The 57,671-nt window shown below is 71.8% G+C and carries 49 protein-coding genes (1 of these 49 running past the window's edge); 34 read left to right on the top strand and 15 right to left on the bottom strand.

From position 1 onward, the window contains the following. Both AB0K35_RS31570 and ispG read left to right on the top strand, forming a co-directional pair. Positions 1 to 178 carry the 3' portion of a site-2 protease family protein gene (locus AB0K35_RS31570; RefSeq protein WP_363890041.1) on the top strand. Its footprint begins 1,073 nt before the window's first position, so only the last 178 of its 1,251 coding nucleotides appear in the window; the start codon falls outside the window, past its left edge; the stop codon is at positions 176 to 178. Positions 179 to 187: 9 nt separating this feature from the next. Further along, positions 188 to 1,360: a flavodoxin-dependent (E)-4-hydroxy-3-methylbut-2-enyl-diphosphate synthase gene (ispG, locus tag AB0K35_RS31565; protein WP_112588507.1), complete on the top strand. Its 1,173-nt coding sequence runs from the start codon at positions 188 to 190 to the stop codon at positions 1,358 to 1,360. A gap of 158 nt (positions 1,361 to 1,518) precedes the next feature. Here the strand turns inward: ispG and AB0K35_RS31560 are convergent, their stop codons facing one another. Beyond that, positions 1,519 to 2,112, bottom strand: coding sequence for a PadR family transcriptional regulator (locus AB0K35_RS31560; RefSeq protein WP_238671721.1), 594 nt, complete (start codon positions 2,110 to 2,112; stop codon positions 1,519 to 1,521). Positions 2,113 to 2,225: 113 nt separating this feature from the next. On the opposite strand from AB0K35_RS31560, the gene AB0K35_RS31555 reads away from it, so the two are divergent. Next, positions 2,226 to 3,479 carry an MFS transporter gene (locus AB0K35_RS31555; RefSeq protein WP_238671722.1) on the top strand — a complete coding sequence of 418 codons (1,254 nt, stop codon included), beginning with the start codon at positions 2,226 to 2,228 and terminating at the stop codon, positions 3,477 to 3,479. A 5-nt stretch (positions 3,480 to 3,484) separates the two neighbouring features. Beyond that, complete coding sequence (locus AB0K35_RS31550) at positions 3,485 to 4,324, top strand: DUF4081 domain-containing GNAT family N-acetyltransferase (RefSeq protein ID WP_196921561.1); 840 nt, start codon at positions 3,485 to 3,487, stop codon at positions 4,322 to 4,324. Positions 4,325 to 4,696: 372 nt separating this feature from the next. On the opposite strand, the gene AB0K35_RS31545 is transcribed toward AB0K35_RS31550, so the two are convergent. Beyond that, positions 4,697 to 5,263: a hypothetical protein gene (locus tag AB0K35_RS31545; protein ID WP_363890037.1), complete on the bottom strand. Its 567-nt coding sequence runs from the start codon at positions 5,261 to 5,263 to the stop codon at positions 4,697 to 4,699. 1,120 nt (positions 5,264 to 6,383) lie between these two features. On the opposite strand from AB0K35_RS31545, the gene AB0K35_RS31540 reads away from it, so the two are divergent. Further along, a complete protein-coding gene (locus tag AB0K35_RS31540) occupies positions 6,384 to 10,013 on the top strand; it encodes an ABC transporter ATP-binding protein (protein WP_363890034.1) in 3,630 nt (1,209 codons plus the stop codon). A 48-nt stretch (positions 10,014 to 10,061) separates the two neighbouring features. Here AB0K35_RS31540 and AB0K35_RS31535 read toward each other — a convergent pair whose 3' ends face one another. The 4 genes from AB0K35_RS31535 to AB0K35_RS31520 all read right to left on the bottom strand — a co-directional run bounded on the left by AB0K35_RS31535 (position 10,062) and on the right by AB0K35_RS31520 (position 14,301). Continuing rightward, positions 10,062 to 11,129: an NADH:flavin oxidoreductase/NADH oxidase gene (locus AB0K35_RS31535; RefSeq protein ID WP_238671725.1), complete on the bottom strand. Its 1,068-nt coding sequence runs from the start codon at positions 11,127 to 11,129 to the stop codon at positions 10,062 to 10,064. Positions 11,130 to 11,198: 69 nt separating this feature from the next. Continuing rightward, positions 11,199 to 12,491 carry a dicarboxylate/amino acid:cation symporter gene (locus tag AB0K35_RS31530; protein WP_357362756.1) on the bottom strand — a complete coding sequence of 431 codons (1,293 nt, stop codon included), beginning with the start codon at positions 12,489 to 12,491 and terminating at the stop codon, positions 11,199 to 11,201. A gap of 168 nt (positions 12,492 to 12,659) precedes the next feature. Continuing rightward, entirely contained in the window at positions 12,660 to 13,343 is a 684-nt protein-coding gene (locus tag AB0K35_RS31525; RefSeq protein WP_238671726.1) for a DUF998 domain-containing protein, read from the bottom strand. Next, positions 13,336 to 14,301: a glutathione S-transferase C-terminal domain-containing protein gene (locus AB0K35_RS31520; RefSeq protein ID WP_363890032.1), complete on the bottom strand. Its 966-nt coding sequence runs from the start codon at positions 14,299 to 14,301 to the stop codon at positions 13,336 to 13,338. Before AB0K35_RS31520 ends, AB0K35_RS31525 begins: the two co-directional genes overlap by 8 nt. Positions 14,302 to 14,406: 105 nt before the next feature. Between AB0K35_RS31520 and pcaF the strand changes: the two genes are divergently transcribed. The 11 genes from pcaF (at position 14,407) to AB0K35_RS31465 (ending at position 30,305) form a co-directional block, all read left to right on the top strand. Then, positions 14,407 to 15,612 carry a 3-oxoadipyl-CoA thiolase gene (gene pcaF / locus AB0K35_RS31515; protein ID WP_363890029.1) on the top strand — a complete coding sequence of 402 codons (1,206 nt, stop codon included), beginning with the start codon at positions 14,407 to 14,409 and terminating at the stop codon, positions 15,610 to 15,612. Positions 15,613 to 15,722: 110 nt separating this feature from the next. After that, positions 15,723 to 16,535 carry an SAM-dependent methyltransferase gene (locus tag AB0K35_RS31510; protein WP_238671729.1) on the top strand — a complete coding sequence of 271 codons (813 nt, stop codon included), beginning with the start codon at positions 15,723 to 15,725 and terminating at the stop codon, positions 16,533 to 16,535. A gap of 4 nt (positions 16,536 to 16,539) precedes the next feature. Then, positions 16,540 to 18,798, top strand: coding sequence for an EAL domain-containing protein (locus AB0K35_RS31505; protein WP_363890026.1), 2,259 nt, complete (start codon positions 16,540 to 16,542; stop codon positions 18,796 to 18,798). Positions 18,799 to 18,915: 117 nt separating this feature from the next. Next, a complete protein-coding gene (locus tag AB0K35_RS31500) occupies positions 18,916 to 19,416 on the top strand; it encodes a DUF456 domain-containing protein (protein ID WP_238671731.1) in 501 nt (166 codons plus the stop codon). 355 nt (positions 19,417 to 19,771) lie between these two features. Then, on the top strand, positions 19,772 to 21,358 hold the full coding sequence (locus AB0K35_RS31495) for an amino acid permease (protein WP_238671732.1): 1,587 nt from the start codon (positions 19,772 to 19,774) through the stop codon (positions 21,356 to 21,358). A gap of 126 nt (positions 21,359 to 21,484) precedes the next feature. After that, positions 21,485 to 22,849, top strand: a complete 1,365-nt coding sequence (locus AB0K35_RS31490) for a glutamine synthetase family protein (RefSeq protein WP_363890023.1) — start codon at positions 21,485 to 21,487, stop codon at positions 22,847 to 22,849. Between the two features lie 123 nt (positions 22,850 to 22,972). Continuing rightward, positions 22,973 to 24,328: an aldehyde dehydrogenase family protein gene (locus AB0K35_RS31485; protein ID WP_357362620.1), complete on the top strand. Its 1,356-nt coding sequence runs from the start codon at positions 22,973 to 22,975 to the stop codon at positions 24,326 to 24,328. Positions 24,329 to 24,333: 5 nt separating this feature from the next. Then, on the top strand, positions 24,334 to 25,101 hold the full coding sequence (locus AB0K35_RS31480) for a 3-oxoacyl-ACP reductase (protein WP_363890199.1): 768 nt from the start codon (positions 24,334 to 24,336) through the stop codon (positions 25,099 to 25,101). A gap of 53 nt (positions 25,102 to 25,154) precedes the next feature. After that, positions 25,155 to 25,853 carry a gamma-glutamyl-gamma-aminobutyrate hydrolase family protein gene (locus AB0K35_RS31475; RefSeq protein WP_238671735.1) on the top strand — a complete coding sequence of 233 codons (699 nt, stop codon included), beginning with the start codon at positions 25,155 to 25,157 and terminating at the stop codon, positions 25,851 to 25,853. A gap of 47 nt (positions 25,854 to 25,900) precedes the next feature. Further along, complete coding sequence (locus tag AB0K35_RS31470) at positions 25,901 to 26,452, top strand: pyridoxamine 5'-phosphate oxidase family protein (RefSeq protein ID WP_363890018.1); 552 nt, start codon at positions 25,901 to 25,903, stop codon at positions 26,450 to 26,452. A gap of 193 nt (positions 26,453 to 26,645) precedes the next feature. Further along, a complete protein-coding gene (locus tag AB0K35_RS31465) occupies positions 26,646 to 30,305 on the top strand; it encodes a SpoIIE family protein phosphatase (protein WP_363890015.1) in 3,660 nt (1,219 codons plus the stop codon). A gap of 26 nt (positions 30,306 to 30,331) precedes the next feature. Here the strand turns inward: AB0K35_RS31465 and AB0K35_RS31460 are convergent, their stop codons facing one another. Further along, on the bottom strand, positions 30,332 to 30,646 hold the full coding sequence (locus tag AB0K35_RS31460; RefSeq protein ID WP_238671738.1) for an STAS domain-containing protein: 315 nt from the start codon (positions 30,644 to 30,646) through the stop codon (positions 30,332 to 30,334). Between the two features lie 95 nt (positions 30,647 to 30,741). On the opposite strand from AB0K35_RS31460, the gene map reads away from it, so the two are divergent. Together map and AB0K35_RS31450 are read left to right on the top strand one after the other, a co-directional pair. Further along, entirely contained in the window at positions 30,742 to 31,599 is an 858-nt protein-coding gene (gene map, locus AB0K35_RS31455; protein WP_357183077.1) for a type I methionyl aminopeptidase, read from the top strand. Between the two features lie 55 nt (positions 31,600 to 31,654). Continuing rightward, positions 31,655 to 32,368, top strand: coding sequence for a VIT1/CCC1 transporter family protein (locus tag AB0K35_RS31450; RefSeq protein ID WP_238671740.1), 714 nt, complete (start codon positions 31,655 to 31,657; stop codon positions 32,366 to 32,368). Positions 32,369 to 32,374: 6 nt separating this feature from the next. Here the strand turns inward: AB0K35_RS31450 and AB0K35_RS31445 are convergent, their stop codons facing one another. From AB0K35_RS31445 to AB0K35_RS31415, 7 genes are all read right to left on the bottom strand, one after another. Further along, a complete protein-coding gene (locus tag AB0K35_RS31445) occupies positions 32,375 to 33,103 on the bottom strand; it encodes a nucleotidyltransferase domain-containing protein (RefSeq protein WP_238671741.1) in 729 nt (242 codons plus the stop codon). Positions 33,104 to 33,195: 92 nt separating this feature from the next. Beyond that, on the bottom strand, positions 33,196 to 33,696 hold the full coding sequence (locus tag AB0K35_RS31440) for a nitroreductase/quinone reductase family protein (protein ID WP_238671742.1): 501 nt from the start codon (positions 33,694 to 33,696) through the stop codon (positions 33,196 to 33,198). A 74-nt stretch (positions 33,697 to 33,770) separates the two neighbouring features. After that, positions 33,771 to 36,551, bottom strand: coding sequence for an FtsX-like permease family protein (locus tag AB0K35_RS31435; RefSeq protein WP_363890009.1), 2,781 nt, complete (start codon positions 36,549 to 36,551; stop codon positions 33,771 to 33,773). Continuing rightward, a complete protein-coding gene (locus AB0K35_RS31430; RefSeq protein WP_357362608.1) occupies positions 36,548 to 37,306 on the bottom strand; it encodes an ABC transporter ATP-binding protein in 759 nt (252 codons plus the stop codon). The genes AB0K35_RS31435 and AB0K35_RS31430 overlap by 4 nt, the downstream gene beginning before the upstream one ends. Beyond that, complete coding sequence (locus AB0K35_RS31425; RefSeq protein WP_238671744.1) at positions 37,279 to 37,881, bottom strand: PadR family transcriptional regulator; 603 nt, start codon at positions 37,879 to 37,881, stop codon at positions 37,279 to 37,281. Before AB0K35_RS31425 ends, AB0K35_RS31430 begins: the two co-directional genes overlap by 28 nt. A gap of 52 nt (positions 37,882 to 37,933) precedes the next feature. Next, positions 37,934 to 38,371: a ferritin-like domain-containing protein gene (locus AB0K35_RS31420; RefSeq protein ID WP_357284403.1), complete on the bottom strand. Its 438-nt coding sequence runs from the start codon at positions 38,369 to 38,371 to the stop codon at positions 37,934 to 37,936. Beyond that, positions 38,368 to 38,895: a hypothetical protein gene (locus AB0K35_RS31415; RefSeq protein ID WP_363890004.1), complete on the bottom strand. Its 528-nt coding sequence runs from the start codon at positions 38,893 to 38,895 to the stop codon at positions 38,368 to 38,370. The genes AB0K35_RS31420 and AB0K35_RS31415 overlap by 4 nt, the downstream gene beginning before the upstream one ends. A 155-nt stretch (positions 38,896 to 39,050) precedes the next feature. Here AB0K35_RS31415 and rimP point away from each other — a divergent pair, with 155 nt between their 5' ends. From rimP to AB0K35_RS31365, 10 genes are all read left to right on the top strand, one after another. Then, complete coding sequence (gene rimP, locus AB0K35_RS31410) at positions 39,051 to 39,728, top strand: ribosome maturation factor RimP (RefSeq protein ID WP_238671747.1); 678 nt, start codon at positions 39,051 to 39,053, stop codon at positions 39,726 to 39,728. Beyond that, entirely contained in the window at positions 39,725 to 40,768 is a 1,044-nt protein-coding gene (gene nusA, locus AB0K35_RS31405) for a transcription termination factor NusA (RefSeq protein WP_238671748.1), read from the top strand. The genes rimP and nusA overlap by 4 nt, the downstream gene beginning before the upstream one ends. A 16-nt stretch (positions 40,769 to 40,784) precedes the next feature. Next, on the top strand, positions 40,785 to 41,117 hold the full coding sequence (locus tag AB0K35_RS31400) for a YlxR family protein (protein ID WP_112624296.1): 333 nt from the start codon (positions 40,785 to 40,787) through the stop codon (positions 41,115 to 41,117). 93 nt (positions 41,118 to 41,210) lie between these two features. Then, on the top strand, positions 41,211 to 44,231 hold the full coding sequence (infB, locus tag AB0K35_RS31395) for a translation initiation factor IF-2 (RefSeq protein WP_238671750.1): 3,021 nt from the start codon (positions 41,211 to 41,213) through the stop codon (positions 44,229 to 44,231). Between the two features lie 90 nt (positions 44,232 to 44,321). After that, positions 44,322 to 44,618: a DUF503 domain-containing protein gene (locus tag AB0K35_RS31390; RefSeq protein ID WP_238671751.1), complete on the top strand. Its 297-nt coding sequence runs from the start codon at positions 44,322 to 44,324 to the stop codon at positions 44,616 to 44,618. A 126-nt stretch (positions 44,619 to 44,744) separates the two neighbouring features. Next, complete coding sequence (rbfA, locus tag AB0K35_RS31385; protein WP_238671752.1) at positions 44,745 to 45,245, top strand: 30S ribosome-binding factor RbfA; 501 nt, start codon at positions 44,745 to 44,747, stop codon at positions 45,243 to 45,245. Continuing rightward, a complete protein-coding gene (locus tag AB0K35_RS31380) occupies positions 45,242 to 46,300 on the top strand; it encodes a bifunctional oligoribonuclease/PAP phosphatase NrnA (protein WP_363889998.1) in 1,059 nt (352 codons plus the stop codon). The genes rbfA and AB0K35_RS31380 overlap by 4 nt, the downstream gene beginning before the upstream one ends. A gap of 105 nt (positions 46,301 to 46,405) precedes the next feature. Continuing rightward, positions 46,406 to 46,813, top strand: a complete 408-nt coding sequence (locus AB0K35_RS31375) for a hypothetical protein (protein WP_210784728.1) — start codon at positions 46,406 to 46,408, stop codon at positions 46,811 to 46,813. Next, a complete protein-coding gene (locus AB0K35_RS31370; protein ID WP_363890196.1) occupies positions 46,813 to 47,022 on the top strand; it encodes a DUF6186 family protein in 210 nt (69 codons plus the stop codon). The genes AB0K35_RS31375 and AB0K35_RS31370 overlap by 1 nt, the downstream gene beginning before the upstream one ends. Before the next feature lie 725 nt (positions 47,023 to 47,747). Next, positions 47,748 to 49,070: an MATE family efflux transporter gene (locus AB0K35_RS31365; protein WP_238671754.1), complete on the top strand. Its 1,323-nt coding sequence runs from the start codon at positions 47,748 to 47,750 to the stop codon at positions 49,068 to 49,070. A 20-nt stretch (positions 49,071 to 49,090) separates the two neighbouring features. Here the strand turns inward: AB0K35_RS31365 and AB0K35_RS31360 are convergent, their stop codons facing one another. Beyond that, complete coding sequence (locus AB0K35_RS31360; protein WP_363889995.1) at positions 49,091 to 50,164, bottom strand: hypothetical protein; 1,074 nt, start codon at positions 50,162 to 50,164, stop codon at positions 49,091 to 49,093. A gap of 54 nt (positions 50,165 to 50,218) precedes the next feature. Here AB0K35_RS31360 and truB point away from each other — a divergent pair, with 54 nt between their 5' ends. From truB to dapB, 6 genes are all read left to right on the top strand, one after another. Next, positions 50,219 to 51,103, top strand: a complete 885-nt coding sequence (truB, locus tag AB0K35_RS31355) for a tRNA pseudouridine(55) synthase TruB (RefSeq protein WP_363889992.1) — start codon at positions 50,219 to 50,221, stop codon at positions 51,101 to 51,103. A gap of 76 nt (positions 51,104 to 51,179) precedes the next feature. After that, positions 51,180 to 52,109 carry a bifunctional riboflavin kinase/FAD synthetase gene (locus tag AB0K35_RS31350; RefSeq protein WP_238671756.1) on the top strand — a complete coding sequence of 310 codons (930 nt, stop codon included), beginning with the start codon at positions 51,180 to 51,182 and terminating at the stop codon, positions 52,107 to 52,109. Between the two features lie 199 nt (positions 52,110 to 52,308). Then, positions 52,309 to 52,578 (top strand): 30S ribosomal protein S15, encoded by a 270-nt coding sequence (gene rpsO, locus AB0K35_RS31345; protein ID WP_030337594.1) that lies wholly within the window; start codon positions 52,309 to 52,311, stop codon positions 52,576 to 52,578. Positions 52,579 to 52,805: 227 nt separating this feature from the next. Beyond that, positions 52,806 to 55,196, top strand: a complete 2,391-nt coding sequence (locus AB0K35_RS31340) for a polyribonucleotide nucleotidyltransferase (protein ID WP_357183024.1) — start codon at positions 52,806 to 52,808, stop codon at positions 55,194 to 55,196. Between the two features lie 47 nt (positions 55,197 to 55,243). Next, positions 55,244 to 56,641, top strand: coding sequence for a pitrilysin family protein (locus AB0K35_RS31335; protein ID WP_238671758.1), 1,398 nt, complete (start codon positions 55,244 to 55,246; stop codon positions 56,639 to 56,641). A gap of 107 nt (positions 56,642 to 56,748) precedes the next feature. Next, a complete protein-coding gene (dapB, locus tag AB0K35_RS31330; RefSeq protein WP_238671759.1) occupies positions 56,749 to 57,516 on the top strand; it encodes a 4-hydroxy-tetrahydrodipicolinate reductase in 768 nt (255 codons plus the stop codon). Positions 57,517 to 57,671: the final 155 nt, after the last annotated feature.

The following is a 57,671-nucleotide window of genomic DNA, read 5'->3' as shown; positions in this document are numbered from 1 at the left end:
CTGGTTCGAACGGGCCCGCTCCTGGGTCTACGCGCGGATCGGCCGGACCGACCCCGGTCGGGTGGACTACCTCAAACTGATGCCCTTCACGTACGTGGTGATCCTGATCGGTGGCGCGTTCACGCTGCTGACCATCGCTGCGGACGTCGTCAACCCCATCACGCTCTTCTCAAGGTGAGTGCCTGAAGTGACAGCTATCAGTCTCGGTATGCCCGCCGTGCCGCCCCCGCCGCTCGCTCCCCGTCGGGCCAGCCGCCAGATCATGGTCGGTTCGGTTCCGGTCGGTGGTGGTGCGCCGGTCTCCGTGCAGTCGATGACCACGACCCTCACCTCCGACATCAACGCGACCCTTCAGCAGATCGCCGAGCTGACCGCGTCCGGCTGCCAGATCGTCCGGGTGGCGGTGCCGTCCCAGGACGACGTCGAGGCGCTGCCCGCGATCGCCAAGAAGTCGCAGATCCCGGTGATCGCCGACATCCACTTCCAGCCCAAGTACGTCTTCGCCGCGATCGACGCCGGCTGCGCTGCGGTCCGGGTCAACCCGGGCAACATCCGGCAGTTCGACGACAAGGTCAAGGAGATCGCCCGCGCCGCGGGGGCGGCGGGGGTGCCGATCCGGATCGGCGTCAACGCCGGGTCGCTGGACAAGCGCCTGCTGAGCAAGTACGGCAAGGCCACAGCCGAAGCGCTTGTCGAGTCGGCGCTGTGGGAGTGCTCGCTCTTCGAGGAGCACGGCTTCCGCGACATCAAGATCTCGGTCAAGCACAACGACCCGGTCGTGATGATCCGGGCGTACCGGCAGCTCGCCGAGCAGTGCGACTACCCGCTGCACCTCGGCGTCACCGAGGCCGGCCCGGCGTTCCAGGGCACCATCAAGTCGGCGGTCGCCTTCGGCGCGCTGCTGGCCGAGGGGATCGGCGACACGATCCGGGTGTCGCTGTCCGCCCCGCCGGTCGAAGAGATCAAGGTCGGCAACCAGATCCTGGAGTCCCTCGGTCTGCGCGAGCGGGGCCTGGAGATCGTCTCGTGCCCGTCGTGCGGCCGGGCCCAGGTGGACGTCTACAAGCTCGCCGAGGAGGTCACCGCCGGCCTGGAAGGGCTGCCGGTGCCGCTGCGGGTCGCCGTCATGGGCTGCGTGGTGAACGGTCCGGGCGAGGCCCGGGAAGCCGACCTCGGCGTCGCCTCCGGCAACGGCAAGGGCCAGATCTTCGTCAAGGGGCAGGTCGTCAAGACGGTGCCCGAGGCGCAGATCGTGGAGACGCTGATCGAGGAGGCGCTGCGGATCGCCGACGAGATGGGCGCCGAGCTCCCCGAGGAGCTGCGCGGGCTGGTCACCGGCCCGACCGTCACCGTGCACTGATTTTCCATCTGGAAGAGCGGCCGTTCCCCGCGCTGGGGAACGGCCGCTCTGCGTCTGTGACGCTGGCGCGTTGTAGTGCGGTGCTGGCGTGCGTAGTGGTGCCGTGTTGGCGTGCGTTGTGGTGCGGTGCTGGCGTGCGTTGTGGTGCGGTGTTGGCGTCACTCGGATTCGGCGAGGATCGCGTACAGCTTGCGTCGGGTCTCGTCGAGCACCTGGGCGGCCCGCTCGCGCTGGTCGTCGGTGCCGTGCATCATCACCTGGCGCAGGGCGTTCATCGCCTGCGCGCCGGAGTCGCGGATGTCGTGCCAGCTGCTCACCGTGCCCTGGGCGACGTCCGCCCACGGCGGGGTCTGCGCGGCCTCGGCGGCCTCGGCCTGGCCGGCCTCGCTGACAGTGAAGCGCTTTCGCCCCCCACCGGACTCCTCGGTGCTGGCGACGATCACACCCTCGTCCTCGAGTAGCTGAAGCGTGGGGTAGATCGAACCCGGGCTCGGCCGCCACGCACCGCCGGTGCGGGAGTCGATCTCCTGGATCATCTCGTAGCCGTGCATCGGCCGCTCGGTGAGCAGAGCCAGTACGGAGGCTCGGACGTTGGGGCGTCGGCCCCGACCCCGGCCGCGGCCTCGCCCGCCCCAGGGGCCGCCGGATCCGTGCTCGGGGCCATGACCGTGCGGACCGGGCGGGATCGGTGGGAAGCCGAACCCCCGCATCCTCGCCTCGTGCATCGGGTGGTGCTGTCGGTGGAACCTCATCGGGCTCTCCCTTTCGTAGGACTATCGCTGATGCATCAACGATATATCGGCAATGCATCGCCGACAACCCTGCATTTCCCAAACCGTACGTACGTCTTGTTAGGGTGTCGACCATGCGCCTACTTCCCCCACCGGGCCCGGCCCGGGTCCTCACCCTCGGCACCCTGGTCAAGACCGCTGGGCGGAGCCTCTGGCTCGTGGCAAGCGCGCTCTTCCTCACCCGATCGGTCGGCCTGTCGGCGACCCAGGTGGGCATCGGCCTGACCATCTCGGCGCTGGTCGGTGTGCTGGCCAGCACACCGGGCGGCTACCTAGCCGACCGCATCGGCCCACGCGGGGTGCAGGTCGGCGCACTGTTCGCCGGCGGCACGTCGACCATCGGCCTGATCGCCGTCCGGTCGTTCCCCACATTCGTGCTGGTGGGAGCCGCTACGGCGCTCGCCGCTGCAATCGAGCGGGGCGCCCGAGGCGCGCTGATCGCCGGAGCCATCCCGGCCGACCAGCGGGTCCGCACCCGCGCCTACCTGCGGGCCACCACCAACGTCGGGATCTCCGTCGGCGCCGTCCTCGGCGGGTTCGCCATCGCCGCCGACACCCGAACCGGGTACGTCGCGCTGATCCTGACCGCGGCGGCGGCGTCACTGGCCGCGGCGGTGGTCTTCCTCCGACTGCCCGCCGTCGCCCCGGTCGCCGCCCCGGCGCACGGGCCTCGGCTGATTGCCCTACGCGACCGCCCGTTTCTCGCCTTCACCCTGGTCGACGGGCTGATGTCGATGCACTTCAGCCTGCTCACCCTCGCCCTGCCGCTGTGGATCGCCGGGCATACCCGGGCACCCATCTGGATGATCTCCGTGTTGACGCTGGTCAACACCGTGCTGGTGGTGCTCCTTCAGGTACGAGCCACGCGGAGCGCCGCCACCGTGCCCGGAGCCGCCCGCGCCGCCCGTCGAGCGGGCGTGGCCATCGCCCTGGCCTGCGTACTCTTCGCCGCCAGCGGCGCGCTGCCCACCGCCGGCGCGGTGGGCCTCCTCGGCCTCGGGGCAGTCGCGCACGTGACCGGGGAGCTGTGGCACTCCGCCGCAGGCTGGGGGATCTCCTTCGGGCTCGCACCGGCGGACGCCCAAGGGCAGTACCAGGGGGCGTACGGCATGGGCTACGAACTGGGCAAGATGCTCGCACCGGTGGTGGTCACCACCCTCGCGCTCGGCTGGGGCGTACCCGGCTGGCTTGTGCTCGGCGCCCTGTTTCTCCTGCTCGGAGCCCTGGTGCCCCCGGTCGTCCGATGGGCCGGGCGGACCCGGCCCGGCGGAGACGGTGCCGGCCTTGTCACTCGACCGGCGAAGCAGGGTGCCGATCTGGCAGGCTGATAGTCGTGCTGACGGTGCCGGTACGCCAACTGGGGGAATCGGAGCGCCGCGCGGTCGAGCGACTGCTCGACCATGACCCGTTCGCGGGCGCGCAGGTCGCCGAGCGAATCGCCGCGCGTGGGCTCTCCTGGTGGCGGGCCGAAGGCAGAATCCTGGGGTACGGGGCCCGCCGCAACCTCGAATCACTCTGCTGGCTCGGCGGCAACCTGACCCCGGTGCTGGCGAGCGACGCCGCAGTGGCTGCCTTCGCCGACCTGCTCGCGGGCGAGGAACGGCTCTGCTCCTCCATCGTCGGCCGGGCCGATGCCGTACTCGGGCTGTGGGACCGCCTCTCCGACACCTGGGGGCCAGCGCGAGACGTCCGCCCCAATCAGCCGCTGCTGGTCACCGACACGCTGCCACCCGTACCAGCCGATCCGGAGGTACGCCAGGTGCGCTCCGGCGAGGTCGACCGGCTCTTCCCGGCGGCGGTGGCCATGTACACCGAAGAGGTCGGCGTCTCCCCGCTGGCCGAGGACGGCGGACGCAGCTACCGGCGGCGGGTCAACGACCTGGTCCGGACAGGTCGCGCGTACGCCCGCATCATCGACGGCAAAGTTGTGTTCAAAGCCGAGCTGGCCGTGGTGACCAAACGGACGGCGCAGATCCAGGGCGTCTGGGTAGCACCAGAATGGCGGGGCCGCGGCATCGCCACCGCCGCCATGGCAGCCGTGGTCCGCGACGCGCTGCTGCGGGTCGCCCCCACCGTCAGCCTGTACGTCAACGATTTCAACCTGCCGGCCCGCCGCGTCTACGAGCGCTGCGGCTTCCAACCGATTGGCACCCTGGCCACCGTCCTCTTCTGACCGCTGCGGGTTGGCTGCGGGCGGTCCGCGTTACCGACGCGCACCAGCCTGGTGCCACAAGGCGGCCTGTCCCTTCAGATCTTGGACACTTTCCGTTAGCGCAGGACGGAAAGTGTCCAAGATCTGTGAACGAGTGCCGCATGGTGACGCCATCCGCCTCCGCCCTGGGTCCCTGCGCCGCGACATTCCCCAGCGGGGCCGGCTGTTGATGGTTGGCAGTTGGTGGTCGGCGTATCGGTGGTTGGTGGTCGGCCTCGCGGGTCCGACGGTCCGGCGGTCGGACGCAACGGAAAGGCCGCTGGCCGGCACCCCGGGGTTGCGGGTGCCGGCCAGCGGTCGGTGTCCTGCGGTCTTACCGTGCGGTGCTGGTGGTCAGCTGTTCCAGTGCTGGCCAACGAGGTCGGTGGCCTGCTGCTCCCACTGGGCGTAGGCGTCCGGGTAGGCCGACACCTGGACGGTCTGCGCGGCGTCGGTCAGGGGCATGTCCTGCCACCCGTCGACCTGCTTCAAACCCTTGAGGAACGCGGTCGTGGAGTACTCAGGGTTGGTGATCTGCTCCGGGGTGCCCCAACCCGAGCTCGGGCGCTGCTGGAACAGGCCCAGCGAGTCGTGGTCGTTCATGTCGCCGAGGTGGCCCAGGTTCTCCAGCTTCGACTCCTGCAGGCTCGTCGCGATCGAGATCACCGCAGCCCGCTCCGGCAGACCCGCCTTCTTCGTCGCGGCGATAATCGCCTTCACATTCGCGGTCTGCTCATCGTTGAGGCCGATGTGCGACTGGTCGCCCTGCGGCTTCGGCGCCGCCGACTGCACCGCTACGGCGGCGGGCTTGGCGTCCACGGCCGGGGTGGCGGCGTGGGCGGCGATCGGGCCGGCGAAGACACCACCGGCGAAGGCGAGACCAGCAACGGACAGCATGCTCTTACGGAAGATCGTGTTCATGAGGGGTAGCTCCTTCGGGGGTAGGACACCCCGACCACCAAGGGGGGCGGCGGCGGGGTGTGAGCACCTCGTCCGGCGCTGCACAAACAAAGGGAGAAAGTCTTTGGGGGGTGACGCCCATCAGGGCGTCGGGGTCGGCGACCTGCGAGCGGGGGGCTCGTGGCGCCGGGACCCTGTGTAACGACCGGGGGGCCGGGGGTCATTCCGGGTTGGCCCACCCGTCGGCACCCTCATCGAGGCGGTGCCAGGTGGTCGGTCGTGGGGACTGCAACGACCCGGGGGGCCGGGACCATTCCCGAATGGCTCACCTGCCGGCACCCTCATCGTGGCGGTGCCCGTCGGTCGTTCGTGGGGACTGCAACGACCGGAGGGGGTCTGGCATTTCCGACCTCCGCGACCAGCCCTCAGGGGTCCGGGTGGCGGGTCGGTGGTACTGCGATCGTCAGGGTATGTAACGACCTCGGCCCCGCCATGATTCCGGCCCATGAGTGCGCCCGGCCACACCCCAGAAACCCCAGCCAACGGACAAACCACCCAGACAGCACCGGCTGAGCGGCGTCGATTCGCCGCTCACCCGGGTGATCCACTCGGATTCACCGAAGTTGGGGTGTCCCGGACGGGCGGACACCGCGAGTTCATGAAACCCGAGTCGATCACGAATTGGTCGGGCCGCACGGACCGCGCAAACCGGACAAGAAGGCCAGCGTCGGTGGGTTTCGGTGGCAAGCCTGCGGCGTGGCACGCACCGGTTCGGGCTAGAGCGCCCCTGACCCGAGAATCGCTGGCGCGGTGCCCGGTTTGGTCTATCAAGTGGGTGGCGCGAGGGTGGCCGCTGGCTCTGATCCGAGAATCGCGGGCGCGGCATACCGATTTGGTTGATCGAGTGGGTGGCGCGAGGGTGGCCGCCGGGGCGCCGGCTCTGACTCAAGAACCGCTGGCGCGGTGCCGCACGTCTAGCTGATCAACGGGTGGCGCGACGGTGGGTACGGCATCGAGAACGGTGGCCGCCGGGTCCGCTTCAACGGACGGAGTCCCTGCTCACGGCGGGAAAATCGGTTGAGGTGACGGGGTGGTGCCGGCAGGCTGAGGTCTCCGCCACCCACGTCCCGGAGGACTTTCCATGCGCCTGCTCCGTGATCTGTGGGGTACTTCGACCCGTCGTGTGACGATCGTGGCCGTCCTCATCGTGCTGGGCGCCGCGGGGCAGGCGGGCGCGTCGGCGCTGGCCGGTGCGGTGCTGGTGCATCGTTCGGCTGGCTTCTTCGCCGTACTGGCCGCGGCCCTGGTTGCCGTTGTCCTCAGCGACCTCGCGGTGAGTCTGCTGATGGCCGGCCTGACCGCCGACTGGTCAGCGGACGTGCGTCGCCGACTCTGCCGCGTCGCTCTCGGGCAGGACCTGCCCACCCTGGAGACCACTCCGGTGGGCGAGTTGCTGGACCGCATCGACGGGGACGTCTATCAGGTGGCGTCGGCAATTCGTAACCAGGGCACCCGGCTCGCCCAGGGCCTCTGCGTCGGTCTGTTGTCGATGGTCGTGGCGGTGTTCGTGTGGTGGCCGGCGGGGATCGCGATGCTGCTGCTCACTGTGGTGCTCGCGGTCGGCCTGCGCCGGCCCACGGCGCGGATCGGCCCGGCCCGGATGGCCGAGGAGGAGGCGTGGTCCGACCTGGCCGCCGTGATGGAGGAGGCGGTGCACGGCCAGGACGACGTACGCACCAGTCTGGCGCGGCCGTACGTGCTGCGGTTGTACGCGCGGCGGGCCTCCGCCGTGCTGTCCCGTGGCCTGGTGGTCTGGGTGCTGTCCGCCCGGGTGGCGACGGTGGCCACCGCGACGATCCGGGCGGGCATCGGCGCTGTGGTGCTCGGCGGTGCCTGGGCGTTGGCCACCGGCCGGATCGACGCCGCCCGGCTCACCGCCATCTGGTTGCTCGCCCTGGCCTTCGGGGCGACCGCTGAACACGTCAGCCGGATGGTGCCGGAGATCCAGGAGGCGCTCGGCGCGTGGGCGCGGGTGCAGTTGCTCTACAAGGCCCGGCAGGAGCCGGTTGGCGGGGCCAGCCCGAGCGAGGGTGACCTGCGCATTCGGGACTTGACATTCGCGTACGGGGAGAGTGGCCGGGGGGCCGCGCTGCGCGGGCTCAGCCTCACCTTCGCGCGCGGTCGTTCGTACGCGCTGATCGGGCGGACCGGTTCGGGCAAGTCGACCCTGGCGAAGGTGCTCACCCGCGCGGTCGACGTGCCGCCGGGCACTGTCTTCCTTGGCGGCACCGACCTGTGCGACCTCGACGTCGAGCAGTTGCGCCGCTGGGTGGCGTTGGTGCCGCAGCGCACCGAGATCCTGGCCGGCACTCTCGCCGAGAACGTGGCGCTCTTCGACAGGGAGTTGCTCGACGCGGCGGCTCGGGCCCTCGACGAGTTGGGCCTGGCCGGCTGGATCGCCGAGCTGCCGGACGGGTTGACGACCCGGTTGGGGGAGGGCGGGCACGTTCTGTCCGCCGGCCAGGAGCAGTTGGTGGCGTTCGCCCGGATCCTGGTCCGGGAGCCGCACGTGGTGATCCTCGACGAGGCCACCGCGCGGCTGGACCCGGTCACCGAGGCGCGGGTGCAGCGGGCCACCGAACGCCTGCTGCGTGACCGGATCGGCATCGTCATCGCGCACCGACTCTCCTCGGTGCGCCGCTGCGACGAGGTGGTCGTCCTGGCCGACGGCGCGGTGGTCGAGGCCGGTCCGCTGGAGACGTCGACCCGCTTCGCCGAACTCCTGGCGACCAGCCACGCCGCCGCGTACGCCACTGTGGCGCCGGCCGGTCGTGCCGGCGTCGGCACCGACCTGCTGGTCGGCCCCGGCCCGGCCGACGCCTGGCCGAGCGAGCCGCCGCCGGCCCGGATCGAGCCGGTCGGACCGACGGAGCGGACCACAGCGGTCGGGCCGGCGGAGCGGACCACAGCGGTCGGGCCGGCGGAGCAGGTCACAACGGTCGGGCCGGCGGAGCGGGCCACAACGGTCGGGCCGGCGGAGCAGGTCACAACGGTCGGGCCGACCCGGGCCGACCCGCCGCCGCTGCCGCCGGTGCCGCCGGCCCGGACGCTGCGGGAGATCTTCCGACTCTGTACCAACGATCCCCGGTACGGTGCGGCGGCGATCGTGCTGTTCCTCGGTCTCAGCCTGCTCGGGCTGGACGGCCCGGTGCTGCCCTGGCTCTGGGCGGACCTGGTCGACGGGACCGGTAACCCGTACCTGCCGGCGGTGGGGATCGTCGCCGGGTTGCTGATCACCCTGCCGTTGCCGTTCTACACCCACGTCTGGTTCCCGCAGTGGTGGGTGCGGCAGATGCTGCGGATCGGCCTTCGCCTGGTGCACGGCCAGACCGGGCCGCGCCGGGTCAGCTCGCACACCCCCGCTGAGGTGGTGGCGCAGGGTGGGGACACCGAGCGGGTGGTCCAACTCGCCGACAACGTGCTGGACCAGACGGTCGCGCTGGTGCTCGTGGTCGCCATGACGGCGGTCACCGGAAGCGTCGTACCCGGGCTGTTCTTCCTCGGCACGATGGTCGTCTCCGGGCTGGCCGCGACGTTGTTCGGGCCGAAGCTGGAGCGTGCGGCCCGGGCGACGGTGGCGGCGCGGGCCTCCTTCGCCACGGCGCTGGTCTCCGCTCTCTCCGCGGCGCGCACGGTGAAGCTCGCCGGCGCTACCACTGCGGTGCTGCGCCACCTGGCGAGCCTGGACGTGCTGCGTAGCGACAGGCAGCGGCGGGAGATCTCGGTGCAGGTGTGGGCGCGCTCCACACCGTCGATGGCCAGTGGGTTGTTGCCGATCGGCGCGTGGGCGCTCTACCTGAACGGCTCGCTCTCCGCCGGGGCGGTGCTGGTGGCCGTGTCCACCCTGGGCGCGGCCCGCTGGTTCGCCTGGACGACGGCGTCGTTGATCTCGCAGCTGCCCTCGGCGCGGGTCTGGACCCGGCGCACGGCGGCGATGGCCGGGGTGAGCGCGTACTCCGCTGGGGTGCCGGAGGTCGACCTGACCGCCGGGACGGCGCCCGCGCCGACCATGCCGCCCCGGCATCCGCTGCGCCGGCTGGAGCTGCGCCGCTTCGGGGTGGTGCACTCCGACGGCACTGTGGCCGTCCGGGACGTGGACCTGACCGTGCAGCGCGGGCAGTTGGTGCTTGTCGTCGGGCCGGTGGGGTCGGGCAAGTCCTCGTTGCTGCGCGGGCTGGCCGGCATTGTGCACCACACCGGCGAGCTGGCCTGGAACGGTGATCCGGTCACCGAGCCGGAGTTGTTCCTGCGCCCCAACCAGGTCGGCTACGTCGGTCAGTTGCCCCGGGTGCTCTCCGGCACGGTTGCCGACAACATCGCCCTCGGGCACCAGGTGGATGCGGCGGGGGCGGTCAGCACAGCCCAGCTCGACCACGATCTGGCTGCCGCCGGTGGTGGGCTGGGCCTGCTCATCGGGCACAAGGGCACCCGGCTCTCCGGCGGGCAGTTGCAGCGGTTGGCGCTGGCCCGGGCGCTGGCCCCGCGTACCGAACTGCTTGTCGCCGACGACGTGTCGTCGGCGCTGGACGTCACCACCGAGCTGGCGCTGTGGCAGGCGTTGCGGGGCCACGGGGTGACGGTTGTCGGCTCGACAGCGAAACGCGCCGCGTTGGTCCGGGCCGACCACGTGGTGGTGCTGCTCGGCGGCACGGTGGCCGCCCAGGGCACCTGGCAGGACCTGGAGGGCGACTGGTCACACCTGGCCGGTTGACCGACGGTCGGGCGGCCGCTCACGCGGCGGCCGCCCGACCGGTGGGGATCAGGAGGCGCGGGCGTACTGGGCGGGGCCGGAGTACGCGACGCCGAGCTTCGCGGCGGCCCGGCGCGGCCAGTACGGGTCGCGCAGCAACTCCCGGCCCAGCAGCACCAGGTCGGCCTCGCCGCTGGCGACGATCTGCTCGGCGTGCTCGGGCTCGACGATGAGGCCCACCGCGCCGGTCGGTACGCCGGCCTCGCGGCGGATCTGCGCGGCCAGTGGCACCTGGTAGCCCGGGCTGAGCGGGACGCGCTGGTCAGTGCTCACCCCACCGGAGGACGCGTCGACCAGGTCGACGCCGACGCCGGCCAGCTCACCGGCGAGCACCACGCTGTCCTCGATCGTCCAGCCGCCCTCGACCCAGTCGGTGGCGGAGATCCGGGTCAGCACCGGCACGTCCTCGCCGACCGCGGCGCGCACCGCGCGGGCCACCTCCAGGGTGAGCCGCATCCGGGCGGCCCGGTCGCCGCCGTACGCGTCGGTGCGGTGGTTGGTCAGCGGCGAGAGGAACTCGTTGAGCAGGTAACCGTGGGCGGCGTGGATCTCCACGGCGGCGAAGCCGGCGTCCAGCGCGCGAACGGCTCCGGCCGCGAACGCCTCGACCACCCCGGCGATGCCGGCCTCGTCGAGGCTGGTCGGCGTCCGATAGTCGGCGGTGAACGGCTCCGGGCCGGGGGCGACGGGCGTCCAGCCACCCTCGGCGTCCGGCACGCCACCGCGCTGCGGCGCCCACGGCCGGTAGGTGGAGGCCTTGAAGCCGGCGTGCGCGAGCTGCACGGCCGGCACCGCGCCGTGGGCGGCGACGAACGCGGTCACCGGTCGCCAGGCGTCGACGTGCGCACCGGACCAGAGGCCGGTGTCCTGCGGGCTGATCCGGCCCTCGGGGAGTACGGCGGTCGCCTCGGTCAGCACCAGGCCGGCGCCGCCGACCGCGCGGCTGCCGAGGTGGATCAGGTGCCAGTCGGTGGGCAGGCCGTCCGGGCCGGCGGAGTACTGGCACATCGGTGCCATGGCGATCCGGTTGGGCACTGTGACAGCGCGCAGGGCCAGGGGAGTGAACAGGGAGCTCATCGCATCATCCTCTCCGACACGGCGACGGGCCCCCGGGGAGAGGGGCCCGTCGCCGCACTGGTGAATCGGTCAGGCAGGAACGGGGCTGAGCTCGGGCCGGTTGTTGGCTACCGGCTCCGGCTCGGTCAGGTCACGCCGACCGGCGGACTCGTACGCCTCGCGGTCGAGAATGCCCTCGCGGGCGGCGACCACTGTCGGCACCAGCGCCTGACCCGCGACGTTGGTGGCGGTGCGGATCATGTCCAGGATCGGGTCGATGGCCAGCAGCAGGCCGGCGCCGGCCAGCGGCAGGCCCAGCGTGCTGAGGGTCAGGGTGAGCATCACGATCGCGCCGGTCAGGCCGGCGGTGGCAGCCGAGCCGACCACGGAGACGAAGGCGATCAGCAGGTAGTCGCCGATACCGAGGTGCACGCCGAAAACCTGGGCCACGAAGATCGCGGCGAGGGCCGGGTAGATGGCGGCGCAACCGTCCATCTTCGTGGTCGCGCCGAAGGGCACAGCGAACGAGGCGTACTCGCGGGGCACGCCGAGTCGCTCGACGGAGCGCTGGGTCACCGGCATGGTGCCGACCGAGGAGCGGGACACGAAGCCCAGCTGGATCGCCGGCCAGGCGCCGGCGAAGAAGCGCACCGGGTTGAGGCGGCCGGCCAGGATCAGCACCAGCGGGTAGACCACGAACAGCACGATGGCGCAGCCGACGTAGACGGCTGTGGTGAACTTCGCGAGGGGGGCCAGCAGGTCCCAGCCGTACGAGGCGACGGCGTTGCCGATCAGGCCGAGGGTGCCGATCGGGGCGAGCCGGATGACCCACCAGAGCGCCTTCTGGACGATCTCCAGCAGGGAGCGGTTCAGCGCCACGAACGGTTCGGCGGCTTCGCCGACCAGCAGGGCCGCGGCACCGATGACGACGGCGAGGAAGACGATCTGGAGGACGTTGCCCTCGACGAACGCGCCGACCGGGTTGGTGGGCACGATGCCGGTGAGGAAGTCGGTCCACGAGCCGGTGTTCTTCGGCGGTGCCGCGCCACCCAGGTCGAGGGTCACGCCCTTGCCCGGGTTGGTGAGCAGGCCGAGGCCGATGCCGATGCTCACCGCGATCAGCGCGGTGATGCCGAACCACATCAGGGTCTTGACGGCGAGCCGGGCGGCGTTGGCGACGCCGCGCAGGCTGACCACGCTGACCACGATGGCGGTGAAGACCAGCGGCGGCACGGCCAGCTTGAGGAGTTGGACGAAGAGGCTACCGACTGTGTGCAGGGTGCTGGTCAGCCAGCTCAGGTCGTTGCTGCGGGCAAGGAAGCCCAGCGCGACGCCGAGCACGAGGCCGAGCAGGATCTGCACGGAGAAGGGAATTTTGCGCAGGCTGAAGGGCATGAAAATGTATCCAATTGTCCGGTCCGATCGGGGCAGGCGTAGGAACGCGGCTAGCCCGGACAGATGCCACTGGCCTGTAGTCGGAGATCGACATACAGGCGGACAGTGAGGCCCCAGACATTGGTCATCGCTGGCCGACGATACGCCGATTCCCGCTTATCGGAAGGACCGGACGGCGTGAGGCTCCTTACAGAGGGCCAGCGCGGTGGCGGTGCCCAGGCCCCACAGCACCGCGAGGGCGAGGATCAGCCGTTCCAGCAACCCCACCACCGGGCCCCGACCGATCACGAGCATCGCCAGCCCCACAGTGGCACAGAGCGGCAGGGCCAGCACGGCGGCCACCCCGGCCAACCGACGCACCGTCCGGCCGGCCGACCCGGAGACGGCCAGCGTGATCATGGCAAAGACCACCGCCGCGGTCGCCGCGATGCTCGCGCCGCCGTGCACCAGGTCCGCCGTCGTCGCGCGCTCGAACGGCGGCAACGGGCAGCCGCCGGAACAGGTGACCGCCCCGGACACGGCGGTGAACACGGCCCCGGTGGCGAGCAGCGCCGGTGCGGCCGCCCACACCCCGGGAGGCAGCGCCGCGCCGATCAACAGCAACGCGCCGGCAAGCGCCAGGATCCCGATCCGGTACGTCGCGGCGTGGGCGCTGCCGGCGATGCCCGCCTCGCTGACGTACCCGGTGAGCCCTGGACCGGGACCGGCGACCACGGCGAGCGTCACCGCCACCGCACCGGCCAGCGTGCAGCCCGCCGCCGCTGACCCGGCGACCCGGCGGGCGACCTCGCCGCGGGCCCTCGGCACTGTCGGGGCGGCCGGCCGACCCGGCTCAACCACGCCCGTGCGGCGTGCTCCAGCCGGATTCGTCCGGCCCGAGTGGCACGATGCCGCTGGGATTGATCTCCCGGTGCGTGCCGTAGTAGTGCCGCTTGATGTGGTCGAAGTCCACCGTCTCGCCGAAACCCGGCGTCTGGAACAGGTCCCGGGCGTACGCCCAGAGCACCGGCATCTCGGTCAGCTTGTTGCGGTTGCACTTGAAGTGCCCGTGGTACGCGGCGTCGAAGCGGACCAGCGTGGTGAACAGCCGCACGTCCGCCTCTGTGATCGTGTCGCCCATCAGGTAGCGCTGCCCGGCCAGCCGCTCGGAGAGCGTGTCCAGCCGGGCGAAGAGCGCCCGGAACGCCTCGTCGTACGCCTCCTGGGAGGTGGCGAACCCGCAGCGGTAGACGCCGTTGTTGACGTCGGTGTGGATCTCGGCCATCAGCGCGTCCATCTCGGGGCGCAGCGCCTCCGGGTAGAGGTCCGGCGCCCCCGCCCTGTGCAGCGACCGCCACTGTGTGGAGAAGCCGAGGGTGAGCTGCGGATAGTCGTTGGTGACCACCCGTCCGGTCAGTGTGTCGACGAGCGCCGGCACCGTCACCCGGCCGGTGTAGTCCGGGTCGGTGGCCAGGTACGCCTCGGAGAGGAAGCTCACCCCGAGCACCGGGTCGAAGCCATCCGGGTCGAGGGCGAACGCCCAGCCCCGCTCGTCCCGGATCGGGTCGACGGTGCCCAGTGAGATCGCGTCGTCCAGCCCGAGCAGGCCGCGCACGATCCTCGCCCGGTGCGCCCACGGGCAGGCCCGGCACCAGATCAGCCGGTAACGGCCGGCCTCCAGCGGCCAGCGGTCCTGCTCGTCCGGGCCGCCGCCGGGTGGCGAGGTGGAGTCGGCGGTGACCCGACCGGTGAACCGGTTCGGCTGGCGGACGAACGCGCCGCCGCCGCTGGTCTCTGCGCTGAACTGGGCCCGGGCCATGCCGTCAACCTATCCGCTGCGGGCGCGGATATCCTGGCGCCGGCAGCCCTCGTGACCCGGTGGGCGTGCCCCACCCCCGCCGTCTGCACCCCCTAAGGACTCGCGATGACCGTGGCATACCTGGTGGCCGGTGTCCGCACCCCGATCGGCCGGTACGCGGGCGCGCTGGCCGGCGTCCGCCCGGACGACCTGGCCGCGCACGTGATCCGAGAACTGGTCGCCCGCCACCCGTCGGTGGACTGGGCCCGAGTCGACGACGTCGTGCTCGGCTGCGCCAACCAGGCCGGCGAGGACAACCGCAACGTGGCCCGGATGGCGGCGCTGCTGGCCGGGCTGCCCGAGGAGGTGCCGGGCAGCACTGTCAACCGGCTCTGCGGCTCGGGCCTGGACGCGCTCGCGAGCGCCGCCCGGTCCATCGTCGCCGGGGACGCCGAGCTGGTGATCGCCGGCGGGGTGGAGAGCATGAGCCGGGCGCCGTTCGTCATGCCGAAGGCGACGTCGGCGTACTCCCGCTCGGCCGAGGTTTACGACACCACCTTGGGCTGGCGGTTGGTGAACCCGTTGATGCGTGACGGGTGGGGGGTCGACTCGATGCCGGAGACGGCGGAGAACGTGGCAGCCGAGTACGGCGTGAGCCGGTCCGAGCAGGACGCCTTCGCGTACCGGTCGCAGCAGCGTGCGGCGAAGGCGCAGGCCGACGGCCGGTTCGCCGAGGAGATCGTGGCGGTGTCAGTGCCGGCCGGTCGTCGGGAGACCCGGCTGGTCGATGTCGACGAGCACCCTCGTGAGACCACGCTGGCGAAGTTGGCCGCGCTGCCCACCCCGTTCCGCGACGGCGGGACGGTGACCGCCGGCAACTCCTCGGGCGTCAACGACGGCGCTGTGGCGTTGCTGGTGGCCAGTGAGGCGGCGGTCGCCCGGTACGGCCTGACCCCGCTGGCCCGGATCGTCGGCGCGGCGGCGGCCGGTGTGCCGCCGCGGATCATGGGAATCGGCCCGGTGCCGGCCACCCGCAAGCTGCTCGATCGCGTCGGCGTCGAGTTGGGCGCTGTGGACGTGGTGGAGCTGAACGAGGCGTTCGCCGCGCAGTCCGTGGCGGTGTTGCGTGAGCTGGGGCTGCCGGTGGACGCCGACCACGTCAACCCGAACGGTGGGGCCATCGCGCTGGGGCACCCGCTCGGCGCCAGCGGCGCCCGGCTGGCGCTGACCGCCGCCCTGGAGCTACGCCGTCGCGGTGGCCGCCGGGCTCTGGCCACCATGTGCATCGGCGTTGGTCAAGGCATCTCGCTGTTGCTGGAGTCAGCCGCCTAGAGTGGTCCACACCACACGACCCGCGGGTCGACCGGTGCCCACGCGTGCCCGCTGCGCGCCCCGACGCCGGTGCCGTCCCGCGCCGCGGCGATGAACTGGGGAGCACGCTGATGCCGGACGGACTGCCGACCGAGATCGATCTGACCAGGCCGAGCGCGGCCCGGGTGTACGACTACTTTCTGGGTGGAGCGCACAACTTCGAGATCGACAGGCAGTTGGCGGAGCAGATCGCCAGCATGACCCCGAATCTCGCTGCCACCATGCGCTCCGGTCGGGAGTTCCTGCGCCGGGCCGTTCGGGTGCTGCTCGACGCCGGCATCGACCAGTTCCTCGACATCGGCTCCGGAATTCCCACCGTGGGCAACGTGCACGAGGTGGCGCAGGGAGTGAACCCCAAGGCCCGCGTCGTGTACGTCGACATCGACCCGGTGGCGGTCGCGCACAGCCGGGAGCTGCTGGCTGGCAACGAGCTGACCGGTGTCATCCACGCCGACCTGCGTGAGCCAGAGCGGATCCTCGCCGAGACCCGACAGCTCGGGCTGATCGACTTCACTCGTCCGATGGGCATCCTGCTGGCCGGGGTGGTGCACTTCATCCCGGACGCCGACCGACCCGAGGCGATCCTGGCCACCCTGCGGGCCGCCGCCGCGCCGGGCAGCTTCCTTGTCGTCTCCCACTCCACCTTCGAGGACCAGCCGCAGGAGATGCTGGACGCCCAGCGCCTCTCCGCCCGCACCGCCACCGAGATCACCCTGCGCTCCCGCGCCCAGGTCACCGGTTTCTTCGGCGACTGGACCGTCCTGGAACCGGGCGTGGTGCACATGCCGCTCTGGCGCCCGGACTCACCGTCCGACGTGGACGAGCACCCGGAGCGGTTCGGTGCCTTCGGGGGCGTCGCCCGGTACGACCAGCCCGCCGGCTGATCTCGTGGCCGCCGTCCCGGATCCCGCCGGGGTCGATGCCGGCCGGGATCCCGCCGGGGTCGATGCCGGCCGGGATCCCGCCGGGGTCGATGCCGGCCGGGACCCCGCCGGGGTCGATGCCGGCCGGGACCTCGCCGGTTGGGCGGACGCCCAGGGCTACGCCGCCGACTGGGCCCGCGCGGTACGTCGACTCGGTTTCGTGCCGCTCAGCGTGGCCGAGACCGAGCGGCTGCTGCTGGCGCACACGATCCGGCTGGCCCAGGCGGTACGGGCGGAGCCGTTCAGCGCCCACCCGGCCGAGGAGGTCGGGCGGGCGCTGGTGGAGGCGCACCTCACCGAGCCGCAGGCCCTGGAGTGGACGCTGCACGCGCTCGGCGCGACGTTCGGGCGTCGGGTGCTGGGTGACGGTGACCGGCCGGCCGACCTCGCCGACCGGATCGCAGCGGTGCAGGGCGGGCTGGCCGCCGGGTTCGCCCGTGCGCTGCGCGACCGCACGTTCAGCCAGCAGGAGCGGATCGCCCGGTCGGCCTGGCAGGCGCGCGACGAGGTCGAGCAGGCGTTACGCGAGAGCGAGGCACGGTTCCGGGCGGTGTTCACGGGCGCCGCGATCGGGATCGGGATCGCCGGCGTGGACGGTCGGATCATCGACGTCAACCAGGCGTTCGCCGACATGCTGGGCTACTCGATCGAGGAGTTGCGCGGGACCAACGTGGCAGGGTTGGTCCACGCCGACGACGCGGCCGGGATGTGGGAGCTCTACCAGGAGATGATCGAAGGGAAGCACGACGCGGCCCGGGTGGAGAAGCGTTACTACCGCAAGGACGGCACGACGGTCTGGACGGATCTGGCCGTCTCGCTGATCCGACACGATGGCCGGCCGCGATTCACCGTCGCGATGATCGAGGACATCACCGAGCGGTACGAACTCCAGCAGCGGCTGCGCTTCCAGGCCCTGCACGACCCGCTGACCGGGCTGCCCAACCGGACGCTGTTCTTCGAGACGTTGGGTCGGGTGCTCGACACCGCGGACGCCGGGCAGCGCGTCGGGGTGTGCTTCCTCGACCTGGACGGCTTCAAGGCGATCAACGACAGTCTCGGCCACGACCTCGGTGACCGGCTGCTCGTGATGATCGGCCGACGGCTGGCCGCGTGCGTGGCCGACCACGGCCACCTGGTCGCCCGGATGGGGGGCGACGAGTTCGTGATCCTCGTCGACGGAGGGGACGACACCGACGACCCGGTCTCCGTCGCGGAGGCCGCGCTGGCCGCCGTCGCGGCCCCGGTCCACGTCGGTGAGCACCAGTTGGCCGTCTCGGCCAGTGTGGGCATCGTGCAGTGCCCGGCCTCGGAGACCAGCGCGTCCGAGCTGATGAAGGCCGCGGACACCACGCTCTACTGGGCAAAGGCGGCGGGCCGGGGCCGGTGGGCGGTCTACGACCCCGAGCGCGGCGCCCGGGACATCGCCCGCTCGGCGCTGGTCGCCGGGCTGCCGGCCGCCCTGGAGCGGGGCGAGTTCGTGCTGCACTACCAGCCGATCGTGTCGCTGCTGGAGGGCACCATGCTCGCGGTGGAGGCGCTGGTCCGTTGGGAGCATCCGGAGTTGGGCCTGATCGGGCCGGACCGGTTCATCGGCCTGGCCGAGGAGACCGGCCTGATCGTCCGGCTCGGCGAGTGGGTGCTGCGGCGGGCCTGCGAGGACGCCGAACGGTGGTGGCGGGAGTTCCCCGACGCCCGGCTGGTGGTCAGCGTCAACCTGGCCGCCCGGCAGGCCGACGAACCGGCCATCGTGGACACTGTCGCCGACGCGTTGCAGAGCAGCGGGCTGCCCGCGGAACTGCTGCAACTGGAGCTGACCGAGAGCGCCGTGATGGGCAGTGCCGGTGAACCCCTGCGCAGCCTGCACCGGCTCGCCGCACTCGGCGTACGGCTGGCGGTGGACGACTTCGGCACCGGGTACTCCAACCTGGCGTACCTGCGCCGGTTGCCGATCCACTGCCTGAAGCTCGCCGGTCCGTTCGTCGAGGGCATCCGCGCGGACGGGACCGACGTGGCGGCCGACCACCGCGACGAACGGATCGTGGACGCGTTGGTCCGGTTGGCGCACGCCCTGGAGCTGTGGGTCACTGCCGAGGCGGTGGAGACCGGCGTGCAGGCGGAACGGCTGCGGGCGCTGCGCTGCGACACCGGGCAGGGCCGGTACTTCGGTGCGCCCGCCCCGGCCGAGGTGATCACCGCCCGGCTGCGCGGCGGAGCGTTGGCGTGAACGAGCGAACCAGCGGGCACGGCAGCGTGGCGCGAAGCGACGGCACGGAGCGAAGCGGAGTGCTGGCGTGAGTGGAGGACCGTTCCGGTCCGGAGGGTGGCGACGGAGGGTGGCGGCGTGGACCTGACGGACTCGCAGACGGCGGTGACGGTGGTGGCCGGGCTGGCCATCCTGGCCGGGTTGGCCGGCGTGGTGGTGCCCGGTCTGCCGGCGCTGCCGCTGTGCTGGGGCGGCGTGCTGCTCTGGGCGGTCTTCGGCGGCGCCGGCCTGGGTGGTTGGGCGGTGTTCGCCGCCGCCACGGTGGTCGCCGGGGGTGGCGCCGTGATCAAGTACGCGTGGCCGGGCCGGAATTTGAAGCGCACCGGTGTGCCGACGTCCACGCTGCTCGCCGGTGGGGTGCTCGGCATCATCGGGTTCTTCGTGGTGCCGGTCGTCGGACTGGTGCTCGGCTTCGTCGCCGGGGTGTGGGCGGCCGAACGGCTCCGGCTGGGCAGTAACCAGCTCGCGTGGCCCTCGACAGTGCAGGCCCTGAAGGCGGCCGGCCTGTCGATGCTTGTGGAGTTCCTGGCCGGCCTCCTGATCGCGGCCTTCTGGGCAACCGGCCTCCTCCTGACCTGACCCCCCATTCCGGTCGGTGATCAAGAGGTTTGCGTCAAAATTCGGGCCCGGTTTGACGCAAACCTCTTGATCAACACGAGGAGAAGAGGGGGCGCGGGGCACTTTTCGGGTACGGCGGAGTGGCCGTACGTGAGAGAGAGGCGTGCCCCGCGCCACCGGGTCGGGCGGTCCGAGCGCCCGGGATGGGCCCTTGTCGGGCCTGGTCACTGGTCCAGGATGCCGGGCGGGGTGGCCGGTCGGCAACGCAATTAGCCCGACGGCCGAGAGAATCCCACCGACTACGTATTGACCGCCTTGATCGGCCGGGTCGACACTTTGCCCACTCGCACGCGGAACCACCTCAGGGAGGTGTGCAGTGGCCACGACACCCGTGCCGACCGCCGAGCAACCTTTGGACGACGACGCCCGGCGGCTCGCCGAACTCGGCTACAAACAGGAGTTGCGCCGTAAGTGGAGTGGCTTCTCCAACTTCGCCATCTCCTTCTCGATCATCTCGATCCTGGCCGGCTGTTTCACCACCTTCGGTCAGGCGTGGAACAACGGCGGACCGGTCGCCATCTCCTGGGGCTGGCCGCTGATCTCGCTGTTCATCCTGATCATCGGCTTTTGCATGGCGGAGTTGGTGTCGGCGTACCCGACCGCTGGTGGGATCTACTGGTGGGCGGCCACCATGGGCCGCCCGGTGCACGGTTGGTTCACCGGCTGGCTGAACCTGATCGGTCTGGTCGCGGTCACCGCCTCGGTGGACTACGGCTGTGCGACGTTCCTCAACCTCACCCTGTCGGCGCTCTTCGACGGTTGGGCCGGGACGCTGCGGCAGGCGTTCATGCTCTTCGTGATCATCCTGGTGCTGCACGGGCTGATCAACATCTTCGGGCACCGGATCATCGACGTCCTTCAGAACGTCTCGGTCTGGTGGCACGTGGCCGGCGCGGCCGTCGTGGTGGCCATCCTGGTGTTCGTGCCCGACAACCACCAGAGCTTCCAGTTCGTGTTCACCGAGCGGTTCAACAACTCCGGCTTCGGCGACGGGGACATCGGCGGGCTGACGTTCTGGTTCTACGTGTTGCCGCTGGGCTTCCTGCTGACCCAGTACACGATCACCGGCTTCGACGCCTGCGCGCATGTCTCCGAGGAGACCCGGGGCGCCTCCCAGGCAGCGGCCCGGGGACTCTGGCAGTCGATCTTCTACTCGGCTGTCGGCGGCTGGATCCTGCTGCTGGCGTTCCTCTTCGCGGCCACCGACGTCGAGGCGGTCAACGCCGCGGGCGGCTTCTCCGGCGCGATCTTCGAGTCCGCGCTGACCCCGGTCTTCTTCAAGATCGTCATCATCATCTCGACAATCGGCCAGTTCTTCTGCGGCATGAGCTGCGTGACCTCGATGAGCCGGATGGCGTACGCGTTCAGCCGGGACCGTGCCGTACCCGGATGGCGGCTGTGGTCGACTGTCGACCGCAACGGCACCCCGGTCAACGCGATCATCGGCGCCACGGTGGCCGGCCTGGTGCTGACCCTGCCGGCGCTCTACGAGAGCTCCGCCGGTATCCCGATCGCGTTCTACGCGGTCGTCTCCGTCGCGGTGCTCGGGCTCTACCTGTCGTTCCTCATCCCGATCGCACTCCGGCTGCGGATGGGCGACCGGTTCGTCCCCGGGCCGTGGACGCTGGGCCGCAAGTACAAGCTGCTCGGCTGGATCGCGGTGATCGAGATCGCGATCATCGCCGTCTACTTCGTGCTGCCGATCGTGCCCGCCGGGGTGCCCGGCAACGACCTGTTCACCTGGTCGGCGGTGAACTACGCGCCGCTCGCCGTCGGCGGGGTGCTCCTGGTCGTCGCCGTCTGGTGGTACGCCTCGGCCCACAAGTGGTTCACCGGCCCGGTTCGTACCGTCGAAGAGCCCGCTGTGGCGGACGACCCGGCGCCGGCCGACGGCCCGGTCTGATCGGCACCCGGCGGGACGGGCGGTGCTGCCGTCCCGCCGGCCGTCGGCCGCGTTTGCCGCACGTGCCGCCGGGGGCATTGACGGTGATCCGGTTTGCCAGTAGACCTTGGTGATGGAGGCCCGCGAATGAGGAAAGCTCCGCTCACGCTGGAACAACTGCGGGTCGCCGTCGCCGAGGGCGAGATCGACACCGTGGTGCTGGCCCTCGTCGACATGCAGGGCCGGTTGCAGGGCAAGCGGTTCCACGCCCCCTTCTTCCTCGACCAGGTGGTGGCCAACGGCAGCGAGGGCTGCAACTACCTGCTCGCCGTGGACGTCGACATGAACACCGTCGACGGGTACGCGATGTCGAGCTGGGAACGCGGCTACGGCGACTTCGCGATGGTGCCGGACTTCGCCACCCTGCGCCGGGTGCCCTGGCAGCCCGGCTCCGCCCTGCTGCTGGCCGACCTGACCTGGCTCGACGGCTCAGGTGACGTGGTCGCCTCGCCCCGACAGATCCTGCGCCGGCAGCTGGACCGGCTGGCCGAACGCGGGCTGACCGCGTACGCCGGCACCGAGTTGGAGTTCGTGCTGTTCCGCGACTCGTACGAGGACGCCTGGCAGCGCGGCTACCGCGACCTCACCCCGGCCAACCAGTACAACGTCGACTACTCGCTGCTCGGCACCGCCCGGGTGGAGCCGCTGCTGCGCCGCATCCGCGTCGAGATGGCCGGCGCCGGGCTCACCCCGGAGAGCGCCAAGGGCGAGTGCAACCTCGGGCAACACGAGATCGCCTTCCGGTACGACGAGGCGGTGGCCTGCGCCGACCACCACGTCATCTACAAGAACGGCGCCAAGGAGATCGCCGCCCAGGAGGGGATGGCGATCACCTTCATGGCGAAGCCGAATGAGCGGGAGGGCAACTCCTGCCACATCCACTTCTCGCTTCGGGACCAGTCCGGCTCGTCGGCGATGCTCGGCGATGGGCCGGCGCACCTGTCGCAGACCGGGCAGCGGGTGCTCGCCGGGCTGCTGGCCACCATGCGGGAGTTCAGCCTGCTCTTCGCCCCGAACATCAACTCCTACAAGCGCTACCAGCCGGGATCGTTCGCCCCGACCGCGCTGCGCTGGGGTGTCGACAACCGCACCTGCGCCCTGCGGGTGGTCGGGCACGGGCAGGGCATGCGGGTGGAGAACCGGGTGCCCGGCGCTGACGTCAACCCGTACCTGGCGATCGCCGGGCTGGTCGCGGGGGCGCTGCACGGCCTCGACGGCGAGCTGGAGCTGGGTGCGGAGTGCACCGGCAACGCGTACGACGACCCGGAGGCCGAGCGGGTTCCCGGCACCCTGCGCGACGCCCTGGCCCTCTGGGAGGGGTCCACGGCAGCCCGCGAGGCGTTCGGCGACGAGGTGGTGGCCCACTACGCCAACCAGGCGCGAGTCGAGTTGGCCGCCTTCGACGCGGCGGTGACCGACTGGGAGCTGACCCGTGGCTTCGAACGCCTCTGACCCGCGCCCCACCCCCTCTCACCGGGTCGATCATGGACTTGTGGTGGGCGGAAAGTCCCGTGAGGCGGCTTTCGTGGGGCACCACAACTCCATGATCGACCGGGACGGGGAGGGGTGCGACGCGTGACGGTTCTGGTGGATCCCGCTAGCGGGGTGGGGTTTCGGGAGGTCGCGGCGGCCTCTGTGGACGAGGTTGACGCGGCGATCTCTGCCGCTGCCGTGGCATTCGAGACCTGGCGTCAGGTGGGGGCGGGGGACCGGGCGCGGTTGCTGCGGCGGTTCGCCGCGGTGGTCGACGCGCATCTGGACGAGTTGGCAGTGCTGGAGGTGCGCAACTCCGGGCACACCATCGGCAACGCCCGGTGGGAGGCGGGCAACGTCCGCGACGTTCTGGACTACTACGCCGGCGCGCCCGAACGGTTGACCGGGCGGCAGATCCCGGTGCCCGGTGGGTTGGACGTCACCTTCCACGAGCCACTCGGTGTGGTTGGCGTGATCGTGCCCTGGAACTTCCCGATGCCGATCGCCGCCTGGGGGTTCGCCCCGGCGCTTGCTGCTGGGAACACAGTGGTGCTCAAGCCCGCCGAACTGACCCCGCTCACCGCGCTGCGCCTGGCCGAGTTGGCCAGCGAGGCGGGCCTGCCCGACGGTGTCTTCACCGTCATCCCGGGCGAGGGCTCGGTGGTGGGGGAGCGGTTCGTCACCCACCCGGCGGTCCGCAAGATCTGCTTCACCGGCTCCACCGAGGTCGGCACCCGGATCATGGCCGGCTGCGCAGCTCAGGTGAAGCGACTCACACTGGAGTTGGGCGGCAAGAGCGCGAACATCGTGTTCGCCGACGCCGACCTGGAGCGCGCCGCCGCTACCGCGCCGGGCGCGGTCTTCGACAACGCCGGCCAGGACTGCTGCGCACGGTCGCGGATCCTGGTCCAGCGTTCGGTGTACGACAGGTTCCTGGAACTGCTCGAACCAGCGGTACGCGCGGTGCGCGTCGAGGACCCTTCCCGGGACACCGCCGAGATGGGCCCGCTGATCTCCGCCGCCCAACGGGACCGGGCAGCCGGTTACCTCGCCGGGGCGACTGTCGCCTTCACGGGCTCCTGCCCCGACGGCCCCGGGTTCTGGCACGCGCCCACCGTGCTGCTGGCCGACTCGCCGGCCGACCGGCACTGGCGGGAGGAGATCTTCGGCCCGGTGGTCTCGGTGCTGCCGTTCGACGACGAGGCGGACGCGATCCGGCTCGCCAACGACACCGAGTACGGCCTCTCCGGCTCGATCTGGACCCGGGACGTGGGTCGGGCCCTGCGCCTGGCCCGTGCCGTCGACTCGGGCAACCTCAGCGTCAACTCGCACTCCTCGGTGCGCTACTGGACCCCGTTCGGCGGGATGAAGCGCTCCGGGCTCGGCCGCGAGCTGGGCCCGGACGCGCTCCACTCCTTCACGGACGTCAAGAACGTGTTCATCGCGACGGAGGAGTGACGCCAGTGCAGGGTCGGTTGCAGGACCGGGTGGCAGTGGTCACCGGAGCAGGCAGTGGCATCGGGTTGGCCACCGTGAGACGGTTCGCCGCTGAGGGGGCCCGGGTGGTCTGCGTGGACATCGACGCGGCGGCCGGTACGAAGGCCGCCGAGGAGTGCGGCGGCGAGTTCGTGGCCACCGACGTGGCCGACGAGTCGGCGGTACGCGACCTGTTCGACGGGGTGACCGACCGGCACGGCCGGGTGGACATCGCGTTCAACAACGCCGGCATCTCACCGCCCGACGACGACTCGATCCTGGACACCGGCCTGGACGCGTGGGAACGGGTGTTGCGGGTCAACACCACGAGCGTCTACCTGTGCTGCAAGTACGCCATTCCGCACATGCGTCGGCAGGGCAAGGGCTCGATCATCAACACGGCCTCGTTCGTGGCGTTGATGGGTGCGGCCACGTCGCAGATCGCGTACACCGCGAGCAAGGGCGGGGTGTTGGCGATGACCCGGGAGCTGGGTGTGCAGTTCGCCCGTGAGGGCATCCGGGTCAACGCCCTCTGTCCCGGCCCGGTGGCCACACCGTTGCTGCTGGAACTCTTCGCCGCCGACCCGGAGCGGGCCGCCCGCCGGCTGGTGCACGTGCCGATGGGACGCTTCGGGCAACCGGAGGAGATCGCCGCGGCGGTGGCGTTCCTGGCCAGCGACGACGCCTCGTTCATGACCGCCGCGCAGTTCGTGGTCGACGGCGGCATCACAGGCGCCTACGTCACCCCGTTGTGAGCGCGAGGAGTGGGCCGGGTTTGCGCGCCCCACAGTCGCGAACGGTGCCGGCAGTGCGCCGACGCCCACTGATCGGGATCAGCGCGTACGTCGAACCCGCCGACTGGGCGGTCTGGCGGGGTGTGCGGGCCGTGCTGGTGCCGGAGGCGTACTCGCGGGCGGTGGCGGCCGCGGGTGGCCGGGCGGTGGTGCTGCCACCGGACGACGTGGACGCGGATGTGGTGGCCGTCCTCGACGGGTTGCTGTTGGCTGGTGGCGCGGACGTCGGCCCGGGGCGGTACGGCCAACCGCCCGACCCCCGTACCGAGGACCGGCCGGACCGGGACACCGGCGAGTTGACACTGTTGGCCGCCGCGCTCGCCGCCGAGGTGCCGGTGCTGGGCGTGTGTCGGGGAATGCAGTTGCTCGCTGTCGCGTACGGCGGCACGTTGCACCAGCACCTGCCCGACGTGGTGGGTCACGAGGCGCACCGCCCGGCACCAGGGGTGTACGGCGCGCACGCGGTGCGGTTCGCGCCGGGGAGCCTGGCCGCATCGGTGCTGGCCGGGGTCGACCAGGTCAACTCGTACCACCACCAGGCGGTCGCGGATCCGGGCCGGCTCACGGTGACCGGTTGGGCGGGGGACGGGGTGGTCGAGGCGGTGGAGGATCCGGCCCTGCCGTTCGTGCTCGGAGTGCAGTGGCATCCGGAGAACGAGTCTGATCCCGCCCCGATCACGGCGTTGGTGCGGGCCGCCTGCCGGCGGGTGTGACCGGGATCGCCCCCGCCCGCGCACGGCACCGGTGGGAGGATCGGCGCATGGGCAAGGTCTATCCGGAGATCGACCGTCGACTGCGTGACTTCATCGTGGCGCAGCCGCTCTTCTTCGTGGCGACCGCCCCGTCCGGGGTCGAGGGGCACGTCAACGTGTCACCGAAGGGCATGCGGGGCACGTTCGTGATCCTCGGCCCGCACCGGGTGGCCTACCTCGACTATCACGGCAGTGGGGCGGAGACCATCGCCCACCTGCGGGACAACGGTCGGATCACGCTGATGTTCTGTGCCTTCGACGGCCCGCCGAAGATCGTCCGGTTGCATGGTCGGGGCAGCAGCGTCGCGGTAACCGAGGACGCCTTCGCCGATCGGCTCGCCGAGTTTCCCGCACCGCCGGACGTGCACGCCGTCCGGGCGGTCATCACTGTCGAGGTGGAGCGGGTCAGTGATTCCTGCGGATACGCGGTGCCACTGATGGACTTCCGCGCCGAACGCGATCTGTTACTCACCTCACACTCCCGCCGCAGCACCGATGATCTGGTCGTCTACCGGGCCACCAGGAACGCGGCAAGCATCGACGGACTGCCGGTCTTCTGACTCGTCAGGGCGTTCCGGCCACCGCCGTTCGACACCGCCGTCCACCCGCACTGTCCGGTGCCCGACGGCCCAGGCGTACGTAACCAGCGTCCATCGCTCGTGATGCGTTACGTTGCTGGTCCGCTGGGGTACAAGTCGGAGCACGGCGGGTGAAGATCAACGGTCGAGGGGTACGGCCGGAGCGGGAGGCTGCATGAGCTCGGCCCAGGGGGGCGCGGACATCGGGCATGCCGCCCTGTCCGGTCGTGAGACCCCGCCGATGCTGGCGGCCGCATTCGCGGCCGGCGGCGAGATGGGCGAGCGGCTGGCTTCCTTCGACTGGTCCTCCGGCCCGCTGGGTGAGCCCGGTCAGTGGCCCCCGGCGCTCTCCAACGCGGTCGGCATGATGCTCGCCTCCAGCGCGCCGATCGTCATGTTCTGGGGCGACGAGCAGTTGGCCTTCTACAACGACGCCTACCGGCCGACCATCGGCGGCAAACACCCGGACGTGATCGGCCAACCGGCCCGCGCGAACTGGGCGGAGACCTGGGCGGTGCTCGGCCCGCTGCTCGACAGCGTCCGGAGCACCGGTCGCTCCTATCGCGGTGAGGACCACCCCTTCCTGCTGGACCGTTACGGTTTCGTCGAGCAGACCTACTTCAACGTCTCGTACGACCCGATCCGGGGGGACGACGGCTCGGTCAGTGGTGTCTACTGCATCGTCAGCGAGACCACCGGACGGGTGCTCGGCGAGCGTCGACTGCGAGCGTTGTCCGAGCTGGGTGCCGAGCTGAGCGACATCGGCAGCGCCACGGAACTGGGTCGAACGGCGGCCGGGGTGCTCGACCGGCACCGGGCTGACGTGCCGTTCGCCCTGATCTGTCTGGCTGACGACAACGACCAGCTCACAGTGGCCGGCTGCACCGGCACCACCCCGCCCGCCGTCGATGTCGCAGCCCAGTTGTCGGCCCGGCTGACCGCCGATGGCGCGCCCGCCACGATCGAGGCGGCCGCTCTGCTCGACACGTTGCCTGTCGACGCCGCCGACCAGGCGCTCGTGCTGCCACTCACGGCGACCAACGAGACCGTCGGCGCGCTGGTCGTCGGCGTGGCCCGTCAACTGCCGCTCAACGACGACTACCGCGACTTCCTCAGCCTGGTCGCCGCCCAGATCTCCCGGGCGCTCGGCACCCAGCGGGCGTACGAGCAGGAACGGGCCCGCGCCGCCGAGCTGGCCGCGCTGGACCGGGCGAAGACCAACTTCTTCGCCAACGTCAGCCACGAGTTCCGCACCCCGCTGACCCTGGTGCTCGGCCCACTGGAGGACATGCTCGCCGACCCGGAGCTGCCCGCCACCGAAACCGACCGGCTCACCATGATGCACCGCAACGCGCTGCGCCTGCTCAAGCTCGTCAACACAGTGCTGGACTTCTCCCGACTGGAGTCCGGTCGGCTCGCCGCCCGCTACCAGCCCACCGACCTCGCCGGTTACACCGCCCGGCTGGCCAGCACCTTCCGCTCGGCCACCGAACGGGCCGGGTTGCGACTGGTGGTGGACTGTCCGCCGCTGCCGACGCCGGTCTTCGTCGACCGGGACATGTGGGAGAAGATCGTCCTCAACCTGGTGTCGAACGCTGTCAAGTTCACCTTCGACGGCGAGATCCGGGTGCGGATCCGGGCCGTTGATGGCGCGGCCCGCCTGGAGGTGACGGACACCGGCCTCGGCATCGTGCCGGACGAACTGCCGCACGTCTTCGAAAGGTTCCACCGGGTCCCCGGGGTGCGGGCACGCACCCACGAAGGCACCGGCATCGGCCTCGCGCTGGTCCGGGAACTGGTCGAGATGCACCGCGGCGAGGTCGGGTTGACCAGCCAGGTCGACGTGGGCAGCGCCTTCACCGTGACCATTCCGTTCGGGTCGGCGCACCTGCCGGCGGACCGGGTGGCGGCGTTCGACCCACTGCCAATTGGTGAGCCCGAGCAGGCCCGGCTCTTCGTGGCGGAGACCGCGCTGTGGGCAGGTGTCACGTCGACACCCGAGCTCGACCGACAGCGGACGAACGGCACCTCGGCTGGCCGGATCCTTGTCGTCGACGACAACGCCGACCTGCAGGAGCACGTCAGTCGCCTGCTCTCCCCGACCTGGGACGTCGTCACCGCGAACGACGGGCTCGACGCCCTGCCACTGGCCCGCGAGGGTGGGTTCGACCTGGTGCTCACCGACGTGATGATGCCCCGGCTGGACGGGTTCGGGCTGGTGAGCGCGCTGCGCTCGGACCCGCGTACCCGGCATGTGCCGATCGTGTTGCTCTCCGCCCGCGCCGGCTCCGCGGAGGCGGTCGCCGGTCTCGCCGTCGGCGCCGACGACTACCTCACCAAGCCGTTCTCCGCGCAGGAGTTGATCGCCCGGGTCCGGGCCAACGTCGAGCTGGGCCAGTTGCGCGGGCAGATCATCCGCCGGCTCCGGGCGCTGGCCGACGCGGCGGTGGCGGTGAACACCGCCAGGTCCACCGCCGATGTGCTCCAGGTCGCCGCCCGGCACGCGTTGAGCCTCGCCGAGGCGGTTCGGGTGGTGGTCACCGCGGCCGAGGCGCGCTTCGAGGCGGACGGCGGCGGCACCACCGCCGCCGATCCGTCCTTCGTGGCCGAACTGACCGGCACGACCGGCAAGCAGCTCGGTGAGCTGCAGGTCTGGCGGGCAGCCGGCGACGAGGCGCAGGCCGACGACGCCGCGTTGACCCAACTTGCCCGACTCGTCGGGGTGCGACTGGAGAACGCCCAGCTCTACGAAGCCGAACACCGCATCGCCACCACGCTGCAGCACAGCCTGCTACCCAGGTCGCTGCCCCAACTGCCCGGCGCGGTGGTGGCCAGCCGTTACCTGCCCGGCAGCGCCGACGTCGAGGTCGGCGGCGACTGGTACGACGCGGTCGCCCTGAACGGCGACGAGTTGGTGCTGGTCATCGGCGACGTGGTCGGTAAGGGCGTCCGGGCCGCCGCGGCGATGGGGCAACTGCGCAACGCGCTGCGGGCGTACGTGCTGGAGGGCTTCGATCCGGGTGAGTCGCTGACCCGGCTCAACCGGCTGGTCGGCTCCACCGAGGGCCGCTCCTTCGCGACTGTGGTCTGTCTGCTGTTCAACCCGGGCACCGGTCGACTGCGGTACGCGAGCGCTGGTCACCCGTCCCCACTGTTGATCACCGGAGGCGACGTGGCGTTCCTGCATGACCGGGCGCTCGGTCCACCGGTCGGCGCCCTCCCCAACGCGACGTACGAGTCGGTCGAGGGCGAGTTGCCGGCCGGCACCCGACTGCTGCTCTACACCGACGGGCTGGTCGAGGACCGCCAGCTCGGCATCGACGCCGCACTGGCCCAGCTGCGCATCGACGCGGCCACCCCCAGTGAGCACGTGGTGGACCTGATCGACGCGGTGGTCGAGCGGGTCACCGGCCGGCCGCGCCGCGACGACGTGGCGGTTCTCGCCCTGGAGGCGGCGGAGCTGAACCGCTTCGCGCTGCGGCTCCCGGCGGACCCGACCCGGCTCAGTGTGCTCCGAAAGCGGCTGGAGGACTTCCTGGTCGCGCACTCCGTCGGCGAGACCGACCTGTTCGACCTGACCGTCGCCGTCTCCGAGGCCGCCGCGAACGCCATCGAGCACCCGGTCCACCCCGCCGAGGCCATGATCAGTGTGGAGGTGGCCATCGAGGATCGGACGGTGACGGCCACTGTGCGCGACAGCGGGCATTGGCGGGAGTCGACCGGCTCCGGCTTCCGGGGCCGCGGTCTGGCCCTGATCAGAGCGCTGGGCGACCTGTCGGTACGGCGTACCGCCGAAGGCACCGAGGTGACGCTGCGTCGGCAGTTGCAGGACTGACCGCGCGCCCGGCGGCGGTCGGGAGTCTAGGCCGGGTCGAGCCAGCCCTGTTCGCCGAGGCCGGAGATCTCCAGCACCCGACGGACCTGTCGGGACGGGCGAACGGTGAGCCGCCCCGGAAACTGCTGGGCGAGCCGGACCAGGGCGTGGATGGCGGCCGAGTCGAAGAAGGTGACAGCGCTCAGGTCGAGAGTGATCTTGCCGGCGGGCTCGCGCAGCGCCGTCTGGAGCATCGTGTCCGCTGTCGCCATGTCGACCTCGCCGGCCACCACGACGTGGAGGTGGTCACCGTCGATCTCGGCGCTGGCGGAGAAGACGGGCGGCGCTCCCCCTTGATCCACGCTGACACCATGGCACAGCCACCCTGGCAGGGCAACAACCTCCACCGGGCGGCCGTGGCGCGGGTCACCAGCGGCTCCGGCGATAGGCTTGCGGCATGACCGTCCGCCCGCCGCTGACACCAGGCACGCTCTCCCCGATGCGACCGGTGCCATCCCAGATCGCCCGACCCGAGTACGTGGGCAAGACGCGTCCGCGGGAGTGGCGTGGCTCGCATGTTCAGACGCCGGAAACCATCGAGAAGATGCGGATCGCCAGCCGGCTCGCCGCCCAGGCGACCCAGCTCGCCGGCGAACACTGCAAGCCCGGCGTGACCACCGACGAGATCGACAAGGTGGTGCACGAGTTTCTCTGCGACCATGGCGCGTACCCGTCGACACTGGGCTACAAGGGCTTCCCGAAGTCCTGCTGCACCAGCCTCAACGAGGTCATCTGCCATGGCATCCCGGACACCACGGTCCTGACCGACGGCGACATCATCAACGTCGACGTGACCGCCTACATCGGTGGGGTGCACGGTGACACCGACGCCACCTTCTGCGTCGGCGAGGTCAGCGAAGAGGCCCGGCTGCTGGTCGAGCGGACCCACGAGGCGATGATGCGCGGCATCCGCGCCGTCGCCCCGGGACGCCAGATCAACGTGGTGGGCCGCGTCATCGAGTCGTACGCCAAGCGGTTCGGCTACGGCGTGGTCCGCGACTTCACCGGCCACGGCATCGGCGAGGCCTTCCACAGCGGCCTCTACGTGCCGCACTACGACAGCCCGCGCCCCACGGACATCATGGAGCCCGGCATGACGTTCACCATCGAGCCGATGATCACCCTCGGCACCTACCAGTACGACATGTGGGACGACGGGTGGACAGTGGTCACCAAGGACCGGAAGTGGACGGCGCAGTTCGAACACACCATCGTGGTGACCGACGACGGCCACGAGATCCTGACCCTGCCGTGAGCGCGAGGAACGCAGCGAAGCGGAGTCCCGCAGTCGCGAACGAAGGGCAGGCACCGTGACCGACACCCCAGCGGCGCTGCGCGAGGCGCACCACGCGGACGTCTCCGGCGGCTGGCTGCGCCCGGCCGTCTTCGGCGCGATGGACGGCCTGGTCACCAACATCGCCCTGATCGCCGGTGTCGGCGGCGGCGGGGTGTCGCCCCGCAGCATCGTGCTCACCGGCAGCGCCGGCCTTGTCGCCGGTGCGATCTCCATGGGCCTCGGCGAGTACACGAGCGTGCGCTCCGCCAACGAGCAGGTTGCCGCCGAGGTGGCCAAGGAACGCCGGGAACTGGAACGGCACCCCGAGGCGGAGGCCCGGGAGCTGGCCGACGCGTGGGTGGCCAGGGGCCTGCCCCGGGACCTCGCCACCCAGGTCGCCGAGGCGGTGCGGCGCGACCCGGAGGAGGCGCTGCGGGTACACGTCCGCGAGGAGTTGGGCGTCGACCCCGACGACCAGCCCAGCCCATGGGCCGCGGCGATCTCGTCGTTCCTGTTCTTCTCGCTCGGCGCGCTGGTCCCGCTGCTGCCGTACCTGCTCGGCACCACCGAACTGTGGCTGGCGCTCGCCGTCGGCGGGCTCGGGCTGTTCGTCGCCGGTGCCGTGGTGGCCCGATTCACCCACCGTCCCTGGTGGACCAGTGGGCTGCGCCAACTGCTACTGGGCGCGGCGGCGGCCGGCGCCACCTACCTGATCGGCTCGCTGATCGGCGTACCGGGCGGGCTGTGACGCGCCTCAGGTGCTGAGCAGCTCGTCGATCGTGCCGTCGACGGCGCGACCACGGGCGGCCAACTCCTCGGCCTGCCGGGCCAGCACCACACCCACCTCGGTCATGTCCGCCCCGGCCAACCCGGTGCGCCGCACCGCGTCCCCCGGGTCACGGAAGTAGGTGCGACTCAGCAGACCGGTCACCGTGGCCGCCGCCAGCCGGGCCTCACCGAGCATCAGCAGAGCCTGATCGGTCTCGTACCACTCGGCCAGCCGGGCCGCCCGGGAGTGCGCCGCGCTGCCCCGGTACCACGCCTGGCGGGCCGCGGTGCTGAACTCCGCCGGCCGGGCTCGCGCCAGCCGGCCGAGGTGCTCGTCGCGCAGCGTCCGCAACCAGCCCGTCGGATCGTGCAACGCCTGCGTGGTGACGTACCGGTCGGCGGTCAGCGGCCAGAGCGGGGAGAGCACCCGGGCCTGGGCCAGGTAGTCCTCGGCGGAGGCCACTGTCAGATCGACGAGAACCCCGTCCACCCGCCGGGTCGCCGGTGACGGGCCGGACCCGGGTCGATAGGTGACCACCAGCATTCCGGCCTCGCGGTCTCCGCCGCCGTCGTCGTCCCCGTGCGCCAGAGGCCCGTGCACCGCGATCGCCAGCGCATCGGCCGGGAACCGGCGTCGGACCGCCTCGGCGACCCGCTCCGCGACCGTCCACCGTCGATCGTCGAGGCCCCTGTCGACGCCGGCCTGCTCACTCATCGGACCAGCTCTGTTCGCGGCTGCGGGGCTCGTAACCCCGGCTCACTCCTCGCGCTCACGGGACCACCTCGCCTTGGCTACCGAGCGTCAGCCTAGCCAGCCGACGGCGGAGCTTCGGGCGCGCCGCGCCCGGTCGGGGCCAGCCGGAAAATGTGGATCTCCCGGCCACCGGCCCGCTGCACGTACGTGTGGTACGCGGGCCACGCGGTGACCAGAAGCTGCCACAACCGGTCCCGTTCGACGCCGGAGGCCCGCTCGGCCCGCACCGCGACCCGCCGGCCCTTCACGTCCACCTCGGCGGCCGGGTCGGCGAGCAGGTTCATCGCCCAGCCGGGGTGGTGGGTCTGCCCCCAGTTGGAGCCGATCACCACGTACGCGTCGCCGTCGGGCACGTAGAGCAGCGGATTGCTGCGGGGCTTGCCGGAGCGGCGGCCCGTTGTGGTGATCAGCAGGGAGGGGAGCAGGCCGAGCGCGACCACCCGGCCCCGGGTGAGTCGACCAACCATCCGATCGGCCGGAACCAGCAGGCGCGCTGTGGCGCCGAACCAGCGATGATGACCGACTCGACGGACGACATTCCTGAGCACTGACACGCCGGTCAGTCTGCCGGCTGCCCGGCCCCGGCGGCACCCCCGCGCGGTCCAGTTTCGGTCGCCCCGCGGATCGGTCAGTCCAGCCGCCGTTCGATCGGCAGTCGGGCCCGGGTGAACAGGCCCGCCCCGAGCATCGCCACCACCGGCACCAGCACCAGGACCCCGAGCGCGGGCCAGGGCACCAGAAACGGGTACGGATCGGTTACCGGCCAGTCACTGGCGTACTGCCGGTTCACCGAGACCAGCACGATCGCGGCGGTGCCGAGGCCGGCCACGATGCCGAGCACCGAACCGAGACCGGCGATCACCCCGGCCTGGCAGATCGCCAGCAGCCGGCGTACCGCTGGGGCCGCGCCGACGGCCGCGAGGGTGGTCAGTTCGGCTCGTCCCTCGGCGGCGGCGAGCGCGGTCGCGACCCCGGCCGCCCCCACCGTGATCAGCCCGGCCGCCGCCGCGAGCAGCAGGAGCAGCGGTGAGACGTCGCGCGGCGGGCCGCCGGTCTCCACGCTCAGCGAGAGCGTCCCGAAGGGCCGCAGGGCGGCGGCGAACCGTGCCTGTTGCTCCTCGTCGGGCGGGGTCGTGGTGCCGATCACCCAGCCGGTCGGGGACCAGCTCAGGCCGAGTTGTCGGGCCGCGGTGGTGGACAGCATCAGGCGGGACTGGCCGGTCGCCCCGGGCAGCGCGTACCCGGGAAGGTCAAGAACGGTCTCCCGGTCCGGGGCGGCCTCCCTCTCGCGGACCCGGACGGTCACCAGGCCGTCGTGCAGGTAGCGCGGGTCGGTCACCACCACGCCGCCGGCCCGCAGCACCGCTGTGGCGGCGGCGGTCGCGGCCGGGTCCGCGCCGGTGAGCAGGGGGAGCGCCGTCCCGTCGTCGACTCCGGGCTCGACGTAGCCGCCGAAGTAGTCCGTCTCGCGGGTCTGGCAGCGGGGATCCGCGCGGGCCTGCTGGCGGTGCGCCTCGGGGAGTTGAACACCCGGCTGCCAGGGGCAAGCCCGGGTCGGCGGGAGCACTGGCGCGATGTCGCAGTAGCCGGTGCGTTCCGTCCCGCAGCTCGGTGTCTGCACCGGGGCGACCGCGCCGACCCCGAGCTGATTCCGGGCCGCGTCGGTGATCTGGGCCAGCGTGGGCTGCCCGGTCGTTCCGACCGGGTAGACCAGTACGTGGCCGGTCGGCAGCGCCGGTCGGTAGGCGCGAGCTTCCCGGGCGCCGTCGCTGGCCAGGTATCCGCCGAGGGCGACACTGCTGGCGACGGCGGCCATCACCGCGCAGATGGCCGGTGCCGCGGCGGCCCGGTTGCGGCTGGCATCGCGCAGCGCGATCCGTGGTGCCAGCGGCAACACCCGGCCGAGGCGGGCGAGCGCCCCGAGCAGCGTGGGTGTGCAGCAGACCAGGCCCAACTCGCCGAGGATCAGCCCGGTGAGGATCACCGCCGGGGAGGTCTGGGTGGCCCCGAACGCCGCCAGCCCCGCCCCGCCGACCACCAGCGCCAGTCCGAGGGCCAACCACCGCCCCGGGGATTTCGCCGGGGTGCGTCGTCCGGCGAGCCCGGCGCTGACGTCCTGCCGGGCGGCGGTCCACGCCGGTGCCAGCGCCGCGAGCACCCCGGCCAGCACCGCGACGCCACCGAGCAGGACCAGCGCGCTCGGCCAGCAGCGGTAGCCGCCGAAGCGGGCGCTGAAGACGTACTGCTCCATCAGCGGGCGACCGGCGAACGCCGCGCCGACGCCGACCAGCAGGCCGGCGGCGGCCCCCAGCACACCCAGCACCACACCGTCGGCCAGTACGACCCGGCGAAGCTGGGCGGCGTCCCCGCCCGCCACCGCTACCAGCGCCAGGTCCCGTCGACGGCGACGGACGCCGACGGCGAAGGCCGGCCCGACCAGCAGGACGACCTCCAGCAGCCCGAGGCCGGCGATCAGGACGCCGGTGCTCAGGTCGTTGGGGTTGTCTCCCATGATCGAACCGAGCCACGTCCGGTCCGCTCCGGGCGCCGAGCCGGTCGGGTGTCGCGCGGTGACCACCACCCCGCTGTCGTTGAGCCGGGACACCAGCGCAGCGTCGACGGTGCCCGGCACGTCCGCCAGCCAGACACCGTCCGGGTCCGGCCCCGGACCGGTCGACGGCACGGCACCCGGATGCAGCGCCACCACCGGTCCGAGGTCGTCGGGAAACTCGACCACCCCCACCACCGTGTACGCCCTGCTCCCGTCGGCGGCGGCCACGGCGCGGCCGAGGCGCAGGTCCAGGCGGCGCAGCGCCACCGGGCTGACCGCGACCTCACCGGGCTGTTGCGGTGCCCGGCCGGCCCTGAACCGCACCAGCCCGCGGGCCAACGGATCGGTGAGGTCCAGCACCCGACCGTCCACTACCTCGTCGCGGTGCGGGCCGCGCAGTGTCAGCGGAACGCGCTGACGCACCTCGGTGACCCGGCTGCCCGGCCCGAGCAGTGCGGTCAGCCGTGCCGCGGTGACCTTCGCGGGGAACTCGCCGTCGCGGGTGTACCAGCCCTCACCCCACTCGTCCTGCCCCACCGGGGCGTTCGCGATCCACTGCAACTGCGCGTCGGCCACCCCGAGCCGGCGGTCGACGCGTTCCTCCGGGGTCAGCTCGGCCATGTCGTAGCTCGCCGCCAGGAAGGCCAGCGCCGCCACCGGCATGGCGATCATCGCGAGCACCAGGGCGGTCCGCCGTCGGGCTCGGCGTGACTCCCGTCGGGCGATCCGCAGCGCCGCCCGCCAGGAGCCGGTCAGCTCGGCGAACCGCCGCCGGCCGACCGGGGCGGGCGGTGGGACCAGCCGCGGCGACGCGGTGTCGGCCCGGCCGAGGGCCCGCGTCGGGCGGCGGATGGTCACCGGTCGCTGCCGGACAGCAGTTGCTCGACACTGCCCAGCGGTGCCGTCGTGTCGACGAGGACGCCGTCGCGGAGGAACACCACCCGGTCGGCCCAGCCGGCGTGCCGCGCCTCGTGGGTGACCAGCACTCCGGCGGCGCCCGCGTCGATCCGGCGGCGCAGCAGGTGCAGCACCGCCTCACCGGTCTGGGAGTCCAGCGCCCCGGTGGGCTCGTCGGCGAGGACCAGCCGGCGTTCGCCCACCAGCGCGCGGGCGATGGCCACCCGCTGCTGCTGCCCGCCGGAGAGTTGGTCCGGGAAACGGTCGCCCAACGCGGGTAGCCCCACCTCGGTGAGCGCGGCCATGGCCAGTGCGCGGGCCCGACGTCCGCTGGTCCCGTCGAGTTCCAACGGGAGCGCCACGTTCTCCAGTGCGCTCAGACTGCCCAGCAGGTTGAGCTGCTGGAAGATGTAGCCGATCCGACGGCGGCGCAGCTGGGCCAGCCCGCGGCGGTCCAGCGCCCCCAGCGGCTGCCCCTCGACCCGGACCTCGCCGCCGGTCGGACGGTCCAACCCACCGGCGAGAGCCAGCAGCGTCGATTTGCCGGAGCCGGACGGCCCCATCACGGCGACCAGCTCGCCGGGCCGGACGACCAGGCTGACGCCGCGCAGCGCGTGCACCGCCGCCGGCCCGACGCCATGGGTGCGGTGGACGGCGCGTAGGTCCAGCACCGCGTCGTCCGATCCGCTCACCGTCTTGCCTCCTCGCCGGCCCATCGAGCCGCGTCCCGCGCGTCGGGGTCATCGGGTCGGGAAGCGGGAGGCGCCGGGCCGCTGGGTTGATGCCGGACCAGACTGGTCTCGCAGTGGTCCAGCCAGCGCACCTCGGCCTCGGCCTGGAACACCATCGAGTCCAGTACGAGGCGCCAGGGAAGGTCCTCCGGCCGGTTGCTGCCGTACTTCAACCGGGTCAACTCCTGAAGGGCCCGCATCGTCGCGCTGCGTTGGGCCTGCACCACCGACCGGACGTCGACCCCGGGGGTGGTCAGCGCCAGCGCCAGCTTGATCGCCAGCTCGTCACGGGGGCGGTCGGTACGGCTGATCGGGGTGGCGAACCACAGCGCCAGGTCCGCCCGGCCGGCGTCGGTGATCTCGTACGGGCGCTGCCCGGCCTCGCTCTCCGGCAACGGGCGCACCAGACCGTCCCGTTCCAGCCGGGACAGCGTGGTGTAGACCTGCCCGATGTTCAGTGGCCAGGTCGAGCCGGTCGACTCCTCGAACGCGGCGCGCAGCTGGTAGCCGTACATCTGGCCGCGTTCGAGCAGGGCGAGCAACCCGTGACGGATGGACATGGAAACGGAGTATGCATACCTGGTATGCGTACCGCAACCGGAGTGGACCGGCTCAGGTCGGTCGACCGGGAAACGGGACGGTCAGCGGGGTCAGCCCCGCAGTCTTCCGCCACCGGGTGGCCCGCACCGCGTACTCGACCAGGGCGGCAAGCGCCTGGTCCCGTTCGGCGCCGGTGGTGGACGCCAGGGCGGCCCGCCAGTGCGCGGCCGTGCGCTCCTCCACCTCGACGGCGAGCCGCAGGGCGCTGGCCCGGTCGGTGACCGGGAACGGCAGGGCGTACCCGGCGCGGTCCGGCGGGACGACGCCGCCGGCAGTGGTGAGCTGTACCACCAGCGCGTCGCGCCGGCGCCGATGCGCGGCCTCCGCCTGGCGTGCCGCGTCCCGTGCCGCTCCGCTGAGCCGGACACCGATCCGTCCGTAGGCGTAGATGGCCGCGTACTCGGCGGACAGGGCGGAGGCGAGTGCCTCCCCGGCGGACGGCTGCCTCACTTCAGTGCCTCCTGATGAGTCGCCCGGGCGGCGACGATCGACCCGAGCAGTGCCGCCCGCTCCGCTGGCGCTGCGGCGCAGGCGGCGGCGGCGGACTGCTGGGCGGTCTTCTCCAGAGCCCGCAGGGCGGTGCGCGCGCCGTTCGGATCGGCGGCCGGTGCGGTGGTCGGGGCGGCGGGGGCCGCCGACGGCACTGTCACCCCGATCACCCGGGCCAGCTCGGCGGCGTGCGCGGTGTGCGTCTCGGCGATCGGGTTGAGCCGGTCGGCGAGCTCGGGATGGGCGGTCGCGTTCGCCCGGTACGCGGCGGCCAGCGCGAGTGACTCGTCCACCATCGGCCGCAGCGGGTCGGGCGGCGGGGCTGGTTGGTCGTCGCGGTCGAAAAGATCACAGCCGGTCAGCGGCGTCACGGTGCCGCCGAGCACCAGCAGCGCCCCGACCCCCAGGAGCTTTCGCCGAGAATGTCCGGATGCTTGGTCGCGCTGTGTCGTTCTGCCGATCCCCACCGGCCAAGTCAACACCATCCGTGCCGGTCCGGGGGTCACCGGCGTCGGTGCGCCGCCCGGTCCGCCGCCGGGCAGGCGCGTTACGCTCTGCGCAACCACCGGCGTGTCCACTCCGGTGGCGTGCCGGCATGGCGGGACCACGGGTCCCCGTCGACCAGGGAAAGGGTGCGGAGATGACGCAGCGTGGCCGTGCCACCAGGCCGACGGGTCGACCCCGCGGTGCGGCGGGCCCCCGCGGCGGTGACCTAGCCGCCCGACGGGACCGACTGCGGGCCGTAATCGAGCCGGTGGTCAACGACGCCGGCTACGACCTGGAGGACCTGTCGGTTTCCCGGGCCGGCCGACGGCACGTGGTGCGGGTGATGGTGGACACCGACGGCGGGATCGACCTGGACGCCGTCGCTGACGTCTCCCGCGCGGTCTCGGCGGCGCTGGACGCCGCGGAGGAGACCGGTGGCGACATCGTCGCCGGCGAGTACCAGTTGGAAGTCAGCTCGCCCGGCGTCGACCGACCGCTCACCCTGCCCCGTCACTGGCGGCGCAACGTGGGTCGACTGGTCAAGGTGACCGCCCGGGGGGCGGCCGCGCTGCCCGGTCAGCGGGGCGAGCAGCCCGCCGGTGACCGTCAGCTGACCGGCCGGGTGGTCGCGGCCGACGACGAGGGCGTGCACCTGGAGACCGACGACGGCCGCGCCGCCTGGGCGTACGCCCAGCTGGGCCCGGGCCGCGTGCAGGTCGAGTTCACCCGGCTCGCCGAGCTCGGTGAGCCGGACGACGCGGACGATTCCGACGAGTTCGACGATTCAGACGACATCGACGACGAAGATGATGTGGAGGACGAGGAGAGGTGAACATCGACCTCGCGGCGCTGCGCGCACTCGAGCGCGAGCGGGAGATCCCGTTCGACACGATTCTCGCGGCGATCGAGACCGCGTTGCTGACCGCCTACCGGCACACCGACGGGGCCGAGCCGCACGCCCGGGTGGAGATCGACCGTAGGTCGGGCGCCGCCCTGGTGTACGCGCAGGAGATGGATGCCGACGGCAGCCTGGTGCGGGAGTGGGACGACACCCCGCACGACTTCGGCCGGATCGCCGCCATGACCGCCAAGCAGGTGATCCTCCAGCGGTTGCGGGAGGCCACCGACGAGGTGCACTTCGGTGAGTACGTCGGCCGCGAGGGTGACCTTGTCACTGGCGTGGTGCAGGCGCACGAGACGCGTACCGAGAAGGGCATCGTCAGCGTCGACCTGGGCAAGCTGGAGGGCGTGCTGCCGCAGTCCGAGCAGGTGCCCGGCGAGCGGTACGCGCACGGCGAGCGAGTCCGCTGCGTCGTGGTGCACGTGGCCAAGGGCATGCGCGGGCCGCAGATCACCCTGTCCCGGTCGCACCCGGCTCTGGTCAAGAAGCTCTTCGCGCTGGAGGTGCCAGAGATCGCCGACGGCACCGTCGAGATCGGAGCGATCGCCCGTGAGGCGGGCCATCGCACGAAGATCGCCGTCCGCTCCACCACTCCCGGCGTGAACGCCAAGGGCGCCTGCATCGGCCCGATGGGTCAGCGGGTGCGAGCCGTGATGAGCGAACTGCACGGTGAGAAGATCGACATCATCGACTGGTCGGACGACCCGGGCACCTTCGTGGGCAACGCGTTGTCGCCGGCCAAGGCGCTGCGGGTCGAGGTGGTCGATCTGGCCAACCGGGCCGCCCGGGTGACAGTTCCCGACTTCCAGCTCTCGCTCGCCATCGGTCGGGAGGGGCAGAATGCCCGACTCGCTGCCCGATTGACCGGTTGGCGGATCGACATTCGTTCCGATGCGGAGCAGACCGCGCCGGCAGCGCGTGGGGTCACTGATCACGTGCGGGAGCCGGGCGGCGCGATCTCGGGGAGCTAGGGGTAGACTTCCTCCAGTGGTACGACGCGCGCAGCCGGAGCGCACCTGTGTGGGTTGCCGGCAACGTGCGCCGGCCAGCGAATTGCTGCGGATCGTCGCGGTCAGGGACGAGGCTGGTCACAGTCTCCGGCCTGATCCACGCCGCAGGCTGCCGGGTCGGGGAGCGAACATGCACCCGGATCCGGCCTGCTTCGCGCTGGCGGTGCGGCGCCGCGCCTTCGGGCGTGCGCTGCGCAGCACCGAGGTCCTCGACCACGGTGCGCTGGCGGAGCACGTCGATGCGCCAACCACTACGTCCGGTCAGCCCGACCGGGCGAGGGTCGCTAGCAGGGTAGGACGACCGACATGAGCACACGATGAAGTCCCTGAAATGACCAGGCTTCAAGTGCACGAGTGAGGTCGCTGCGGGTGCTGCCCGCACGACCTCGGAGTGAGGAGTGCAGTGGCAGGCAAGGCCCGCGTACACGAGCTTGCAAAAGAGCTCGGGGTCGAGAGTAAGACCGTTCTCGCCAAGCTGAAGGAAATGGGCGAGTTCGTGAAGTCCGCGTCCAGCACCGTCGAGGCGCCCGTCGCCCGGCGGCTGCGTAACGCATTCGTCGCGTCCGCCGGCGCCCCGGCTCCGGCCGCCCCGTCGGCGCCCGCGTCGACGCCGGCTTCAAACCCGACCCCGACGCCAACCCCGGCCCCGGGCGCGCCCCGGGTCTCGGCCAAGCCGATGCCGCCTCGGCGGCCGGCCGCGCCGGCACCCGGTCCGAAGCCCAAGGGTCCGGTTCCCGGTGCCCCGCAGACGGCGACCCCGGTCGCCAAGCCGGCGAGTGCCCACGACATCGAGGTGGCGGCCGCGGAGGCGCGTGCCGCCGCGCTGAAGGCTGAGCAGGAGGCCGCGGTCAAGGCCGCGCAGGCCGCCCGCCAGCAGCAGCGGGACAACCCCGTTCGCCGGGAGCCTCCGGCAGACGGCGGTAACCGGCCCGGTCCTCGGCCGGGTCCCGCGGCGATGCCGCCCCGTCCCGGTTCGCCGGCAGCTCGTCCGAGCACGCCGGCTCCCGGTCCGGGTGCCCGGCCGGGCGGTCGTCCGCCGGCGCGCGGTGCCGGTAACAACCCGTTCGGCATCCAGGGTGGCCAGCAGCAGCGGCCCCCGGCCGCCGGTGCGGGTGGCCCTCGGCCCAACACCCCGGCGGGCATGCCGCCGCGGCCGAGCCCGAACTCCATGCCGCCGCGGCCCAGCCCAGCGTCCATGCCGAGCCAGCGGCCGGCTGCCGGTCGCCCCGGTCCCGGTGGCGCTGGTCGTCCCGGCGGTGGCGGCGCAGGTCGTCCCGGTGGCGGTGGCGGTGGCTTCCGTGGTGGTCCCGGCGGCGGCGCCGGTGGCGGCGGCGGTTACCGCGGCGGCCCCGGTGGCGGCGCGGGTGCCGGCGGTGGCGGTGGCTACCGTGGCGGTCCCGGCGGCGGTGCGGGTGCTCCCGGTGGCGGTTTCCGTCCGGGTGGTCCGGCAGGTGGCGGCGGACGTCCGGGTGCCGGTGGTCGTGGCCGTGGCGGCGGTGCCGCGGGTGCCTTCGGGCGTCCGGGTGGCCGGCCGACGCGCGGTCGCAAGTCCAAGAAGCAGCGCAGACAGGAGTTCGACAACCTGTCGGCTCCGACCATGAGCTCGGGCGCTCCCCGGGGTCAGGGTCAGATCGTCCGGCTCTCCCGTGGCGCCTCGCTGTCGGACTTCGCCGACAAGATCAACGCCAACCCGGGTTCGCTGGTCCAGGAGATGTTCAACCTGGGCGAGATGGTGACCGCGACCCAGTCCTGTTCTGACGACACCCTGCACCTGCTGGGTGAGCACCTGGGCTTCGACATCCAGATCGTCAGCCCGGAGGACGAGGACCGTGAGCTGCTCGCGCAGTTCAACATCGACCTCGACGCGGAGGTGGCCGAGGAGCGTCTGGTCAGCCGTGCGCCGGTCGTGACCGTCATGGGTCACGTCGACCACGGTAAGACCAAGCTGCTCGACGCCATCCGTAAGGCGAACGTCGTGGCGGGCGAGGCGGGTGGCATCACCCAGCACATCGGCGCCTACCAGGTCCACGTCCCGCACGAGGGCGAGGACCGGGCGGTCACCTTCATCGACACCCCGGGTCACGAGGCGTTCACCGCCATGCGTGCTCGTGGTGCCCAGGTCACGGACATCGTGATCCTGGTCGTCGCGGCGGACGACGGTGTGATGCCGCAGACGATCGAGGCGTTGAACCACGCCAAGGCGGCCGACGTGCCGATCGTGGTCGCGGTCAACAAGGTCGACAAGCCGGACGCCAACCCGGACAAGGTCCGCCAGCAGCTGACCGAGTACGGCCTGGTCGCCGAGGAGTACGGCGGCGAGACCATGTTCGTCAACGTGGCGGCCAAGCCCGGCATCGGCATCGAGGAGCTTCTCGAGGCTGTCCTGCTGACCGCCGACGCGTCGCTGGAGCTGACCGCTCCGATCGACGGGCCGGCGCAGGGTGTGGCCATCGAGGCGCACCTGGACAAGGGCCGCGGTGCGGTGGCGACGGTGCTGGTGCAGAAGGGCACCCTGCGGGCGGGCGACTCGATCGTCGCCGGTGGGGCGCACGGCCGGGTTCGGGCCATGCTCGACGAGAACGGCAACCAGCTCTCCGAGGCTGGTCCGGCGCGTCCGGTCATGGTTCTGGGTCTGACCGCGCCGCCCGGTGCGGGTGACACGTTCCTCGCCGCGGCGGACGACCGCACGGTGCGGCAGATCGCCGAGCAGCGGCAGGCACGGCGGCGGGCGGCGTCCTTCGCCAACTCCCGCGGTCGGGCCACCCTCGAGACGCTCATGGAGCAGCTCAAGGAGGGCGAGAAGACCTCGCTCAACCTCATCCTCAAGGGCGATGTCTCCGGTTCGGTGGAGGCCCTGGAGGACGCGCTGTTCAACCTCGACATCCCCGAGGAGGTCCAGCTCAAGGTCCTCGACCGGGGCGTCGGCGCGATCACCGAGAGCAACGTCATGCTCGCGAGCGCCTCGTCCGAGCCGGTCACGATCATCGGCTTCAACGTGCGGGCCTCGAACAAGGTCCGTGAGATGGCCGACCGCGAGGGCGTGGAGATCCGGTACTACACCGTCATCTACCAGGCCATCGAGGAGATCGAGGCAGCGCTCAAGGGCCTGCTCAAGCCGGAGTACGAGGAGGCCGAGCTGGGCAGCGCGGAGATCCGCGATGTCTTCCGCTCATCCAAGATCGGCAACATCTCCGGTTGCATCGTCCGGTCGGGCATCATCCGACGCAACGCGAAGGCTCGACTGCTTCGGGACGGGGCGGTCGTGGCGGACAACCTCACGATCACCTCGCTCAAGCGGTTCAAGGACGACGCCACCGAGGTCCGCGAGGGCTTCGAGTGCGGTCTGACCCTGGGTGGTTACAACAACGTCCAGGTCGGCGACGTCATCGAGACCTTCGAGATGCGGGAGAAGGTTCGCGCCTGATCCGGCAGTGACACGCTGATCAAGGGGTTTACGCCACTCGGCGTAAACCCCTTGATCATGCGGGGCGGGTTGGCGGTATCGTCCGGGGCGATGTTCACCGGAACCGCGGTCTTCGACCTGCTGCTGCCGGGCGACTCCAGGTCGCTCAAAGCCAAGAGATCATATGTACGGCCGATCGTGGCGGCGCTGCGCCGCTTCGAGGTGTCGGCCGCCGAGGTGGGTGCGCTCGACCTGCATGGTCGAGCGCAACTGGCGGTGGCCGTGGTGGCCGCCGAGACGGCGCACGTCCGCGAGGTGCTCGACTCCTGTGAGCGCCTGGTGGCCAATCGCCCCGAGGTCGAGTTGCTGTCGGTTCGACGCCGGCTCTACGGCGCGGACGACGACTGACCATGGTGCCGGCTGTGCCGGGCGACCGGAGCGGCCCCGAAGGTAATGTTCGAGATGTTGGCCGGTCGGCCGGCGGCCTCCTGGCCGTCGGGTCGACCGGAAGCAGGACGCCGTGGAGGTGGCGAGATGTCTGATCCGGCCAAGGTACGCCGGCACGCGGAACGGGTGCGTGAGCTGGTCGCGTCGGTGGTGCGGAGCCAGATCAAGGACCCGCGGCTCGGGATGATCACCATCACCGATGCCCGGATCACCGCTGACCTGCGTGACGCGACGGTCTTCTACACAGTGCTCGGTGACTCGGTGGCCCAGGCGGACACCGCGGCGGCGCTGGAGAGCGCCAAGGGGCTGCTGCGCAGCACTGTCGGCAAGGCCCTCGGGCTGCGCCACTCGCCGACCCTCACGTTCGTCCTGGACGACGTGCAGGACCAGGTCAAGCACATCGACGACCTGCTCGCCGCCGCCCGCAACGCCGATGCCGAGGTGCAGCGGCTGGCCGCCCAGGCGAAGTACGCGGGCGAGGCCCAGCCGTACCGGGTGGACGACGAGGCCGATGAGGCGGACGAGACGGACGAGGCCGACGAGGCCACCGACGTCAAGGAGACCCCGCGGGGTGGGGAAACGCGGTGACCAGCACCGCCAGCACCGCTAGCGCCCCGTTGGCCGGGGCAGCCGGGGTCGGCCCCGCCGAGGCGCACTGGGCTGCGGCCGAGGCGTTGGTGCGGGCTCTCCCGCCGACCGCCCGGGTGCTGCTGATCTGCCACATCAATCCGGACGGCGACGCGCTGGGCAGCATGCTCGGCTTCGGTCTGGGCCTGCGGCAGTTCGGCGTACGCGACGTGCAGGCGACCTTTCCCGGGCCGCCGGAGCTGCCGGAGCCGTTCCGAGGGCTTCCCGGGCTGGACCTGCTGGTCCCGGCGGACGCCGCCGACCCGGCACCCGATCTGGTGATCTGCTTCGACGCGGCGAGCGAGTCGCGTCTCGGCGAGTTGGCCGGGCGGTTGTCGTCGGCGGGTGCGGCGTTGGTGCTCGACCATCACGCCTCCAACCCCGGTTTCGGCACTGTGAACCTGGTCGACCCGGGTGCGGCGGCCACGTCGGTCGTGGCCGAGCAGCTGCTGGCCCGGCTCGGGGTTGTGGTGGATCCGGCCATCGCCGAGTGCCTCTACGTGGCGTTGACCACTGATACCGGCTCGTTCCGGTTCGAGGCGACCACTCCGGCGGTGCATCAGATGGCCGCCCGACTGCTGGCGACCGGCATCTCGCCGGGTGACATCTCCCGGCGGGTCTTCGACACCCGGCCCTTCGGCGCGGTCCGCCTCTTTGGTGAGGTGCTCGGCCGGGCTCGACTGGAGCCGGCCGCCGCCGGTGGTCGGGGCCTGGTCTGGACCTTCGCCACCCTCGATGACCTGGCCCGGCACGACCAGCGGCCGTACGTGCTGGAGGCCCTGATCGACTCCGTGCGCTGCACCGCCGAGGCGGATGTGAGCTGTGTGGTGAAGCAGACCAGGCCCGCCGAGTGGGCGGTGTCGATGCGCAGCAAGGGAGCGGTGGACGTCAGTCGGGTCGCTGTGGCACTGGGCGGTGGTGGGCACACGTTCGCGGCCGGGTTCACCGGTCGGGGCAGCGCCGAGCAGGTGGTCGAGTCGATTCGCGGTCAGCTGGACGCGGCGCTGATCGGCTGAGCGCCGGCCTCGGACCGCCGGCGGTCCGTCGGTCCTGGAAGATCAGGGTCAGCTCCGGGGAGTGTTGGTCTTCCCGCGTTCCGTGATACCGGGAAGAATTGCGGGATGGAGCAGCCGCACGACCTCACCGTGGAGGCCCCCCGCGCCTGGGACCGGCCCGCCGTCTCCGTTCCCGTCCTCGTCTGCCTGTCGCTCGTCGGTGGCCGGTTCGCGTCCTTCTCCACCGAGGCGAATCTGTTCACCCTCGGGACGGGTGGGGTGCTGATCTGGCTCGGTCTGAGCAACCGGGTGCCGCGCCGGCCGGCGCCGCGCCGGTTGGGCGCGGGGGCGGCCTGGTGGGCGGTGCCGGTGGTGGTCTTCGGGGTCTTCGAGGGCGTGACCTTCGTGTTGGCTGCCGGCGATGACTTCCCCACCTTCTCCCGGTTGGCCGATCCTCTCCTGGAGGATCAACTGACTCGCTCGGCAGCCTGGTTCGCCTGGTTGGCCGCCTTCTGGGGGCTGGTGCGGCGATGATGCGCGCGCTTGCGATCGGCGGTTTCCTCACCGCGCTGATCCTTTTCGGGGTGGTCGAGTGGGTGGCCCGGCGGGAGGGGTCGCGGATCCCCACCCTCGGCGAGGTCTGCGCCTATGTGATGCGCTACGAGGTCGGTCCGGTGCCGGTGGGCCGGATCGGTCTGTTCGGGTTCTGGTGGTGGCTGGGCTGGCATTTCCTGGCTCGCTGAACCGGGTCGCTGACCGTCCAAATGGCGGGAACCGTAAGCAGTATGTGGACCTGAACGATAACTTGGGAGAAGGCCGGTGCCGCCTGGCGGTGCAGGTCATGGGCGGTGGTGCCACACCCCGTGCCGCCTCCCTCCAGGGTCGGATCGACCCGGGCTCACGCTGCCCAGTCGGCTGCTCCGGTAACCCCGGACCGCCGTGGGGCGCTCAGCACGACCGCCCGTGAGGGCCGCCGCGTGTCGGCGGCTCACGCCCTGGGAAGGGGAGCGCCACCATGCCGAACAAGCCCAAGCCCGAGACCACCACCGACGACGCCCGTGAGCAGGCCCGCCGCGCGCTGCAGACGTCGATGGACACCCGTCAGTGATCCGATTTCTCCGAGGGTGATCCCTCGTATCCGTGTGGTCGGAAGATCCGGGCACCTCCTGGTTCGCCTTTGGAGCTGAATCGTCTGCGACATCACGACGTGATTCGTTTACGACATCAGCTCCACAGCGTCCGGCCGACGTCCCAGCTGGGCAGCGTCCGACCGGCGTCCGGACTCCGCAGCGTCCGGCCGACGCCACGACTGCTCAGCGTCCGGCCGACGCCCCGACTGCGCGCCGGCAGGTACCGCGCAAAGGGCTCGGGCGAGCCTGACGCGCCGCAGGCCGACGGGGCGCACCGGCCACGGTAAGCAGCCTGCTGGATTGCGATCCTTACCGCAGCCATGCCAGGATCGGCGGCGATGAACCACGCCACCACCGCTCACCGACCCGCCTCGCCTCGGCGGATCGCCGCGCTCGCCCTGCCGGCCCTCGTGGTGCTCGCCGCCGAGCCGCTCTACGTGCTTGTCGACACCGCAGTGGTCGGTCACCTCGGCCGGGTGCCGCTCGCCGCGCTCGCCGTCGGCGGCACTGTCATGACGCTCACCGCCTGGGTGGGCACCGTGGTCGCCTACGGCACCACCGGCCGCGCCGCCCGCCGCTTCGGCGCGGGTGACCGGGCCGCAGCGGTCGCCGAGGGCGTCCAGTCGTCCTGGTTGGCGTTCGGTGTCGGCCTGCTGATCGCGATCGGCATGCAGGTCGGCGGCGGCGCGCTCGCGCGTACCCTCGCCGGTGGTGGTGGCGAGGTCGCCGACGCCGCCGCCCAGTGGTTGCGGATCGCGGCCCTCGGCGCTCCCGGCCTGCTCCTCGCCGCCGCCGGCAACGGCTGGCTGCGCGGCGTGCAGGACACTCGCCGCCCCCTGTACTTCGTGCTCGGCCCCAACCTGCTCTCCGCGCTGCTCTGCCCGCTCCTGGTCTATCCCGGCGGGCTGGGCCTGGTCGGCTCGGCGGTGGCGAACGTCGTCGCGCAGACGCTCTGCGGGGTGCTCTTCGCCGCCGCCCTGGTCGGTGAGAAGGTGTCGCTGCGCCCCCAACCCCGCGTGATCCGCCAGCAACTGGTGCTCAGCCGGGACCTGCTGATCCGTGGGCTGGCGTTCCAGGCCAGCTTCCTGTCCGCGACAGCCGTCGCCGCCCGCTTCGGCGCCGCCGCCGTCGGTGCCCACCAGATCGCCCTGCAACTCTGGTTCTTCACCGCGCTGGTGCTCGACGCCCTCGCCATCGCCGCGCAGTCCCTGGTCGGTGCCGCGCTCGGCGCCGGCGACGACGCGGGTGCGCGGGCGCTCGCCCGTCGGATCGGGCTGCTCGGCGGCGTCTGCGGCGTGGGCTTCGCGCTGCTCGTCGCCGCCGGCGCGGGCGTGGTGCCGTCGTGGTTCAGCTCCGATGCGGGGGTACGCGAGCAGGCCATGGTGGCCTGGCCGTGGTTCGTCGTCATGCTGCCGCTGGCCGGGGTGGTGTTCGCCCTCGACGGCGTGCTGATCGGCGCCGGCGACGTGCGTTACCTGCGCAACCTCACCATCGTGGCCGCGCTCGGCGGCTTCCTGCCGGCCATCTGGCTGGCGTACGCTCTCAACCTCGGGCTGGGCGGCATCTGGGCCGGGCTCACCGTGTTCGTGGTGATCCGGCTGGTCGCCCTGCTGCTGCGACTGCGCAACGGCAGGTGGGCGGTGACCGGCGCGATCCGCTGACGGGTCGCCGGGCCCCCCGGTCAGCAGCGCGTGGTGGTCGGCGCGGGCGCGTCGATGTCGAAGATGGTGCCCGGGTCGCCCGCGGGTATCCGGTCCCCGTGCACATCGGCCACCCAGAACTGCTCCTGCACCCAGCCCTCACGGAGTTGGTCGCAGTCCGCGTTCCAGGTCACGGCCGCCGCCGAGGTGATCCAGAGGCCGCGGGCGGAGGCCGGCACGTCGTCCGGGTGCGGCACCTGCCACACCACCTGGTCGCGTAGCGCCACCACCGTCGCGCCGGCGGGCGCCCGCAGGTCCACGTCGAACGGGTACGCCCAGACGAACTCCGTGGAGACCTCCAGCAGTCGGATGCCGTTCTGCCTGGTGGCCCGGTAACTGACCCGGCCGTCGGCGCGGACGCCGAACTCCCACTCCGACGGCGACGCCATCCTCGTGGCGTACCGCAGGAAGCTGCCGTTGGTGAAGTCGCCCCGGAGCCGTTCGCGAGCATCAGGGGCGAGCAGCGCGAGGAACGGCGCCGGATCCCCGGAGAACATCGAGATGTCGACCCGACTCTCGATCAGTGCCTTGCGCACCGACTCCAGCGCCGCCCGCACCTGGGTCGCGGTGAACGGTCCGGTGCCCTTGGCCGCCGGCATCCGCACGGCCTCCTCGGCTGGTGCGAAGGAGGCCGCCGGCGACCCGGCGAACAGGTCCCGTGGTTCGCCGACCCTGCTCACCGGTGGCGTGCTGCTCGGTGTGGGGCTCGCCGAGGCGGACGTGCGGACACCATCGGCGACCCGACCGACCAACACCACCCCGCCGACGACCATCAGCAGTGCCAGCACCAGCCCGAGGCCGAGCAGCAGGGCCCCGTTGTGCCGGGCCGAGAAGAAACGGACCCGGTCCCATCCGGTGGGCTGGTGCTCGGTCTGCGACGACCGCAGCCACTCCGGTAGCTGCACCGGGTTGACCTGCGCTATCGCGGTGGGTGGCGGGTCGACGGGGTCCGTCGGTGTGGGCTCGCTCGACGACGTGTTGACCATGCTTCCCCCGTCAGTTTCGCCGCTGGTGACGCGCGCGAGCAGATAGTAGGTGCCGGAGGCTCGGGTCACGCAGGGCCTGCCCACGCACTGCGGAGCGGGTGTCATCTGGCAGGCTTGGCCGACGTGAGCACCGATGGTCTGATCGTGGTCGACAAGCCCGGCGGCATGACGTCGCACGACGTGGTGGCGCGCATCCGCCGACTGGCGAAGACCCGACGGGTCGGGCACGGCGGCACCCTCGACCCGATGGCGACCGGCGTGCTGGTGATCGGTGTCGGCCGGGCCACCCGGCTGCTGACCTACGTGATCGGCGCCGGCAAGAGCTACACCGGCACCATCCGGCTCGGCCAGACCACAGTCACCGACGACGCCGAGGGCGACGTGACCGCCACCGTGCCGGCCGGGCAGGTCACCGACGACGCGATCCGGTCCGCGCTGGCCGGGCTGAGCGGCGAGGTCGACCAGGTGCCGAGCGCGGTCAGCGCCATCAAGATCGACGGGCAGCGGGCGTACAAGCGGGTCCGCGACGGGGAGAGCGTCGATCTGCCGGCACGGCGGGTCACCATTTCCCGGTTGGAGGTGCTGGCGATCCGTCGCACCGAGCCGGACGTGGTCGACGTGGACGTGGACGTGACCTGCTCGTCCGGCACGTACATCAGGGCCATCGCCCGGGACGCCGGCCTGGCGCTCGGCGTCGGCGGGCACCTCACGGCGCTGCGGCGGACCGCCGTGGGTGGCTTCACCCTCGCCGAGGCGGCGACCCTCGACGAGCTGGAACAGCGCGCCCCGGACGTGGTGAACCTGCCACTGGACGCGGCGGCCGACCGGTTCTTCGCGCGCCGGGAGGCCACGCCGGACGAGGCCCGCGTGCTCGCCCACGGTGGGCCACTGGACCCGGCCGGCCTCACCGGGCCGTACGCCGTCTTCGGGCCGGCCGGCGGCCTGATCGCTATCGTCAGCGAGCGGGACGGACGGGCCCGCGCGGAGATCGTGCTCGCGCCGGCCTGACAGCGCAGCGCAGGTCCGCCGGCCCGCAGCCGGCGGTGTCGACCCGCCGGCCGGCGGGACAGCAGAGAGGAACGGCATGCAGCGGTGGCGGGGCTACGACGCGGCGCCCGGCGGGTGGGGACGCTCGGTGGTCACCATCGGCGTCTTCGACGGCGTGCACAAGGGGCACCAGGCGACGATCGGGCACGCCGTGGCCCGGGCCCGCGAGTTGGGCGTGCAGTCGGTGGTGGTCACCTTCGACCCGCACCCGGCCGAGGTGGTCCGCCCCGGTTCGCACCCGGCGGTGCTCACCGAACCGGCCCGTAAGGCCGAGCTGATCGAGGCGCTCGGCGTTGACGTGCTCTGCGTGGTGCCGTTCACCCCGGAGTTCTCCCGGGTGCCGCCCGAGCAGTTCGTGCACGACGTCCTGGTCGAGCACCTGCACGCCGCGTTGGTGGTGGTCGGCGGTAACTTCCGCTTCGGGCACCGGGCCGCCGGCGACGTGGCGTTGCTGGAACGGCTGGGTCAGACGTTCGGCTTCGGCGTGGAGGGCGCCCCGCTGGTCGCCGAGGCCGGCACCGTCTTCTCCTCCACGTACATCCGGTCCTGCGTCGACGCGGGCGACGTGGGCGCGGCCGCCGCCGCGCTGGGCCGCCCCCACCGGGTGGAGGGCGTGGTGGTCCGCGGCGACCAGCGGGGCCGGGAGCTGGGCTTCCCCACCGCCAACCTGCTCTGCCACCGGTACGCGGCGGTGCCCGCCGACGGCGTGTACGCGGCCCGGCTGATCCGCCGCGGTCAGCACGAGCCGCTGCTGGCGGCGGTCTCCGTGGGCACCAACCCGACCTTCTCCGGCCGGGAGCGACGGGTGGAGGCGTACGCGCTGGACTTCTCCGGCGACCTGTACGGCGAGCGGCTGGCCCTGGACTTCGTGGCGCACCTGCGTGGTCAGATCCGGTACGACTCGATCGAGCCGTTGATCGCCCAGATGAACCAGGACGTCGAGCGCACCCGGCGCGTGCTGGCCTGATCGTGCCGGGGCGACGGGCCGCCACCGAGGCCCTTCGCCGGGTGTTACCGGCGAGTGCTGGTAGTCTTGCCGGGACGTCGGGTGACCGGCGTGGGGCCTCGCGTGCCTGCTCGACGCCGCGGGTGCGAGGTACCGGTCCGTTCCCGGTCCATCGGGACGACGGACACCCACTTGATCAACCCATCGAAACAGGGAGAACATGGCGCTCGATCAGGAAGCCAAGGCCAGCATCCGCGCGGAGTACGCGACCGCCGAGGGCGACACCGGTTCGCCGGAGGTCCAGGTAGCGGTCCTCACCAAGCGGATCGCCGAGCTGACCGAGCACCTGAAGGTGCACAAGCACGACCACCACAGCCGCCGTGGGCTGCTGCTGCTGGTCGGCCGGCGCCGTCGGTTGCTCAACTACGTCCAGAAGAAGGACATTGCCCGCTACCGGTCGCTCATCGAGCGGCTCGGTCTGCGCCGGTGACGTGACGGGGGAGTGGCCGGACGGCCGCTCCCCCGTACCGCGTCCCACCTGAAGAAACACGGGCCGCGCGACCACCCGAGAGGGAGCCGGTCAGCGTACCGGTCTCCGGTAGTGGCCCCCGGGAACCCCGGCATCATGCCGGCCACCCGGGCGCTTCGATCGAAGACCGGCCGGCTGAGCAGCTCCCCGATGTCGTGGGCCCACGACGCGAAGGAGCACCACAGCACATGACCGAGACCAAACTCGGCACCGAATCCCGCACCGCCGTGATCGACAACGGGTCCTTCGGCACCCGTGAGATCACCTTCTCCACCGGTCGGCTGGCTCGCCAGGCCGCCGGTTCCGTCATCGCCCAGCTGGGCGAGACGGTTGTTCTCTCCGCCACGACCGCCGGTAAGCACCCGAAGGAGCAGTTCGACTTCTTCCCGCTGACCGTCGACGTCGAGGAGCGGATGTACGCCGCGGGCCGCATCCCCGGCTCGTTCTTCCGCCGTGAGGGTCGGCCCAGCGAGGACGCGATCCTCACCTGCCGGCTGATCGACCGGCCGCTGCGCCCGTCCTTCGTCAAGGGCCTGCGCAACGAGGTCCAGGTCGTCGAGACCATCCTCGCGCTCGACCCGCAGCACCCGTACGACGTCGTGGCGATCAACGCCGCCTCGATGTCGACGAAGCTCTCCGGCCTGCCGTTCTCCGGCCCGATCGGTGCGACCCGCGTCGCCCACATCGACGGCCAGTGGGTCGCCTTCCCGACCCTGGAGGAGCTGGCTCGCGCCACCTTCGACATGGTCGTGGCCGGCCGCACGCTCGAGGACGGCGACGTCGCGATCATGATGGTCGAGGCCGAGGCCACCCCGAACGCCGTCGCCCTCATCTCGGCCGGTGCCACCGCCCCGACCGAGGAGGTCGTCGCCAGCGGCCTGGAGGCCGCCAAGCCGGCGATCCGTGAGCTGTGCCGCGCGCAGAGCGAGCTGGCCGAGGTCGCCGCCAAGCCGGTCACCGAGTTCCCGGTCTTCCTGGACTACCAGGACGACGTGTACGACGCCGTCTCCGAGCTGGCCCGCGCCGACGTGGCCGAGGCGATCACCATCGCCGGCAAGGCCGACCGCGAGGAGGCCCTGGACCGGGTCAAGGCCCGGGTCGCCGAGGAGCTGGGCGCTCGGTTCGAGGGTCGGGAGAAGGAGCTGAGCGCTGCCTTCCGGTCGCTGACCAAGTCCGAGGTGCGCAACCGCGTGCTGCGCGAGCAGGTCCGCATGGACGGGCGTGGCCCGCGCGACATCCGGGCGCTGACCGCCGAGGTCGGCGTGCTGCCCCGGGTGCACGGTTCGGCGCTGTTCGAGCGGGGCGAGACCCAGATCCTGGGCGTCACCACGCTGAACATGCTCCGCATGGAGCAGATGGTGGACACGCTGTCCCCCGAGAACCGCAAGCGCTACATGCACAACTACAACTTCCCGCCGTACTCGACCGGTGAGACCGGCCGGGTCGGCTCGCCGAAGCGTCGCGAGATCGGTCACGGCGCCCTCGCCGAGCGCGCGCTGATCCCGGTGCTGCCGTCGCGCGAGGAGTTCCCGTACGCCATCCGGCAGGTGTCGGAGGCGCTCGGCTCCAACGGCTCCACCTCGATGGGTTCGGTCTGCGCGTCGACGCTGGGCCTGCTCTCCGCGGGTGTTCCGCTGAAGGCGCCGGTCGCCGGCATCGCGATGGGGCTCATCTCCGACGAGGTGGACGGCAAGACCCAGTACGTGACGCTGACCGACATCCTCGGTGCCGAGGACGCGTTCGGCGACATGGACTTCAAGGTCGCCGGCACGCCGGAGTTCGTCACCGCGCTCCAGCTCGACACCAAGCTCAACGGCATCCCGTCGGACGTGCTGGCCGCCGCGTTGCAGCAGGCGAACGAGGCCCGGCAGGTCATCCTCGGCGTCATGAAGGCGGCGATCGAGGCTCCGGCCGAGATGTCCGACTACGCGCCGCGGGTCACCACCGTCAAGATCCCGGTGGACAAGATCGGCATGGTGATCGGCCCGAAGGGGCAGACCATCAACGCGATCCAGGACGAGACCGGCGCCGAGATCTCCATCGAGGACGACGGCACGATCTACGTCGGCGCCACCAACGGCCCGTCGGCCCAGGCGGCCGTCGACCGGATCAACGGCATCGCCAACCCGACGCTGCCGAAGCAGGGCGAGCGGTTCCTCGGCACCGTGGTCAAGACCGCCGCGTTCGGCGCGTTCATCTCGCTCCTGCCGGGCCGTGACGGCCTGCTGCACATCTCCAAGGTGGGCGACGGCAAGCGGGTCGAGCGCGTTGAGGACTTCCTCAACGTCGGTGACCGGGTCGAGGTCGAGATCGCTGACATCGACGCCCGCGGCAAGATCTACCTCGACAAGGTCCGCCCGGAGGGCACCGAGGCTCCGGCCGCCGGTGAGGCCGCCGCTGGTGACCGGCCGGCTGGCCGGGACCGGGGCGACCGTGCTCCGCGTGACCGCGGCGACCGTGAGCGTGGCGGCGACCGTGGCGGGCGTGGCCCGGAGCGCGGCGGCGAGGGCGGCAACGGCGGCGGCGGCGAGGGTGGCGAGGGCGGCGAGCGTCCGCGCCGTCGGACCCGGCACAGCTGACAGTCGTACAACGCATCACCCACCCCTCGTCGAACCGGGAGCAAGTCGTGAGTCGGGCCATCAGCGCGCCGTTTCCACCGGATCGACGGGGGGTGGCCCCGTCTCGGGACACCGGGGCGGGCCGCTCCGGCGGCACCGCCCGCGCGGTGACCCGGACGCTCAGCGACGACCCGCTGGGCGGCACGGTACGACGTACCGTGCTGCCCAGCGGCCTGCGCGTCCTCACCGAGGCGATTCCGGCGATGCGCAGCGTCTCGTTCGGCATCTGGGTGGCGGTCGGCTCGCGTGACGAGACCGGCCCGCAGGCCGGTGCCGCGCACTTCCTCGAACACCTGCTCTTCAAGGGCACGCACAAGCGCACCGCCCTGGAGATCTCCTCGCAGATCGAGGCGGTGGGTGGCGAGACCAACGCCTTCACCACGAAGGAATACACCTGCTACTACGCCCGCGTGCTGGACGAGGACCTGCCGCTGGCAATCGACGTCATGTGCGACCTGGTCGCGGACTCGCTGTTGGAGCCGGCCGACGTCGAGACCGAGCGTGGCGTGATCCTGGAGGAGATCGCCATGCACGACGACGAGCCGGGTGACGAGGTGCACGACCTCTTCGTCCAGGCCGTCTACGGCGATCACCCGCTGGGCCGGCTGATCTCCGGCACCGCCGAGACCGTCACCCCGATGACCCGGCGGCAGATCCAGACCTTCTACCGGGGTCGCTACACCGCGCCGCAGATCGTCATCGCCGCCGCCGGCAACCTCGACCACGCCGCGGTGGTCAAGCTGGTCCGTCAGGCAGTGCGCGGCACCCCGCTGGACAGCGACCCGGCCAGTCCGGCGCCGCACCGCGCGGCGACCCCTGCGGTACGCACCAAGCCGGCGACCACTCTGGTGGAGCCGAAGGAGACCGAGCAGGCACACGTCATCCTCGGTTGCCCCGGCATCGACCGGCTCGACGATCGACGGTTCGCCCTCGGGGTGCTCAACAACGTGCTCGGCGGCGGCATGTCCAGCCGCCTGTTCCAGGAGATCCGCGAGCAGCGTGGCCTCGCCTACTCGGTCTACTCCTACGCCAGCCAGTACGCCGACACCGGCCTCTTCGCCGTCTACGCCGGCTGCGCGCCGGGCAAGGTGGACGAGGTGCTGGCCCTGACCCGCGCCGAGCTGGCCCGGGTGGCCGCCGACGGGTTGACCGAGGCCGAGGTGGCCCGGGGCAAGGGGATGAGCAAGGGCTCGTTCGTGCTCGGCCTGGAGGACACCGGTTCCCGAATGAGCCGGCTGGCAAAGGGTGAGCTGCTCTACGGCGACCTGATGCCGGTCGACGAACTGCTCCGCCGGGTCGACGAGGTCACAGTGGAGGACGTGAACGTCCTCGCCGCGGAACTGCTCAGCCGGCCGATGTCGCTGGCCGTCGTGGGCCCGTTCGGCGCTGGCGACTTCGCGGTCTGAGGTCTGCCGCCCGGCCCGGTCGAGGCACCCCGGTCGGGCGTCCCGGCAGGTGGAGCACAGCGGATCCGGCCGGAAGGACCCGTCCCGATTGGGATAGGTTGTGCCCCGTGACTGACGAGCAGGGAAAGACCCCGGCCCAGCAGCTGCGGGTCGGCGTGTTTGGTGCGCGCGGCCGGATGGGCATCGAGGTCTGCAAGGCGGTCGACGCCGCCGACGATCTCGCCCTGACCGCGGCGGTCGACCAGGGCGACAGCCGCTCCTCCGTCTCCAGCGCCGAGGTGGTCGTCGACTTCACCACGCCGGACGTCGTCATGGACAACCTCCAGTGGTGCATCGGGCAGGGCATCAGCGCGGTGGTCGGCACCACCGGCTTCACCGAGCAGCGGCTGGAACAGGTGCGCGGCTGGCTGGCCGACAAGCCCGAGGTGGGCGTGGTGATCGCCCCGAACTTCGGAATCGGCGCGGTGCTGATGATGCAGTTCGCCGCGCGCGCCGCCCGACACTTCGAGTCCGTCGAGATCATCGAGCAGCACCACCCGCGCAAGCTTGACGCCCCGAGTGGCACCGCCACCCACACCGCCAGGCAGATCGCCCAGGCCCGCGCCGAGGCTGGCCTCGGCCCGGTCCCGGACGCCACCAAGGACGAGGTGCCGGGTGCGCGCGGCGCCGAGATCGACGGGGTACGCGTGCACGCGGTGCGCGCCACCGGCCTGGTCGCCCATCAGGAGGTGCTGTTCGGCGGCACCGGCGAGACGCTGACCATCCGGCACGATTCGTACGACCGGGTGTCGTTCATGCCTGGTGTGCTGCTGGCCGTCCGCGCGGTGCGCAACCGTCCCGGCCTCACCGTCGGCCTGGACGCCCTGCTCGACTGACCGGTCCGGGTCCGCTCCTCCACATCGCGGCACCGTAGATCTGGGACAGTTTCCGTTCCGAGGGCGGGCTCAACCGGTGGTTGCAACACCGAGAAGTTGGGTCATCTTCTCACCTGGGGTTGCCCAGCCCAGGGTCATGCGGGGGCGGTCGTTGA

This window comes from Micromonospora sp. NPDC053740 (assembly GCF_040677775.1).
Lineage (GTDB): Bacteria > Actinomycetota > Actinomycetes > Mycobacteriales > Micromonosporaceae > Micromonospora > Micromonospora alfalfae.
Note: the sequence above shows the minus strand (reverse complement) of the source record. Positions and strands in the feature narration are given on the sequence as shown.

Bases quoted from the DNA above. Each gene is read 5' to 3' on its own strand.
- AB0K35_RS31560 (WP_238671721.1), bottom strand. From the start codon at position 2,112: ATGAGGTTCCACCGACAGCACCACCCGATGCACGAGGCGAGGATGCGG.
- AB0K35_RS31555 (WP_238671722.1), top strand. From the start codon at position 2,226: ATGCGCCTACTTCCCCCACCGGGCCCGGCCCGGGTCCTCACCCTCGGC.
- AB0K35_RS31545 (WP_363890037.1), bottom strand. From the start codon at position 5,263: ATGAACACGATCTTCCGTAAGAGCATGCTGTCCGTTGCTGGTCTCGCC.
- AB0K35_RS31540 (WP_363890034.1), top strand. From the start codon at position 6,384: ATGCGCCTGCTCCGTGATCTGTGGGGTACTTCGACCCGTCGTGTGACG.
- AB0K35_RS31535 (WP_238671725.1), bottom strand. From the start codon at position 11,129: ATGAGCTCCCTGTTCACTCCCCTGGCCCTGCGCGCTGTCACAGTGCCC.
- AB0K35_RS31520 (WP_363890032.1), bottom strand. From the start codon at position 14,301: ATGGCCCGGGCCCAGTTCAGCGCAGAGACCAGCGGCGGCGGCGCGTTC.
- pcaF (WP_363890029.1), top strand. From the start codon at position 14,407: ATGACCGTGGCATACCTGGTGGCCGGTGTCCGCACCCCGATCGGCCGG.
- AB0K35_RS31510 (WP_238671729.1), top strand. From the start codon at position 15,723: ATGCCGGACGGACTGCCGACCGAGATCGATCTGACCAGGCCGAGCGCG.
- AB0K35_RS31490 (WP_363890023.1), top strand. From the start codon at position 21,485: ATGAGGAAAGCTCCGCTCACGCTGGAACAACTGCGGGTCGCCGTCGCC.
- AB0K35_RS31470 (WP_363890018.1), top strand. From the start codon at position 25,901: ATGGGCAAGGTCTATCCGGAGATCGACCGTCGACTGCGTGACTTCATC.
- AB0K35_RS31465 (WP_363890015.1), top strand. From the start codon at position 26,646: ATGAGCTCGGCCCAGGGGGGCGCGGACATCGGGCATGCCGCCCTGTCC.
- map (WP_357183077.1), top strand. From the start codon at position 30,742: ATGACCGTCCGCCCGCCGCTGACACCAGGCACGCTCTCCCCGATGCGA.
- AB0K35_RS31445 (WP_238671741.1), bottom strand. From the start codon at position 33,103: ATGAGTGAGCAGGCCGGCGTCGACAGGGGCCTCGACGATCGACGGTGG.
- AB0K35_RS31430 (WP_357362608.1), bottom strand. From the start codon at position 37,306: ATGGGCCGGCGAGGAGGCAAGACGGTGAGCGGATCGGACGACGCGGTG.
- AB0K35_RS31425 (WP_238671744.1), bottom strand. From the start codon at position 37,881: ATGTCCATCCGTCACGGGTTGCTCGCCCTGCTCGAACGCGGCCAGATG.
- AB0K35_RS31415 (WP_363890004.1), bottom strand. From the start codon at position 38,895: ATGGTGTTGACTTGGCCGGTGGGGATCGGCAGAACGACACAGCGCGAC.
- rimP (WP_238671747.1), top strand. From the start codon at position 39,051: ATGACGCAGCGTGGCCGTGCCACCAGGCCGACGGGTCGACCCCGCGGT.
- AB0K35_RS31390 (WP_238671751.1), top strand. From the start codon at position 44,322: ATGTTCACCGGAACCGCGGTCTTCGACCTGCTGCTGCCGGGCGACTCC.
- rbfA (WP_238671752.1), top strand. From the start codon at position 44,745: ATGTCTGATCCGGCCAAGGTACGCCGGCACGCGGAACGGGTGCGTGAG.
- AB0K35_RS31375 (WP_210784728.1), top strand. From the start codon at position 46,406: ATGGAGCAGCCGCACGACCTCACCGTGGAGGCCCCCCGCGCCTGGGAC.
- AB0K35_RS31370 (WP_363890196.1), top strand. From the start codon at position 46,813: ATGCGCGCGCTTGCGATCGGCGGTTTCCTCACCGCGCTGATCCTTTTC.
- AB0K35_RS31365 (WP_238671754.1), top strand. From the start codon at position 47,748: ATGAACCACGCCACCACCGCTCACCGACCCGCCTCGCCTCGGCGGATC.
- AB0K35_RS31350 (WP_238671756.1), top strand. From the start codon at position 51,180: ATGCAGCGGTGGCGGGGCTACGACGCGGCGCCCGGCGGGTGGGGACGC.
- rpsO (WP_030337594.1), top strand. From the start codon at position 52,309: ATGGCGCTCGATCAGGAAGCCAAGGCCAGCATCCGCGCGGAGTACGCG.
- AB0K35_RS31340 (WP_357183024.1), top strand. From the start codon at position 52,806: ATGACCGAGACCAAACTCGGCACCGAATCCCGCACCGCCGTGATCGAC.